The sequence below is a fragment of the Alteromonas sp. ABH4_456 genome, assembly GCF_056160645.1.
In genome coordinates this window covers 173,015-230,685 of the sequence record NZ_JBSWXO010000006.1, presented here as the reverse complement: position 1 = coordinate 230,685, position 57,671 = coordinate 173,015, and the positions used below count along the sequence as shown (strand labels likewise).

Genomic DNA, 57,671 nt, shown 5'->3' with positions numbered 1-57,671 from the left:
GCTGCAATTGATCTCCGGCAGTTCAAATAGGAGTTTTGATGATGTTATTGATGAATTTCCTCTTTACCAAGGACATATTGAGCAAAGTTACTCAGTTTATTGGCGACAAATAGAGAGCAACCAGAACCTCGTTGATTTGCTTGCATTATTGTCAAGATTGAGAGTGCCATTAAATACTCAAGTTCTTGATAAGTGGTCTGATTACTCAACCATTCGTGAGTTTATATCGAGTGCATCACATTACTTTAAGAAGGATAGTGATGTAAGTTGGCGATTTTTCCATAACAGTTTTAGGCAGTTTATTTTGGATAAAACTAGCCGAAATCTATTTGGACATTTTGATGATAAAAAAAATATAGAGTATCACAAGGCATTAGCTGAACATTGTCTCCAGTCGTCTGATGATAGTGAGCCAATGCGAAGGGAGGCGATTTACCATCTTTTTCATGCTCAGCAGATGGAAGCTGTCATTAAGTTAGGGACTCAAAGTTATTTTAGAAAGCAATTCTTTAGCCTCCGGAATATTTCGAGTGTGACAGATGATATTGATGCCGTTTTATTGTCAGCAAAGAAGCTAAATGACCCGCTTGCTGTAGTGAGGTGTATCTTAATTGAGAGCGAGCTCAGAGAGCGAAGAGACGCCCTTAATGAAGTCGATGTGCTCAATCTCTTGTTTTCATCCGAAGGCGTAAGTTCGGCAGTTAATTATATTTTCGATGGAGAGCTGTTAAGGGTAAGTGATTCTGAAGCACTCAAATTTTCTAAAGTTCTAGCTGAAAACGGATTCTTTAATGAAGCCAAAAGGATCTTCGAATCTGCCGAGCCGCTAAGCATCTTGTCTGGGGGAGATGCAGTTGATCCGCATCATGGTGGCGCTGAAGATTTGAAGCGATGGGCTGATGTGGCTCATTATTTCATACCGCTAGGCGACCTTGTATCGGCCATACACCAAACGAAGTATGAAAATAATGATTTGGGGGCATGGAGCGACAATGACGAAGATCTGCATGCACGCTTAATGAGACGTTTGGTCAATAGTGTTTATGAAACGAACGACAAAGAAAAGATTGATAAGCTTTTCACTTTCTTGTCAGAAAACAAGGAGCACTTTGATAGCCTTATAAATCTATGTTTCTCAATATGCATTAACCAATATCCATCGACTTTGACAGGCGCCGCGTTCAAGGCGGTTATTGATTGGTCTGAAAATGATGACTTGGATTTTTCAGAAATGTTGTTGGTTGCTGAACTAGAGTATAGGTCCAATGGAAGTATGGATAAAACTAAGACCTGGTTTGAAAACTCAGAACAGCCAGAACTTTATAAATACGGCGTTTATGGCCAATGGAAAAACTTAAGTCCATTCACTGATAGAATTCGTCTTAATAGACTACGAGCCGCGCTCGGTCAAGTTGTTGATCCCGTGAAGATTGTTCCAAAAGAAAGTGATGAAAAGTACACAGGAAACGTGTTGTTTGAACGTGCTTTAGTCAGGTTTTCAAGCATTTGGGGGCGAGCTTGGTCAGGAGAGAAGCTATTGCCAAGTTTTATTGTTCAAGAGATAAAGCCATCATTTGAATTATTTCGAAAGCCTTATAACCAAACAAGAGATTGGCTTGGGTGGTATGAGTTCGAATCAGCCGCTGTAGATTACTTTAATTTTGCAATAAGGGCTACAGCTCAACACGGTCATGATTGTATTTTGGCTTTAGCCGATGCTTTTAGAAAAGATTGGGATAGACGGTATTGGCCGACTAGCTGGCGCAGAGAAATCGCTTTCACTTTGTATAAGAATGGGTATGGCAGGGATGGTTTAGTTGACGTACTGGATCAAATCGAAAAAGAGATCCCCGATTTTGACGAAATCCACTCAAAAATATCTGAGTACTATGAAATTTCTATAATGTGGTCAAAGATTGGTGAGCCTGATCGAGCGGCTAGCCTGTTACCAAAAATACTCACTGGAACTTTTGGAATACATCATAGGAAAGACAGGCAGTTTTCTCATTGGGTATCGTGGTTAGGTAAGTTGATCAAACAATATCCTGATTTAGCCTACGATGAAATATGTCGATTTTCTATGGCGCTAGTAAATTTGGAGCATTCGGGAAATGGTCGTGGTACACAAGAAGCCGGTCTTGATCTCATAACTATTACCACTCGTTGGAATCCGCAATATGGCTTAAAGCTTTTGAGTTGGTTATTCGATCATAAAGGGCTTGATTATGCTCCGGGTCTAACAGGATTACTGTCTGGAATGCTTGATAGCACTAGCCCTCCATTTAAAGAAATATCAGTGATGGCGAGAAAGCTACTAATTCCTTTCGAAGAGTATAATCCTTCGGATCTGCCTAAAAAATTGGTGTCCTGTTACTGCCAATCTTCTGATGAGCGCGTGGCGGATGAGGTAGAGGAACTTATTACTTCTATCAAGACACATCTATTACCTTCAAATCGGTACTCGTGGTTAGAAGGATTGGCGCTTGGTGTCAGGGAAGCGGGGTTGGACAATAGTTTTTATGCTTCATTGGCGATTTCTACACCGCAAGAAAAACATGGTACTCATGAACCCTCTCTAACATTGAATTCCGGGGAAAAACTTACGGATGAAGAGGCTCAACTAAAAGTAAATACTTCTGAAAGTCTTTTCCAGCTTCTTCGATCTGTGAAATCTGTCGATTATTTTCGCTGGATTAATTTGATTCTACCATTTTTAAAAGGTATGAGTGTCTCTCAATTGGAGGAGCTTTATAAGTTATTAAAACCATTCAAGCCTGACAATAATGTTGTTTCTTGTATTGCTGGTGCATTGTCTTCACATGGTGAAGTGGATAAAGCGAATAGCTTATTTGAAGGTTTGTTCGAAAACTCGGATGCTAAAGGCTGGGATTTGCATTGGGATGGAGGTTCTAGGCAGTCGATTTTTAGAGCCCTTGTTGAAATTGATGCTAAACAGTGGCGACCTAAAGCGCTGGCTCATTTAGTTGATGATTATATTAGTGAATATAGGTATCCAAGTAGTTTAATTTGGAACTTAAAAGAGATTGTCGAAATTCTCTTTGAGGATAAAGATGTCCTGCCCATCTGGAAAGAAATCAAAGAACATGTATACCAGCTAGATGCATTTGAACTACGTGCTGAGAAACCACCGACACTGGTAGATAACATTGATGAGCAGAAGGATGCCTGCTTACTCATTCAGTTTGCGTTCGATATGCTTGATGTCGCAATTCCTGAATTGGGAGATATGGCTCATCAGGCAATCGTTGATTTGGCTAAAATTGAAGTTAATTGGCCAGAAATTCGTAACCAAATAGCTAATAGAATAGACAAAATTGGATTGATACAGGTAAAAATAGTGTCTTTGTTAAGTAGCTTGGTAAAGGATTTCAAAGAATTTGTTCTTCAGTTTGAGGAGGAAATATCTTCATTCTGTGCGTCGGAAGACTTTAGTGTAAGGATGACCGCTTTAGACTTGGCTAGTAGGTTAGAAATAGAAGGCAGGCTTCCTCCGGAACAGCGAACAACACTTCCCCTGGTATATGAGTTGGAGTTACCAGAAATAAATAATAGAAAGGAAGCTATTCCGTTTTCTGCCATTCGGCCTGGGGAAACATTTCCTGATGTTGATGATCCGATTGAGCTACTTAGGCCTTTATTAACTGAAGCGAAGCTTGTGGCTGATATTTCAAACGTGCCATTTGAGAATCTGGCTTACAGAGTTTCCAATTTTATGAAAACTCTTGTCCCACAGAGTGAGTGGAATAAGCAGGCAGAAGAAGAATATAGGAATTGGATGAAAGGGGTAGGGCTTGAGCTGACCTATCATAGGTTACGGCCTAAAGTGGCAAAGTTGGCACTCTCTTATGTGGTATGCGAGTTGTTGGATGCAGGGCGAATACCTCCTCAAGGCATTGAACTTTTGCGATATATCTTCAAGCGTAGTGATGAATTGCTATTAGCTCTTGAGCCCGGTATTAGACCTGAGTGTATTGTTGTACCGAAGGCAAAAGATCGAGAGATATCCCATAAGCACGATGAATGGTTGAGAGATATTGAACACGGTATTACACAATTTGTTGATAGCATCGACACTGGGAAACAAATTATTGGTGAACTAACAACTTGGAGTTGGTTAGATTGGGAATTGCCAACTGAAATTCGCATTTCTAACGTATGTCATCCAGAATTGAATGATAATGCAGATGTTACGTCACCTTCTGCTTTATTTCCAAGCATGATGCATTGGTCTGCAATTGATTATCCTGAAATCACTGCTACTAGAGAGCCATCACTGAGCATTTATGGTACAGGTTCATACATCGATCACGGAGGCATTGAGTGGTTAGCATTAAACCCATATATAGGTTTTTCCTTGGGATGGTCTATTTCAGAGGAAGGACTTTTTCGATGGGTTGATGAAAAATGCAACACAATGGTTGAAAGCATCTACTGGAAAGATGGCCCTATTTCGCGACAACCCCCGAAAAGGGATGACATCTGTTCGAACGGTTGGTTAGTCATTGCTTCGGATGAAGCGGTAGCTATGATTCAGGGTATTATAGGTGAAGCTGTAAAAGTAAATGCTGTCATTCGCAGTTATGGCCGTGGCACTAATGAACCATTTTCCAGATTCATGCAATGCAGAACCCCTTGGTGAAGATATATAGATTGTAATGTCAGAGCACTTGGGTTGGGTTTAATTAGAAACTTTCTTCTCACCCATAGAGTGGAACTAGAGCCCTCTAAATGTCATATTCTTAATTTAACGCACAAAAAAAACCGACTCAAAGGTCGGTTTAATCAAGCATATTGTCTTGCAAAGAATTTGAAGGATGGTACCAGAGGCCGGACTTGAACCGGCACGCTATTTCTAGCAACGGATTTTGAATCCGTCATGTCTACCAATTTCATCACTCTGGCATCAAATTTTACTATTTGCGAAGTGTAAAAACTTTGCAAATCTTTGCAAGCAATTTTTTGCTTTTTAAAGTCTAAAGGTGCTTACCTTTCAATGACTTGCCATCTTGATACTGCTAGACACAAGCAATTTTGAATCCCCTATGTCTACCAATTCCATCACACTGGCATTCGACATGGTGTCGATGAGGGATGCATTATAGCGATACGCGTTGCAGAGACAAGCACTTTTTCCTGAAATTCAGGGTTAGTGTGGCAGTCTGGCTAAAGAATGTGCAACCGTTGTTGGGGTACTTGATTCAGGTCGTGCATCTGTCGATTTCCTTTCCCGAAGTGTTTGTCTCCCGGTGACTCCGGGTTATTCTGGCCTTGCTGTTTTAACCAAATTTAACCTGTAGTGCTGTGCCGGAGCTTTACTATTAAAGCTGTGCGTTGCGTAACGAAGTGAAGAGCTTGTGGGAAAACAAAAAAAGAAAGCGCCGGTTACTGAGCCGGCTGGTACATTGCCAGAGAGCACGGTAAGTAACCGTGCCGGATTCTTCCGCCGTTTGCTGGCGATGGTGTATGACACACTGGTAGCCGTGGCTGTAGGCATGTGCGCTGCCATGGTGATGATAGTCACGTTGGTTGTGTTGCTGAAAAACAATGTGCTGAGTTTGCAGGGCTTTGCTGAGCCTGCTGATTTGATTCAGCAATCCCTGCTTTATAAAACACTCATCCAGGTATGGGTAGGGCTTTGGATCACAGGATTCTTTCTGTGGTTCTGGAAGAAGGGCGGTCAGACTATTGGTATGCGGGCATGGCGCTTACGTATTTTCAGTACGGTTGATGAGCCGGTTACCTGGGGCAGGTTGATTTTACGCCTGATCACGTCACTGGGCGGACTGGGTACTTTGCTGGTGCTGGTGGATTTTAAAAACAAGCAGTCACTGCAGGACCGGCTCGCCAAAACTGAAGTGGTTCACTTGTCTAAAGAAGCCAACGACCACAAAAGCTGGTAGTAATGTGGTCGTGACGGCAGTCTCAATGCCGTTATCAGCGTCGCAGCAATAAGGTGGCCACGCCGGCAAACAGCAGGCTGGGCAGCAGGGCGGCGACAACGGGGGGTAATGAATACACCAGACTTAACGGGCCGAACACTTCATTGGTGATGAAGAAGCCAAAACCGGTAAGCACACCCATGATCACTCTGGCACCCATGGTGACGCTGCGAAGCGGACCAAAAATAAACGACAGGGCCATTAACAGCATGACTGCAATGGACACAGGCTGGAAGACTTTGCGCCAGAATGCCAGCTCGTAGCGTGTACTGTCCTGTCCGTTGCCTTTTCTGTACTGCACATAATCATACAGTCCCTGAATAGACAGTGCTTCAGGCTTAATTGCCACGATGCCTAACTTATCCGGCGTCAGTGTAGAGTTCCATTGCTGGCGTGTGTGGTCGGTAATATCAATGTGCTTGTCGGTAAAGCGGGTAACCGACACATCATCGAGCCACCATACTTCACCATCGTAATTGCCTTCTTTGGCCCATGTCAGGGTGTTCAGCGTCAGGTCGCTGTTGAAATCGAAAATGCTGATATCCCGCAACGACTCGCGGGTAACCACCTGGCCGATACTGACAAAATGCTCACCGTCTTTAGCCCATGTCAGGGCATCTGACGAGAACAGGCTGCCCCCGGAAATGGCCTCGGTACGAATTTCTTTGGCTTTAGATTCGCTGTACGGCGTTACCCATTCACCGACCGCCATGACAAACAGGATCATGACCAGCGCCGATTTCATGGCTGAATTAATGATGTTCCAGCGGCTCAGGCCGGAGGCCTGCATGACTACCAGTTCGCTGTTACTGGCCAGTAATCCCATGCCGATGAGACCACCAAGGAGGGTCGCCATGGGAAAGAACTGTTCGAGATCCCGGGGCAGGCTGAGCAATACATACAGCCCGGCAACTAGGATATCGTAATTGCCTTCACCCAGTTTTCTTAACTGCTCAACAAACTTAATGAGGGCAGACAAACCAATCAGCACTGACAAGGTTACGGTAATGGTGCCAAGCAGGGTGCGGGCAATATACAGGTCGAGAATACGAAACATCTATTTTCTCCCCAGTAAACGTGCGCGCAGTTCAGTACCGGTCCGCCGGTCCCTGACTATCAGTGTGATACCGATTATCAGCATGATGCCGTGCACCCACCACAAACCTAACTGAATGGGGATTTTGCCGTCTTCCAGCACCCGGCGGCTGGCCAGCAGCAAAAGGAAGTAACCGAGATACAGCAGGATCGCCGGAAACATCTTGCCAAACCGGCCCTGACGGGGATCCACAGAACTTAACGGCACGGCAATCAACACCAGAAACGGAATGGAAAGGGGAATGGCAATGCGCCATTGCAACTCTGCCCGCGCCTCAATCGAGTCATCGCTCAGCAGTTCCATGGTCGGTAATACACTCACTTTACGGCGGGGCTCGTCCTGCTTTTCATCGGCAATCTGAATCTGATATTCATCGAAGGCAACCTTACGGTATTTCTTCTCCGTTTGCGTACCTTCGTACTGCACGCCTTCCCGCAATACCAGGTTACGGGTGCCGTCCGTGTTGTTCTGAATTTGTCCGGTTTTCGCCTGTACCACCCGCACGCGGTCGGTGTTACCGTCCTGCTGGGTTTGAGACAGGAAAACCCGTTTCAAGGTATCGTCCTGACTGTCGATGTCGTGCACGAAAATTACCGCTTTCTCGTTACCGGTTTGCTGAAAACGGCCTGGCATAATAGCTGAAAAGCCCGCTTCACTTCTGGCTTTCTCGCGAAGCTGGTACTCACTTTCTGCCGCACTGGGGGCGAGATAAAGGGTAATCACACCACAAATAATCATAATGAACACAGACAGCAACAGCATCACTCTGGTGATGTACCACTCGCTTATCCCGCAGGCCCGCATAACGGTCATTTCAGAGTCGACGTAAAGCCGGCCGTGAGCGAGCATAATGCCAAGATAAGCACTGATGGGCAGAACGAGAGAAGAGAGTATGGGCGCGTACAGGCCAAGGAAGCCCAGCACAAGCCCGGCGGGAATATCGCCGTCTGATGCGTCGCCGAGTACACGCACGAAACGCAAAGTGACAAAAATAGCCATCAGGATAAAAAAGATGGCCATCTGTGACTTAAGCGTTTCCTTTATCAGATAACGGAATATCAGCATTCCGGCACCTCTGGAAAATTTGGATTTATAGTGAAAAAGCGCACGATGTTGAGTAAACTAACTGTTTTTACAAGTTTTGCCTGTATATCAATAACCCGATTGCATGAAAACGACGCAAATTTTTCCGTTTTCGTTACATAAGTCACAGACTATTGTAGCAGTACGGCAAACACGACAGAAAGCGTCAAACACAGTCTTATCGCTTATATGACTGCGTATTAAAACATAAAGCAGCGCAAAACGTTATGCGAAATTATCGTCATGCAAATCACAAGATAAAAAGAGCGAGGTGTTATCGTGGAATTTAGTGTAAAAAGTGGCAGTCCGGAGAAACAACGTAGCGCCTGTATCGTGGTTGGTGTCTTCGAGCCTCGTCGCTTAACTGCGGTGGCTGAACAGCTGGATGAAATCAGTGAAGGTTACATCAGTAATCTGCTACGTCGCGGCGACCTGGAAGGGAAAGCCGGTCAGATGTTACTTCTGCATCATGTACCCAATGTATTGAGCGAGCGGGTATTACTGGTCGGTTGCGGTAAAGAGCGTGAACTGGACGAGCGTCAGTATAGGCAAATCATCGCGAAAACCATTAAAACCCTGAACGAAACCGGCTCGATGGAAGCAGTCTGCTTCTTAACAGAACTGCACGTGAAAGGCCGTGATACCTACTGGAAAGTGCGTCAGGCGGTAGAAGCGACGCAGGATTCCCTGTACACCTTTCTGCAACTGAAAACCAAAAAGGGCGAACCCCGTCGTCCGTTACGTAAAATCGTTCTGAACGTACCTACACGCCGTGAACTTACCGTGGGTGAGCGTGCTATTGAGCATGGTCTGGCGATTTCAAAAGGTGCCAGCCTGACCAAAGACGTGGCAAACATGCCGCCAAACATCTGCAATCCTGCCTACCTGTGGGAGCAGGCACAGTCGCTGGCTGAAAACTACGACAGCATCAGTGCAGAAGTGGTGAATGAAGCCATGATGGCTGAGCTGGGCATGAATTCTTACCTGGCTGTAGGTCGCGGTTCTGAAAATGAATCCATGATGAGTATCATTACTCACAAAGGCGGTCCGGATGATCAGGCGCCTATCGTACTGGTGGGTAAAGGCCTTACCTTCGACTCAGGCGGTATTTCCATCAAGCCCGGTGAAGGCATGGATGAGATGAAGTACGACATGGGCGGTGCCGCCGGTGTGCTGGGCACCATGCAAACCGTGGCCGAACTGAATCTGCCGGTTAATGTTATCGGCGTGCTGGCTGGCTGTGAAAACATGCCGGACGGCAAATCTTATCGCCCGGGTGATATCCTCACCACCATGTCCGGCCAGACTGTTGAAGTGTTAAACACCGATGCAGAAGGCCGCCTGGTATTATGTGATGCATTAACTTACGTTGAGCGTTTTGAGCCTGAACTGGTCATCGACGTGGCAACATTGACCGGCGCGGTGATTGTTGCACTGGGTAACCATGCAACCGGATTGATGAGTACACATAATCCGCTGGCCCATGAACTGATGAACGCCGGCGATCAGAGTTCTGACCGTGCATGGCGCTTACCTGTGTGGGATGAGTATCAGGATCAGCTGGAAAGCCCGTTTGCCGACTTCACCAACTTAGGTGGCCGTGCGGCCGGTTCAATTACTGCTGCGTGTTTCCTGTCCCGATTCACCAAGAAATACAACTGGGCGCACATGGACATCGCCGGTACAGCGTGGCGAAGCGGCAAGAACAAAGGTGCCACTGGCCGTCCGGTACCGATGTTGTCGCAGTTCCTGATGAACCGCTCAGGCATTAAACAAGAGGACTGAGCGCAATGCCTCAGGTAACCTTCTGGCAACTCAGTGATGGTAAGGACGCGGGTGAATCCCGCGCCTGCGATCTGATTGCCACTGCATACTCCCAGCGACAAAAGTGTGTTGTATTGTGTGCAGACAAATCTTCCGCTGAAGCAGTGGATGAGCTGCTCTGGCAATTGCCGGCTGGCCGCTTTGTGCCGCATAATTTGTGCGGGGAAGGGCCGGGCGCCGGTACGCCGGTGGAAATCTGCTGGCAGGAAAATCAACTTTCCCGTCGCAATCTCATCGTCAATTTAAGCGGGGAAATGTTAAGCTCCCCGCATTCTTATCAAACGATTTATGACTTCGTGCCGGTGGCGGATGACGCCAAACAGGCGGCACGGGTTCGCTATAAACAATATCAGCAGGCTGGCTGCCAGTTGCAGTTTAAATCTGCTGACAGTTGAGAGTAAGTAATGGATAAAACCTTCGAACCGCAATCCATTGAGCAGCAATGCTACGAAAAATGGGAAGCAGCAGGCTATTTCAAGCCATCCGGACACGGTGACCCGTATTGTATTTTACTGCCGCCACCAAACGTAACAGGCAGTCTGCACATGGGCCACGGCTTCCAGCAAACGATTATGGACGCGTTAACCCGTTATCACCGCATGAAGGGCGACAACACCTTATGGCAGGTGGGTACAGACCACGCGGGTATCGCTACCCAGATGGTGGTAGAGCGCCGTCTGAATGCTGAAGGCAAGACCCGTCACGATTTAGGCCGTGAAGCCTTCATCGACAAGATTTGGGAATGGAAAGAAGAGTCCGGTGGCACTATCACCAGGCAGATGCGCCGTCTGGGCACATCTACCGACTGGGACCGTGAAGTGTTCACCATGGACGACAATCTGTCCAAAGCGGTTACAGAAGTCTTTGTTCGTTTGCATGAAGAAGGTTTGATTTACCGCGGTAAGCGTCTGGTTAACTGGGATCCGGTACTGCACACAGCGGTCTCTGATCTGGAAGTGCTTAACGAAGAAGAAGCCGGCCACATGTGGCACATGCGCTATCCGCTGGCTGACGGTTCCGGTGAACTGGTCGTGGCGACTACCCGTCCTGAAACCATGCTGGGCGATACGGCTGTTGCAGTTCATCCTGATGACGAGCGTTATCAGTCGATGATTGGTAAGGAAATACGCCTGCCAATTACCGGTCGCCTGATCCCTATTATCGCCGATGATTATGTGGATCCGGAATTCGGCACCGGCTGTGTGAAAATCACCCCGGCACACGATTTTAACGATTACGACATGGGTAAGCGTCACAGCCTGCCGATGATTAACCTGTTCACTGACGACGCAAAAATCAACGATGAGGCCCCTGAAGCTTATCGTGGTCTTGACCGTTTCGACGCCCGTAAGCAAATCGTTGCTGACCTGGACGCCGAAGGTCTGCTGGTGAAAGTGGTCGCTCATAAACTGAAAGTACCCCGTGGCGACCGTACCGGTGCAGTTATCGAACCGTATCTGACTGACCAGTGGTACGTTGCCGTTGAATCGCTGGCAAAGCCTGCGGTTGAAGCGGTGGAAAGCGGTGAAATCCGCTTTATCCCTGAGAACTGGAACAAAACTTACTACCAGTGGATGAACAATATTCAGGATTGGTGTATTTCCCGTCAGCTGTGGTGGGGACACCGCATCCCGGCTTGGTACGACAACGAAGGTAATGTATTCGTTGGCCGTGACGAAGCAGAAGTGCGCAGTCGCTACAAGCTCGAAGACGCCGTTGAACTGAAACAGGACAATGATGTACTGGATACCTGGTTCTCCTCTGCACTGTGGCCCTTCGCGACCATGGGCTGGCCGGAAGAAACGCCGGAACTGGATACGTTTGTACCGTCGTCTGTGCTGGTCACCGGTTTTGACATCATTTTCTTCTGGGTAGCCAGAATGATCATGATGACGAAGAAATTCACCGGCAAGATCCCGTTCAAAGATATCTACATTACCGGTCTTATCCGTGATGAGAACGGCGACAAGATGTCTAAGTCGAAGGGGAACGTTCTTGACCCTATCGACTTGATTGACGGTATCGATCTGGAATCTTTGGTGAGCAAGCGCACATCAGGCATGATGCAGCCGCAACTGGCGAAGAAGATTGAGAAGAATACCCGCAAGCAATTTGCTGACGGTATTAATGCTTACGGGACCGATGCTCTGCGCTTCACGTTTGCAGCCATGGCCTCAACCAGCCGCGATATCAATTTCGATATGAGCCGCGTTGAAGGTTACCGTAACTTCTGCAATAAGATCTGGAACGCATCACGCTTTGTGCTGATGAATACCGAAACCGAAGATACCGGCCGTGACGGTGGTGAACTGGTGCTGAGTCTGGCGGATCAGTGGATTTGGGCGCAGTTCCAGAAAACCCTGAAAGAGTTTGAATCTGCCCTGGCTGATTACCGTTTCGATATTGCCGCTCAAACCGTGTATGAGTTCACTTGGAACCAGTTCTGTGACTGGTATCTGGAACTGACTAAGCCGGTACTGAACAGCGATGCGTCTACTGATGCGGAAAAGCGCGGTACACGTCATACGTTGATTAACGTACTTGAGCAGTTACTGCGTCTGTTACATCCGTTAATGCCGTTTATCACTGACACCATCTGGCAACGTGTTGCGCCGTTAAGCGATGCAGGCGTGAAAGAAGGTGAAACCAGCATCATGATCCAGTCTTTCCCTGAAGTGAAAGCGGAACGTGAGAACGACAAGGTACTGGCTGATATCGAATGGCTGAAGCGTTTCATCATCGGTATCCGTAATATCCGTGGTGAAATGGATATTTCTCCTAACAAGCCGCTAAACGCTATTCTGCGCAATGTGAGTGAGCAGGATCAGGCCCGTCTTGATTTGGCTGCGCCGTTCATCGATAAGCTGGCGAAACTGGAATCTGTCACTTTGCTGAAAGCCGGTGAACAGGCGCCGGCCAGTGCCACCGCGCTGGTGGGTGAGATGGAAATTCTTATCCCGATGGCTGGTCTGATTGATAAGGACGCTGAGCTTGCCCGTATTGCCAAGGCAATGGGTAAGGCTGAGCAGGATGTGGCCCGTGCTCAGGGTAAGCTGGCAAACGAGAAGTTTGTAAACAGTGCTCCGGAAGCGGTAATTGCCAAAGAACGTAGTAAGCTGGAAGAAGCTGAAACGGCGCTGGCAAAACTGAAAGAACAGCACGCCACAATCAGCGCGTTATAAGCGCATTTGCTAAGTAATAAAAAAGGAGCGGAAACGCTCCTTTTTTTGATCCTGCTAAAATGCTGATTGCTATTTATGCTGACTGTTATTGCGTGCAGATTGTCCGCCGGACTCGGCCTGTAAAAAACGTTTCAGCATAGAGGCCAGCGCTGCGCGTTTTAGCGGCTTGGTGAGATAATCCGTCATTCCGTGACGCATTGCCTGCTGGGCATCTTCTTTCATAGCGTTGGCTGACAAGCCAATGATGGGCAGTTCACTTAAGCCTTTCTGGCGAATTTTGCGGGTGGCTTCGTAACCGTCCATTACCGGCATCTGAACATCCATAAGCACCAGGTCGTATACCGGCGCATTATTGATTTTAGTTACCGCCTGCAAACCGTCTTCGGCAATATCGAAGGTGAGGCCAAGTGAAGACAACATTTCTCCGGTGACCACCTGGTTAATATTGTTGTCTTCTACCAGCAGAATGTGACCTTCCAGCATGGTGGATTCATCCGGCACCTCAGTTGACTGTTTAAAATCTTCTATGTCGGCAAGGCGGAACACAAACCGGCGGTACTGTGCCGGTGTAAACGGATGAAGCAGAACCGGACCTTTCCATTGACTAAGAATTTTCTCCTGCAATTGCCCGGTCTGGGTTTCCATGACAATGCCCACAGGAATGCTTTGCCGCTCTATCAGCGATAACTGCGGTAGCAGGGATTTGAATTCTGCGTAGGTAGCAATTTCAACCAGCACGGCAGGCGGCACGCCCACGTCATTTTTCACCATGGCAAGGGGCTGACGGGCAGAGCGCAGGTTTAATAATTCAATATAGGCTGCCGGCAGCAACGGCTTGTCGGAATAATAACAGCTGCCCAGTGGCAACTGGGGCAAATCAGCAAGAATACCTTTCTGACCGGACTGAATTTTCATGGGTAAAGTGATCACGAAAGTAGAACCGTGATTGGGCATTGATGTGACTTTCAGTTTACCGGCCATCAGTTCGGTAAGCTGTTTTACAATCGTCAGCCCCAGTCCGGAGCCGCCGAATTTTCGGTTTGTCGAACCGTCAGCCTGCGTAAATGGTTGGAAGATGCGGTCAACCTGCGACTGAGTCATGCCAATACCGGTATCTTCGACTTCTATGCGCAGAACCACTTTATCACCCTGCTGGTTCACCATGCCCTTAATGGTGACATTAATCGCTCCCTGCTGGGTGAACTTAACGGCGTTGGTACAGATGTTCATGAGAATTTGAGATAACCGCAAAGGGTCGCCCACTATGCGGGGTGGCAGTTTCGGGTCGACCTCCAGATGAACGCTGAGATTCTTCTCCTGTGCCCGCAAACTCACCACCGCCAGCAGATTATCCAGAATGGAGTGCAGAGAGAAGCTGACGTTTTCCAGTTCCAGCTTACCGGCTTCAATTTTAGAGAAATCAAGAATGTCGTTTATCACACTGACTAGGATTTGGCTGGAGTAAGATGCTTTGTCCAGATAATCCTTCAGCATGGCTGACATGGGTTGCTGATGAGCCAGTTCCAGCAGGCCGATGATGCCGTTAAGCGGCGTGCGGATCTCATGGCTCATGTTAGCCAGGAAAATACTCTTAGAGGCGGTGGCCTGTTCTGCTTTCTTCTTGGATTCGGCGAGTTCTTTGTTTAATGCTTCCTGCTGGACGTTCAGTTGCTGGGCATTTTTCAGCAGAGAGCGGGTCTGCTCATTTTTGTCTTTAAATACGCTGGCTGCTTTGGCCAGTTTGCCGATTTCGTCTTTACGGTCGAGATCGGGCAATACATCTACCTGCTTACCGTCTGCCAGCTGATTAAACACAGAAGTAATGGAGCGGATAGGGCTGAGGACCCGGCGCACAGTAAAAATAGCGAAGGCGAAGGCGAGAATGATAGCGATAACAGAGTATATTTCACCGTTGAGCCGAGCCCCGATAGCGGCATTCTGCGCATTGCGGTTAATCAGATTGGTGCGGGCATTTACCCGGTCGGCAAGCTCGCGGCTGAGATACAGAAACTCGTTGGCCGAGCCGGCCATGACCACATTAACCAGAAACATATTGCTTTGGGTTATCTGGGTCAGCCGTAAAAAGCGTTCTTCCAGTCGTTGAATATGTTCACGGATCGCTACTTCGTTAGCGGATGATTCACTTTCCAGCAGGGAATAAACTGGTGCCAGTGACGCATTAAACTCGGAGATATTTTGCTGTGCCGGTGATACCAGATAACGCAATGCGGCATTCTCGGCTTCTGTTACATGCATTTTTAGCTGGTCAATTTTTGCCGCCGGCATCTCACGTTTTTCCGCGACTTCCTGCAACAAGCTCTCGATTTGTCTGACGACGACCAGTGAGCCCGAGTCGATGAGCTGATCCCGGCGGTGCCGGTCATCCACCACCGCGTGAAAGTTCTCTTTGTAAGACACCAGATGAGTACGCATGCGCTCCAGAATGTCATCTTCTGTGTATTCATAGGTTGAAGAGATGGAAGAGGTCTCAAGGGCTTCCAGCTTGTCAGTGATGGAAATCATCAGGCGCTCAAAACGAGTTACCGCAGACGGGCTGGCGGTTTCACGGAAAATCAGCACATTGCGCTGAAGATCCACCACATCTCTCTCCAGTTCACCTACGATGCCCACATCAATCACCGCCTGGCGGGTATTATTCATGCCTTCGGTTAAAACCTGCTCGTTGGCACGGCCGAGAAAACCCTGCACAAGGATCAGTCCTATCATGATGATCAGAACAGTGAGCAGTTGAATACGGATAGAATGAAACATAAAGAATGCGTACCACTAAGAAGTAATGAATTCATACCATTTCTGCAGACTATATTCATAAGTCGGCATAACGGTATTCCAAACGGCGACATGGCCGAAACGATCTTCGTAACTGCCGCCGGAGCGTTGCTGTCCGCGATTGACAGACACTTTTCCATCCGGCCCTCTGAGCGGTTCTGAAGCGGGTAAACCTCTGTACCAGTAGTTCCATTCAGCTTCACTTAAATAAGGCTTTGAACGTTGCGGGTTTGAAATGTAATACCCCTGACGGGCAATGAAAGCACCGGGCCAGCCGGACAACCACCAGTTCATGTATTCATAGGCAGCATCTTTCACCCGGCCCTGCGTGGCAGCAGAAAGACACATCACGCCGTGCCAGCCGCGGTAACCTTCACGGGGAGCCGCAAAGCGAACGGGAATATCCTGACCATTCAAATCAGACACAGCAGGGGAGAACATACTTTCAATGGTGACCCGCTTCGTACGCATGTATTGCACCGATTCCGGAACGGAGGTCCAGAAGCCATTGAAATGCTGCAGCTGTTTAAGCTCAATCAGTAACAGGAACAGGCTGTCTAATTCTGCCCGCGTCATGGCGCCGATGTCTTCAAATTCCATGAAGCCTTTCGCTTTTGCCGCCAGGGCTAAATCAAATAACCCGATAGTCGGGTCATTCACGATACCCACTTTTCCGCTGAGTCTGGAATCCAGCAGCCAGCCCCAACTCTCATCTGCACTGTTCATATCGGCCGGTAACGCGTTTTCCAGATAGCCAAAGGAATCAACATTGTGCACGTACGGGAGGAAGCTGATTTCATCCGTGTGCTTTTCTCCCAGCGAGCCGTCGGCCTGAACATTTATTATTTTGTGGGGGGCATCACCGGCACCGATTTTCGCTTCGGGAGAGACCTTGCCGGTCTTTGTCAGATCGTTAATTTCGTCCCAGTTACCAATACGGCGTTTATCGATGGGTTGAATGGCATTGGCCCGCCAGAGCACATTGATGCTGTTTGACCATTGCTCATATAAATCAAAGCCCTGCGGGTTCATGGTGGCTTTCTGAAGTACCGTTGCACTGCCGCCGGGAGCGAACTGCAGCCGGATCCCTAAGTCTTCCATAGCCTGCTGTCTCAAGGCTTCCTGCAAGGTTACATGGGTGCCAAGCACTCTTACCAGAGGTTTCTCTTTGCCAATGGCAAAGGGGACCATGCCGGCGGTCAGCCAGCCTGCCAGAGAGCCTTTCAGCACTCGTCTTCTTGTCAGCAGTTTTTTTTGTTTGTCCATTCCGGTGGCGCTTTGTCCTGAGTCATACTTTATTGTGGCACTGAATGGACAGGTATGCCAAAAAAAAGCGTTAAAACAAAGGCTGTTCTCTTTGAACAGCCCCGGGAGTAGAATGCTATCTGCGTGGGCGGCGTGATACTGTTCTCCATATCCCCATGCCCAGAAGGCCGGCAAGGAAAGGCCAGTGCAGGGCTCCGCCGTGTTCTCTTACTTCCACCACGGTTTCCTGTTCAACAATGACCCGGTCGTAATCCTGACTTTCAAGGGGCACATAAGACAAGTCTGCATCGCTGGTATGATCGGCAACAGCCAATAGTTCGTTTGTCTGCGCGTCGTACAGCTCAATCATGATGTCATAGTCGAATGGACGGTAGCCGGTGATAAGGTCAGTTTCTATTACAAATTCATCGCTGGTACTTTCCCCGTAAATATAAAACACAGATGACTCGTGTACCGGGTAAAAACTGTCAGCATCGCCCAGGTAAAGCACTGCATAAACCGGTACTTCTGCATAAACAGTATCAGCATCAAAGCTTACAGACACCGTCGTGGCATAGCCGTCATAATCGGCGTCGTTGAAGCGCTCAGTCCATGCATCGTAAATCCAGAAGTCGGTATTCACAACGGCATTCACAGCTGCCCGCTTTTTACTGCTTTTTGTGGCTTTGGTAACGCTGGCCAGTGTATCGTTTCTGATAAAGTCGCCGTCTTTCGGGGTGTACGCTTCACCGAACTGAAACTCTCTGGCTTCAGTGGTCCGTTCCGTTGTTTCTGCCTGTGCCGGCGCTTGCAGAGCGGTAATGCCCATCAGAGCAATTAACGGTTTCATTGTTTGTTTCAGCATCATCATTCCTCTTGTCTTTGGCTGACTACGGGCTTAGTGTCGCCTGCGTAAACTGAACGGTTGCTGAAAGCAGTCTTAACCGCTGACAGTTTGGCCCTTTATCTGTGCATTGCAACGGGTTAGCTGTAGACGGAATGTACCGGCCGGGATATAAACATGAGCAGACTCATTGATTACGGAATTATTCATGGTGCGGTTCGTAAAACTGATAGCGTTGCTGGCGTTGGGATTGTCTGCTTTCGCCCTGCACGGGGAAGCGTTGCCGGAGCAAAAACCAATGCAATTGTTACCTTTGTCTGATGATGTGTGGCTGCATCTGTCGTACAAGCAGGTAGACGGATTTGGGCTGGTGGAGTCCAACGGCGTGATTATTCTGTCTGAGCAGGGCAGCATTATTATCGATACGCCGTGGACAGAGCAGGACACCGCGGAGTTACTGAACTGGGCTGCAGCTCGAGGCATGCCGGTAACAATGTCGTTTTCCAGTCACTCCCATGAAGACCGTACCGCGGGCATTGGTTTGCTGAACAGCAAAGGCATAGATACACATGCGTCGAAAATGACTAATGCTATTCTGGAGAAGCAGGGTAAGCCGCTGGCAAAACAGGAAATTACCGGTACAACCTATGCTCTGGCAGAAGGTGTTGAAGTGTTCTACCCCGGCCCGGGACATGCGCCGGATAACAGTGTGGTCTGGCTGGCCGGAGCAAACATTCTGGTGGGCGGATGTCTTATCCGCAGCGCAGAAACGGATAGTTTAGGTTATACCGGTGATGCCAGTCCGGAAGAGTGGGGGCCGTCAGTACAGAAGGTGTTAGCCAGATACCCTGAGGCGAAAATCGTGTTGCCGGGCCACGGACTGCCGGGAACCCGGGCGTTGCTGCACCATACTATCTCACTGACAGAAGGTGGTAGCTGATCAGCGCGGCATCGTTGCTGAACAAAAAAGCCGGTGATACTTCATGCAGTAAACACCGGCTTTGGTTGATAAGTCAGACAACGTATCAGTCGTCGTAATCTTCATCGTCTTCTTCTGCTTCTTCGTCGCGGGGCATAAAGTAAGTGCCCCAGCCGTCGTAGTGCACATCGCACTTATCAGCAATCTTCAGCAGCGCATCCGTGTCTTTGTCCAGCGCATCCTGTTCCAGCTCACGCTCAACAATCGCGTCAAAACAGAAAATAGTACCGCCGTCGTCTAATACCAGCTCCTCTGCATCAGACACTTCGAAACCGGCTTTGAACGCATCTACGGCTGCTTTTTCCAGTTTATCGAAATCATTGGAAGCAAGGTGATGCTCAATGGTGTACACCGCATCCGCCTGACTGCCGTCTTCCAGCAGTGCTTCTATGGTTTCCTGGTTAAACGCGTACCATTCTTCCCGTTCATCAAACTGATTCATGTTATCTCTCAAAAACGTCAACTTGCCCTAGTGTAATTAACTGAACGGCAGGATGCTATCTCTTTGCAGATTCAATTTGTGCCACTTCTTCGTTAAGACGGGCGAATTTCTCTTCCATGGCTTTATGGAAATGTTCCGTCCAGCCTTTCGGGGAATGCTCACGGGTAAGCTCTACCGGCGCATCAATATCGATAAGCACAACACCATTGTTCCAGCGGTTCCACTTTACTTTTTCGTGTAAGTCGCTGGCAGTAACCATGACAACCGGTACTTTAACAGCCTGTGCCAGCCAGAATGCGCCGGATTTAAAGGGCAGTAAACCTCTGCCGTAGCTTCGTGTGCCTTCCGGAAATACCCATACGGATGTCCCTTTTTCGCGGATTTTCTTACCAGCTATTTTTAACGTATCCCGCGCTTTTCCGCTATTCTTCCGGTCAATCATGATGTTGCCCGATAACCAGTAAATCTGTCCGAATACGGGGATCCACTTCAGGCTCTTCTTACCGATAGTCACTACGCCGGGGAGGGCCGCCTTACAAATGGTGATGATGTCGTAACTGCTCTGGTGATTGGCGATTAACACGTACGGGGTGTCTTCCTCCACCGCATCACTTTTCCGGATAATGATTTTAAGCCCCATAATCCGGGACATCTGCGCATAAGCGTTGCCGGCGAAATGAACATTATTCTTGTGAAAAGGGCGAAGCACGCAAACCACTAAAACAACGATGTTTATCAGAATGAATGCGAAAAAGAGCGCGATTACGCGAAGAATTGCTAACACTACTGTTCCTGTTTTATGTTTTGCCGCGAAGTATACGGGATTGAGAGCAGTTCAGTTATCCGATCAGTCTGAAAATTTAGCCAAAAGAACACTATTGCCGATTAGCGAAACTGCCGATCAGATGATATAACTTAAATACATGCTTAATGCGGTAACCAGATAAAATGCAGACGTTTACACCGGAAGAACTTGAAGAAGATATCCTCAGTGACCTGATGGAGGAAATCAACGAACTTTATGAATCCAGCGAACAAACCCTCATAGAGCTGGAATTGCGTCCGGAAGATAATGAACTGCAACGCAGCCTGTTTCGTTCTATCCACACCATCAAAGGTGACCTGGGGCTGGTTAATTTCAGTCCGATGATCCCCTTGCTTCAGCACGTTGAAGATTTGCTGGATTTTCTGCGTAAAGGGCAGATTAACTACACCAGTACCATGAGTGACCTGGTGTTGCTGACCATGGACAGGGTGAAAAGCTTTGTTCAGGATGTGATGAATGCCGGGTGTGCTGAATATGACGGTAATCTTCATGAACAGCTGGTACTGGCGATCACGCGGATCACGCCGGACAACCATGCTGATCACGACAAACTGCTGGCTGATGCGGTATTGCTGCTGAACCCGGATCTGGACATTGATACCGGTGAATTTGCCGGTATAGAGCAAACCGCTGAAGCGGAAGGCGAAAAGCCACCGGCAAAGCCTCCGCAGACGGTAGCGAATACCGGAATACTGAAAGGTCTGAGTGCCGACAAACGGGCCGATATGCTGTTTTTCCGTGACCTGATGCAAACCATCGAACACCGTTCTAATTACTGGGCCGGGCGTGGCGACCGGATTGCAAAGCTGGCGTTATACATCAATCATGAAGCAGGCAGTCCCATCGATGACGACCAGTTGTCTGTTGCCTGTTACGTGCACGATTTTGGTATGGCGTTCATGCCGTTGCACCTGCTTAACAAAACAGACCCGTACACTGACGCCGAGTTTAATCTCATGCGTTCTCATGTGTACAAAAGCTCCCGCTTACTGGAGCATCTCGACCAGTGGGATCACGCCCGTAAAATTGTGATGCAGCACCATGAAAGGGTAGATGGCAGTGGTTATCCGCTGGGCCTGAAAGAAGATGATATTTGTGACGGTGCCAAACTGCTGGCCATTCTCGATACCTATGATGCCATGACCCACTCACGGGCACATAATCAGGACTCGCGGATGTCTAAAAAGCAGGCGGTCATTGAACTGAACCGGGCTGCCAAAGGGCAGTTCAGTATGAAATGGGTGCGGCACTTTAATCAGGCCATCACGAGCCTGCTGACGAAGAATCCGTAGTATCCTTCCGGGCGTAGCCGCCTGAACAGTAAATTTATTCATGTAAAAAGCCCGGTGCAGAATTTCTGCACCGGGCTTTTCTATTTGAGAAGACTGCCGGGACCGAGGTGAATTGCGTCTGGCGTTATTCAGCCGTTCACATCCAGCTCTTTAAGTTTACGGGTCAGCGTGTTCCGTCCCCAGCCAAGACGCTTGGCGGCATCCTGTTTGTGGCCATGAGTGTAACTGAGTGCACGTTCCAGCATGATTTTTTCAAACGTGAGCATGGCGTCATTCAGGATATTGTAATGTCCTTCACGAAGCTGAGTGTCGGTCCATCTCGCCAGTAACTCGGGCCAGTCGCCGTTAGCGGTACCGCCACTTTTCTCAATAGTTCCCTCTGAGTGGATTTCCGGCGGCAGATCGCCGGGTAAAACTTCCTGTCCGCTTGCCATAACGGTAAGCCAGCGGCACACGTTTTCCAATTGACGTACGTTACCCGGCCAGGGCAGGCGGGTCATCAGCTTCTCTGCATCTTTACTCAGAGACTTGGTCTCTACATCCAGTTCCTTCGCAGCACGGCGCAGGAAGTGTCTTGCCAGCAGAGGAATATCTTCACGGCGCTCAGCCAGCGACGGAATGTGGATACGGATAACGTTCAGGCGGTGAAATAAATCTTCACGGAACTTACCTTCTGCCACCCGTTTTTCCAGATTCTGGTGGGTTGCAGCAATTATCCGTACATCAACAGTCACCGACTGATGTCCGCCGACGCGATAAAATTGTCCGTCAGCCAGTACCCGTAACAAACGGGTCTGAACGTCCAGCGGCATATCACCAATTTCATCAAGGAAAAGGGTACCGCCGTTTGCCTGCTCAAAACGGCCCTGACGGGCAGTTTGCGCGCCGGTAAAGGCGCCTTTCTCGTGACCGAAAAGTTCTGATTCCACCAGGTCTGCCGGAATGGCTGCCATATTCAGTGCAATAAACGGATTGGCTGCACGGGGGCTGTGACGGTGCAGGGCATGAGCAACCAGCTCTTTACCTGTACCGGACTGACCATTAATCAGCACGCTGATGGAGGATCGGGACAACCGGCCGATGGCACGGAAAACTTCCTGCATGGCCGGCGCTTCACCGATAATTTCAGTAACCGCTTCATCCTGAGGTACCTGATTTTGACGGCTCTGTTCCCGTGCATGGGCCAGCGCCCGCTGCACCAGCGTAACGGCTTCGTCGATATCAAAGGGTTTTGGCAGGTATTCAAACGCACCACTCTGGTAGGCATTTACAGCACTGTCTAAATCAGAATGCGCGGTCATGATGATGACCGGAATGAGCGGGTCAGTATTATGTACTTCCCCCAGCAGTGTCATGCCGTCCATCTGAGGCATACGGATATCTGAAACGATAACCTCAGGGCGCTGACCACTTTGTAATTGCAGTAAAAGATCTTCAGGATTCTCAAAACTCAAACACCCGATATTGGCTGCCTGTAATGCCTTTTGCAGAACCCAGCGGATTGAGCTGTCGTCATCTACAATCCATACGGATTCATTATTCATTATCCGACTCCTTTCTGGGGACAGGGAGATATAGCGTAAATTCGGTGTGGCCCGGATGGCTGTCTACCTCAATTTTTCCGCCGTGGTGATTTATTAATGTTTGTGCAATAGACAGGCCCAGCCCGCTTCCGTTCTGCTTGCTGCTGACCATGGGATAGAAAAGGGTGTCTCTGATTGTGGCGGGAATACCCGGTCCGTTATCAATGATCTGGATTTTGGCCACCAGAGAGTGCCGCTTACCCAAAATGGTCATTTGTCTGTCTATACGGGTAACAAGCCGAATTTGCGGTGACGGTGTTTTCGCTTCTGTGAGCGCTTGAACACTGTTTCTTAAAATGTTCAGCACCGATTGCTGAATCATGTCCTGGTCTACTTTCAGATCCGGAATACTCGGGTCGTAATCGCGGATGATAGTGATTGGGTTATCTGAGTCGACCCTCATCAGGCTGCGCACTTTCTCAAGCGCCTGATGGAGATTACTCCACTCAAGCCTTGGCAGCGCGTTGGGCCCGAGCAAACGGTCAACCAGGTTTCGCAGCCGGTCTGATTGCTCGATGATCATCTGCGTGAATTCATTATGGTCGGGATTTGTCAGCTCTTTTTCCAGCAACTGGGCTGCACCGCGAATTCCCCCCAAGGGATTTTTAATTTCATGGGCGAGGCCGCGGATTAGTTCTCTGGCGGCATCATGCTGGGCATTTTGCTGATTTTCTCTGGAGATGCGGCGTTGCTGATCGATACGGCGCACCTCAAACATCAGTTTAGGGCCGTCATCGGTATTCAGGTTAGTGACAGTGAGATCAGACAATACACAACGCCCGTCTTTGAAGCACAGACGTAAATCGTTTTCAGTAAAGTCTTCGCCATGACGAATTGCCGCCCGCAAACGGGCATCATTGATGGCGTTCGGCGCAAAAAAGTCCGATAGCTTGTGTCCGGAGAGCTGCTTCACCCCAGTTTCGAACAACGCTTCCCCTGCGTGATTGGCATAAACGATTTGCAATCGTTCGTTGACCATTACCAACGCTGTGTTCAGGTTGTTCAATAAATGGTTTGTTTCAAACTCGGTGGCTTGCATGCCGAGCATTCCTCATTTGCACTTTTATAGTGCATTATAGTTTAACGCGTTCAAACGGTGTTGATTGCACCAAAATAAAATTTTCTGATGAACCCGCATGGTGCGCTGGCTGCGCTACCAAAGAACGCTAATTGTTATTGATAAACACTGATGCCTGATGCAAATAAAGTGTTTGCTGAGGAGATGATGCAAGAGTCTTGCCCTTATTATCAATTATGTCTATATGATAAGTGTGGGCGCCACGGTCAATGCCGGCGAGGTTAAACTTACCGCTACTGTTGATGCGGGTTGGCTGGCCGTCGAAAGTAAGGCGGTAACGGCCACGGAAGGCCGGGGTGGTAGCGGCTGTTATAGAAAACTGACCGTTGTTATTGCGGATTGTGGCTTCCGGTTCCGGAGAGGAAACGGATACTTTATAGTCGGGCTGTTTATCGCGGGATTGTGTCTGTTGCGTCGCTTTGATGTCGGGGCTGTCCGCAACGTTACTGGTATTGGCTTCGAACTCAAGGGTCTCTGCGCCGTCCTGTGGCACGTCTGTATACAGAACGGTGCCGTCTTTTTTCACGACTTTATAAATTGTTTGAGACTGTACTGAAGGCACGAATAAAGCGGTGACAAGCAAAATGCGAAGTATCATCGGACACCATTTTCACAACGAATGAATTCTCAGTCTAGCAAAAGCCGGGCCGAAAAAAAGCCCGCAGATGCGGGCTTTTTTAAATCAGCGAGTGTCTTATACGCTGTAGTACATGTCGAACTCAACAGGGTGAGTAGACATGTTCAGAGTCGTTACTTCTTCAGACTTCAGACCGATGTATGCATCGATCATGTCATCAGTCATAACGCCACCGGCTTTCAGGAAGTCACGGTCGTTGTCCAGCGCTTCCAGAGCCATTTCCAGTGAGCTGGCAACAGTTGGGATTTCTGCTGCTTCTTCTGGTGGTAAGTCGTACAGGTCTTTATCCATAGAGTCACCAGGGTGAATCTTGTTGATGATACCGTCAAGACCAGCCATTAACATAGCAGTGAAGCCCAGGTAAGGGTTACCAGTCGGGTCAGGGAAACGTACTTCGATACGACGCGCTTTATCGCTTGTTACGTAAGGAATACGGATTGACGCAGAACGGTTACGTGCAGAGTAAGCCAGCATAACCGGTGCTTCAAAGCCTGGCACCAGACGCTTGTACGAGTTGGTAGAAGCGTTAGTGAATGCGTTGATTGCACGGGCGTGCTTGATGATACCGCCGATGTAGTACAGCGCTTCTTCAGACATACCAGCGTACTTGTCGCCTGCGAAGATGTTTTTGCCATCTTTAGCGATAGACTGGTGAACGTGCATACCAGAACCATTGTCACCAACCAGAGGCTTAGGCATGAATGTCGCAGACTGACCGTATGCATTTGCAACGTTGTGTACAACATACTTATAGATTTGAACTTCGTCAGCTTTCTTAACCAGCGTGTTGAAAGCACAAGCGATTTCGTTCTGACCAGCAGTTGCTACTTCGTGGTGGTGAGCTTCAACGACCAGACCCATTTCTTCCATAACCAGACACATTGCGCCACGGATGTCGTGTGCTGAGTCTACTGGTGGAACCGGGAAGTAACCGCCTTTTACGCCAGGACGGTGAGCAAGGTTACCGCCTTCGAATTCTGCACCGGAGTTCCATTTTGCTTCAGAAGAATCGATCTTGAAGAAAGAACCCGCCATGTCAGTGTGGAATTTCACATCGTCAAACAGGAAGAATTCTGGCTCTGGACCGAAGAACGCAGTGTCACCGATACCAGTAGACTTCAGGAACTCTTCCGCACGACGTGCAACAGAGCGAGGGTCACGGTCGTAGCCTTCCAGGGTAGACGGTTCAACGATGTCACAACGGATGTTCACCTGAGTTTCTTCTGCAAACGGGTCAACAACAACAGACTCTGAGTCTGGCATCAGGATCATGTCTGATTCGTTGATGTGTTTCCAACCAGAAATTGAAGAACCATCAAACATCTTACCTTCTTCGAAGAACTCGTCATCGACCAGACCTGCAGGGATCGATACGTGTTGTTCCTTACCTTTTGTGTCGGTAAAGCGTAAGTCTACAAATTTAGCTTCGCTTTCTTTGATCAGCTCTAATGCCTTTTCTATTGACATCGTGTCCTCCGGATTTATTAGAATAAACGTGGAATGAACAATTTCACTCCAAAATAATTGAGAATCATTAAAGCTATTTTCATGCCACTTACATGAAGACGGTAAAACGCGGCTTAGCAGGCAGTAGCACAAAAATCCCCAAACGCAAATGCACTAAAGTGGTGCGGTGAAGCTCTGTTTTGGTGCGTAAGGATGTTTTATGATTCATCGGGTTCTATCGGACTGCTGAACATTATTAAGCCGTGTTTTATCCGTACCGGTATGATTCAGACCGGGGCAGAAGAATGAAGGCTGTGACAATGCAGAAATGCAGTATATGAAGATAAGAACTGATGCTTAGACTAGAACAAAGCAAACCCGGATACTAGTAGGATCATTGATAAAACATTGGAATAAATTAGATCCGCACACAATCCAGAAAAGTGTCACAAAGAAAAATAAAAAAAGATGCGCAAAGCGAAAGGAATTTCTGTACAATCCGCGCACATTTTACTATTCCGTTTTAGCAATCAAATCTGCCTGATGTTTTTCTTACATCTGCAACGCTGATTTCCAAGGCTTTGACCCAATGACCACTGATATTAATAAATTACGCAATATCGCGATTATCGCGCACGTTGACCATGGTAAAACGACTCTGGTTGACAAACTGTTACAGCAATCCGGTACGCTGGAAAGCCGTGGCGAAGCCCAGGAACGGGTAATGGACTCTAACGACATCGAGAAAGAGCGTGGTATTACCATTCTGGCGAAAAACACCGCCATTAACTGGAATGACTACCGCATAAACATCGTAGATACCCCGGGACACGCCGACTTCGGTGGTGAGGTTGAGCGTGTAATGTCGATGGCTGACTGTGTACTGCTGCTGGTTGATGCGCAGGAAGGTCCTATGCCGCAAACCCGTTTCGTAACGCAAAAAGCGTTTGCTCAGGGTCTGAAGCCAATCGTAGTAATCAATAAAATTGACAAGCCGGGCGCACGTCCTGACTGGGTAATGGATCAGGTTTTTGACCTGTTCGATAACTTAGGTGCGACTGATGAGCAGTTAGACTTCCAGGTTATCTATGCATCAGCACTGAATGGTTGGGCATCAATGGATGCAGACACCAAAGGCGAAGACATGACGCCACTGTTCCAGTTAATCGTGGATCAGGTTGAAGCGCCAAATGCAGACCCTGCCGGTGCATTCCAGATGCAGATCTCTCAGCTGGACTACAACTCATATGTTGGCGTAATCGGTGTTGGTCGAGTTAAGCGCGGTAGCGTGAAGATGAACCAGCAGGTTACTGTTGTTGGTGCTGATGGTAAGAAGCGCAACGGTAAAGTGGGTCAGGTACTGGGGTACTTAGGTCTTGAGCGTCATGAAGTCGACTCTGCAAACGCAGGTGACATCATCGCGATTACCGGTCTGGGCGAACTGAAAATTTCTGATACTGTGTGTGACGTTAATACAGTAGAAGCCTTGCCTCCGCTGACGGTTGACGAACCAACAGTAACCATGACGTTCCAGGTAAACACATCTCCGTTTGCCGGTAAAGAAGGTAAGTACGTGACTTCACGTAACATCCTTGAACGTCTGCAGGACGAGCTGGTACATAACGTGGCACTGCGCGTTGAAGAAACCGCTGACCCGGATAAATTCCGCGTATCAGGCCGTGGTGAACTGCACTTAGGTATCCTGATTGAAAATATGCGTCGTGAAGGTTACGAGCTGGCGGTATCACGTCCGGAAGTAATCCTGAAAGAAGTTGACGGCGAGCTGCAGGAACCGTTTGAAACACTGACTATCGACTGTGAAGACGAGCACCAGGGTTCAATCATGGAACAGCTTGGTCTGCGTAAAGCAGAAATGCGTGACATGAACCCAGATGGCAAAGGCCGTATCCGTATGGACTTCATCATTCCAAGCCGTGGTCTGATTGGTTTCCAGACTGAGTTCATGACGCTGACTTCCGGTTCAGGTCTGTTGTACCACACGTTCGACCATTACGGTCCGCACAAAGGCGGTACTATCGGTAAGCGTAAGAACGGTGTACTGATTGCCAACGCAATGGGTAAAGCACTGACTAACGCCCTGTTCAACCTGCAGGAACGCGGTCGTCTGTTCATCGGTCACGGTGTTGAAGTTTACGAAGGTATGATCATCGGTATTCACAGCCGTGACAATGACCTGACAGTAAACGCCCTGAAAGGTAAGCAACTGACAAACGTGCGTGCATCAGGTACTGATGAAGCGCAAACTCTGGTTCCACCTGTGAAGATGTCTCTTGAACAGGCGCTGGAATTTATCGATGACGATGAACTGGTAGAAGTTACGCCGGTAAGCATCCGTATTCGTAAGAAGCTGCTGACTGAAAACGACCGTAAACGTGCCGGTCGTGCGAAATAAGTACTGAGTATTTTTGAAAAAGCGTCCTGATGGACGCTTTTTTTTCGCCTGAAGTATTGTTTCAATCCCGGTGAATAAGACTTATTCTTCATGTTGCGCCGGAGCCGGCAATGTATGTGTGTACATTGAGTGCCGGAATGTCCGGAAAGAGAAATAGTTCAGAGCTGCTGTAGCATGCTGTTAAGGAGTAAAGTGTGGCTGAATACACCATCGCAGTGATAGATGATGATACGATAACGTTAGACATTGTGACCTATGCACTGGAAGAGGAGCTGGGTGCCAATGTGTTTGCTTTCAGCCGGAGTGAAATGGCGCTTGACTTTTTAGTCAACCAGCCGCAGGATAATTTGTCTTTGATCATCAGTGATCAGAACATGCCCCAATACGACGGTTTAAGGTTGCTGAAAGCGTGCCGTGAAGCTGGGCTGAAAACCCCCTTCATCTTACTGACGGCTGATGCCACACGTGACACGGTAATCGCAGCGAAAAAAGGCGGGGCCACCCAGTTTCTTGCCAAACCGTTCACAACAGAAAACCTGGTGCAGAAAGTTAAGCAACTGGTGGATTGAAGCTGACCGTTAATCGTTGTAGTGTTACAGGCACAAAGATATGGCCCGCAGGGGCCTTCTCTCATTCTCTTTTAGCACAGCAACACAGGAAAATCTCACGTGCCTTTCAATTTCGACGATACGCCTTCCCGTCAGGATACCTATTCTTTTAAATGGCAGAAATACGCCGGTCAGGACATCATTCCGGCATGGGTTGCCGATATGGAATTCCGTTGCGCCCCCGCCATTCTGGATGCACTCTCTTCCAGTGTTGATCACGGCATCATGGGTTATGTATTGCCGGCACAGTACAAGCCGGCTATTGAGGCTGTTCAGCGCTGGCTTGAAGACAAACACGACTGGGTTATTGATCCCGACTGGCTGGTATGGACGCCGGGCGTCGTGCCGGCATTTAACATTGCCATTAAAGCGTATTGTAAGCCCGGTGATAAAGTGATCGTGCAAACGCCCAATTATCCGCCGTTGCTGGCTGCGCCGAAAATTAACGGCATGGAGCGTGTCGATATCGGTACCGTTGACGTAGACGGCCGGCCCACACTGGATTTTGCTGAGCTGGAAACTCAGGCAGCAGATCCTAAGTGTAAGTTACTGATTCTGTGCAACCCGATGAATCCTGTGGGGAGTGTGCTGAGCCAACAGGAGATTGATCGTGTTGCTGAGATTTGCCTGCAAAATGACGTGAAATTGTGCAGTGATGAAATTCACTGTGATTTGATCCTTGATGAAACAGTAAAGCACATTCCGGCAGGCAGAGTAGAAGCGCTGAAAGATGTCAGCGTTACCCTGATGGCTGCCAGTAAAACCTTCAACGTGGCCGGTCTGGGTGCTTCATTTGCGATTATCCCTGACCGTCAGTTGCGTCAGCAGTTCGTGCAGTCCGCAGCCGGTCACATGCCGTGGGTAAACCTTTTAGGGCTGGTGGCCACAGAAGCTGCCTTTACCCAATGTGATCAGTGGCATTCTGAATTACTGACCTACCTGAGAGGTAACCAGGCAACACTGATTGAACAGGTGAATGCCATTGACGGTCTGAAAGTGCATCAGTCGCAGGCAACATTTCTGGCATGGATAGATGCCAGCGGGCTGGATGTGGCGAATGTACAGAAATGGGCAGAAAGCCGGGGCGTGGGGCCATCACCCGGTGCTGACTTCCTCGCGCCGGATCATTTCCGCATTAACTTTGGTTGCAGCCGTAATATGCTGAACAATGTGCTTGGCAGACTGGCAGGTAAACCCTGAACAGTAATCCGGCCGGCTGATATTGCGCCTCAGAAAAACAGTGAGGCGACTTTATACAGCCCGAGACATACCACAAAGAGCACGATTGCAGCACCGGAGAGGTTGCTGAACGTGCTGTTTCTGTATGTGGCAGGCAGTGATTTCCGGTTCATGACGGCTAATAAAAATACCGCAATAAAGGGCAGAAGCAGCCCGTTAGTGGCCTGAGCGAACAAAATGGCGAGTAATGGTTTAATGCCGATGCTGGCGATAATCACACCGCTCAGAATTACTACCAGCCACACTCCTTTAAATAACCTGCCTGTCATATCCGCTGGTTTACCTAAAGCGCCGCACACCGCGTAGGATGCTGCCAGAGGGGCGGTTATAGCGCTGGTGAGACCGGCAGCGAACAAACCGGCGGCAAAAAACCACTGTGCATAATCCCCGAGTACCGGCGCAAGCTGACGGCTCATATTACCGGCATCAAGAGACTCACTCTGTCCGTAAAACGCGGTCATTGCGGTGGCAACGATAATCATCGTGATAATGCCCCCGAACCCGATGGCGGTTACAGATTGCTTCCGGCAGGCCTTCAGAGCGGCATCGTCGTTTGTTTTCCCGTACTGCTGTGCCACAAGGCTGGCATGTAAGAACAGGTTGTAAGGGACGATAGTGGTGCCTACAAGAGCCAGCACCATGGTAATCGTGCCAGCATCAAGTTGCGGATGGAGAAGTTGACTGAGCATGGCAGACCAGTCCGGTCCGGCAAAAAACAGGGTGATGACAAACACCAGCGCCATGATGGCAACCAGTGACACCAGCACCGACTCAATTAATTTGTACTTTCCGGTGTACAACAACAGCGCTGCGAGCGCGCCCAGGATGACAGCCCATTGAGACGTACCTAACGGAGTAATGGCATCCAGGCCTATGGCTGCCCCGGTAAGGTTTCCGGATTCATAGGCCGCATTGCCAATACCGATAGCGGACACAATCAAAGCTGCAATGGTAATGCGTAAGGCTTTATTTTCTGTCAGTGTCATTAAGGCATCCGACAAACCTTTTCCGGTTCCTGTACCAAGCCGCGCAGCCATATCCTGCAGTACCATAGTGGCTATTACAGAAAACAGGAGTGCCCAAACAAGGTGAAAACCAAAACCTGCGCCGGCCATACTGGCCGTTGTCACCGTTCCCGGACCTATAAAAGCCGCCGCGACAATATAGCCTGATTTGTCACTTGCCATACTGCGTACTCCATTTAAGTGTTATTGTTATAGTGCATGCAGCATAACGATTCTTCGTGGTTAATCAAAGTGTTCAGAATAAATGGAAAATAACAGCACGCCGTTTTCATCTTTATTTGCAGAGCCGGCTCTGGCGGCTTTGCTCCCGTCGCAATGCCATTGTCGCGGATTCATCTTCGCTGTGGCAACCAGTCCTGAAATTCCTATGCCTGAACAATGGATGCCCTGGCTGGTGGCGAATGCGCCGGTGGCGGCTTCTGATGTGTCGTTTGAACACATGGCAGAGGGCCTGATGGACGGTTTAAGGCAGAACTTGCAGGCGATGAGAAATAATACGTCGTTGCTGCCCGGAGTTTGTCAGTGGCATGACAATGCCGCAGAGCGCAAGGAGTTAACGGCATGGCTTTCCGGCTTGCTCAGCGCCCATGGCAGGCTTGAACCGGTATGGCAAAGAGCATGGCAACTGGCAGTGGCAAACCCTGAGAAAGATAAAGGCGTGAAGGGAAGCGAAGATCCTGCAAAGCGGCTGTCCCGCTGTCTTAAGTTATTTTCAACACTGGCGAATCCCGATCTCGCAATGGAAAGGCGTACAGATGAACAGGCAGCGGCTTTGCAACAGCATCTTCCGCAACTGGCTGCACAGTTACCGGCGATGCTGAAAGAGTATGTTAATCTGGCCGGAGAACTGGCCGGTGTTTTACCTGATCAATTTGAAGCTTTTGTGCAGATGAAAGAGTAGGGGCGTCCGCCGGCTTGAAAAGCTTTACTTAAGTCGTTGGGCGAGATTGTGACGCATTGAGCTGATGTACCTGTTCAGTTCCACCCGCGCCGCTTCATAGGCGTCGTTGAGTTCGTCTGAATCCGGCTCTTTCAGAAGCGCCTGAAAAGCCTCATCGGTCTTTTCCAGTAAGGATTTCAAATGTTCGTTACTCACATCCATGTCTTGGTTTGCCTTGTCACGTTTCCGGAGAAAATTCGCCACAAAATTGCTTCCTTTAATTTTATGACAACGATATCGCTTAGGATAAAGCGGGTTAAACTGGCCTGCTAATGGTTTTTAGAACGGTTTAACGACAGCTAAGATCACAATTGCCAGTAAAAGTAATACGGGTGCTTCATTTAAAAAACGGTAAAACTTAGGCGACCGGGTATTTTCGTCGCGGGCAAATTGATTAACCAGTTTAAATAAATAGAAGTGATATGCATAAATGGCAAGTAAAAGCGTTAGTTTAACATGTAGCCACGCTGAAGCCCGGAACCAGGCCATGCCGTAAACGTAAATCAGGGACACACCGAATATAAGTGTTAATATGGCAAAAGGCGTGACAAAAAACCATAGCCTTCTTTCCATTATTTTAAATTGATCGCGAATATTTTGTTCTTTTGCTTCTGCATGATAAACAAACAGCCGCGGAAGATAAAAAATTCCCGCCAGCCAGGCGACCATAAAAAAGATGTGTAACGCTTTTAACCACAAAATCATAACCGGTTTCCGTTAATACTGTGCTCTTTGCAGGAAGGTTTGCAGAATGTTCCAGGTAATTACCCCTTTGACTTCCTGCACAGACTGGTCGTATACATACACCGCTCCGCTACGGCCGTTCTTCAGCTTTTCGTACACTTCGTGCAACGTGGCCTGACTGCTGACACCTTCCATACTGAAATAACTCAATGGGTGTGCATTATGGTCCAGACTGACATCGTATTGAACCAGTTTGTAATGCACATCCAGCTCTGTGCGGGATTTCTGTACCACCACGTAAGTGGGATTCTCAGACAGATAATTTTCGATAGCCTGTTCCGGCGCATCCAGAAACAGTTTGTATTCCGTGGTCATGGCTGCCAGCACACCGGTTTTTTCCAGTGCTTCGCGGATAGAGGTCACGGCATACGGCAGATTCTGATAATCGAGCTGACGGATAAAGATAGACCGGTTGCCTAAAAACTGGGTGGCCGTAACGTATGCCGGCACAATCACCAGCATGGCCGGCAGAATGATTTCCGGACTGTACGACAACTCCATCACCGCCGACAGTGCAGCGAGGGGGGCATGCAGTACTGCTGTAAGCATGCCTGCAACGCCGAGCAGGGCAAAGCTGCTGGTGTAGTCATCAACATCTACCAGCGATTGCAGGGGCATTAGCAGTACAGAGCCCGCCAGCATACCAATCACCATGACAGGCCCGATGATACCACCCGGGACGCCCAGTCCGATGGTAAAAATCGCCAGGATCAGTTTGGCCGAAAGAATCGACAGGAGTAGTAAGGTGCCCGGATGGGTGTGGAAAAGATGGTCCACATCATCAAAGCTGGCGCCTAAACTTTCCGGCAGGAAAATGCCGATGGTACCGGTGATAAGCGCTGCAAGAATGAGTCGCCAGATCATATTAATCGGCCGGAAAAATTGCATTACCCGCATCAGTTGAGAATTAAATAAGGTTGCCAGCGCACCAAGAGCAATGCCAAGGAAAATGAAATAGAAATACATCCATTCATCAAAGGCGGCGATGGCGAGAAAGGATAACTCGTTCACTTCCCCGAACACCATACGGGTGAGCACCGAACCTATGGCTGCCGCCAGCATCACCGGTACGAAGATGTGAATTTTATATTCTCTGAGCACCACTTCCATTACAAAGATGACTGCGGCGAAGGGGGTGTTGAATGAAGCTGATATACCGGCTGCAATGCCGCAACCCGCCAGTATACGAATACTGTTATAGGGAAGACGTAACCACTGGCCAAGGAAGCTGCTGCCAAATGCACCAAGGTGTACAGACGGCCCTTCGCGGCCAACAACAAAACCGCCGGCCAGCGCCAGCATACCGCCAAAGAATTGATTAATTGTGGTTCGGAACGGGATCAGTCCGTAATGATGTTTAACACGGTGGATAACGAAAGGAATGCCGAGGCGGTAATGTTTGAACCCCGTGATCCAGGCAATGATCAGGATGCAGGCCACTGCACACAGCGGCATCAGAAACCACACCATCCATTCATCGGAAACCACTTGCTTTAACAACGTAAGCGCACTACCTTGCACCCATTCCACACATAACCGGAACAGGATTATCAGGCCGGCAGCAATGAGGCCACCCACAATGCCCAGCATACACACCTGAACGGAGGTTCTGGGATGGGCTAGTTCCTGGCGAAGTGCTGAAAGTCGCATTAAAGTGGCTTATCCTTTTGCTGTGGCGTTATTCTATCATAAGTCACTGCTTTTCCTATCAAGTAGTGTGCCTGTTTGTTGGTTTAAAATTGAATAAAGAAGAACAATGAAGTTACCGTTACAACGCGCTGAATTAATCCAAAAATGGGGGCTGTACAGGTTTACCCTGGCCTGTGTGGCCGGATTGTTGTTTATGCTGGTCACGGGTTATCAGCTGGCGCAGTTTCAGCAGCAAAACGAAGAAAAAGTCGCGCTGAGTGAAAAGCAGACCCGGCAATATCTGGAAGATGAAAACGCAGCGTTACGAAAGCAGGTTGCTGCATTACAGGTAGAGAGCGTAATGGCTGCCAGCTCGGTGTCATCGTACAAGAAGATGCTCGAAGCCAGAGAGCAGCAGGGGCGTTCTTTAGAAGAACAGCTCAGCTTTTATCAGCGGGTGGTTGCTCCGGAAGTGACTCAGGACGGCTTTTTTATCGACGGGATCCAGGTATCTCCCCTGGCCAGTGATAACCGTTACCGGCTCAAGGCGGTGTTACTCCAGCAAAATGAAAATAAAGCCATGCTGAAAGGTGAGCTTGCGGTACTCATTAAAGGGAGCCTGGGCGGAAAACCTCACGAAATTAAAGCTGGTGAGGGGGGATTTCTACCCAATGGAAACATCAAATGGGGATTTAAGTTTTTCCAGACCGTTGATGAGGAGTTCACACTACCGGCTGGATTTATTCCTGAACAGATTGTGTTTTCCACAGAGGTATTTCAATGGAAAAGCAAACGGGGGGAGTATATCAACAGCGTAAACTGGATTGATGTATACGACTCCCCGCCAGAGGAGGGGAGTCTGGACAGTTAAACGTCAGGTTTATTCTGTTTCCAGTTGCATCAGCAGATTGGTTTTTACCTGCTCTGCATTAAAGGTTTCGTTGTCTTCCGGCGCGGTGCCTTTACCCATCTTTATATTCAGCGTACTCTCAATTTGACTCTGCTCACGGCCGCCAATGAAAACTCCGGTGGAAACCATGGTCTGAGGCTGCCAGCTTGTCCGGCAGGTAAGTGCACCGCATTCAGTCACCCGGGCGTAGCGCTGTGAAAACATCGTCTCAGGACCCGTCGATACGGTTTCTTTATCCACGAGTGTTTCGCGCTCCGTTACCGTAAACCAGTCATATTGATTTTCCAGCGTAATTTCAGCAGCACGAAGCATGGCGTAATCCATGGCTCTGGTTTTATCTGAGCCTCTGGCTTTGAAGTACACGCGGTATTGTGTATCGGTAAGTTTGGTTTCCGTATAACCGAAGCCGCCATTCGAGGCTTCGCGGTATGCAGGCTGGCTGGCACAGGCGGCCAGCGTAAGGGTAAGGGCAACAATTAGTAATGATGTAACTTTATTCATTAGTGTCTCCTGCGCCTGATTGTCAGGCTGTCATAACATCACTGTTTTTTACAGAAAACTAAAGAATAAGTTCAGTTACGGTTAACGCTTCATCGGTTGAGCAGCCAGGTCATCCACACTATGACCCAGCAAAGTACGGCGCAAATCATTTGCCAGAACAGGACAGGATTACGTTCCAGCAAAGGAGAGAATGTTTGTTCACTGACAATGAGATCTTTCGGATTACTTAACGCGGTTTCGAACTCAGAATAGGCATTAAACCGCTTCTCCCGTTCCGGTTGCGTGGCTTTTTTCAGGCAGATATCCAGCCACGCCGGCAGATCGGGACGAAATGACTTCAGGCTGCGGTACTTGTATTCAAAAACGTTGGCCGGAATATAATCCTTAAATTTAAAGGGCTGGTAGGGGAGTTCGCCGGTGAACATTTCGTACACCACAACCCCGAGAGAAAACAGGTCGGATTGAAAATCGCTGTGGTTATCGATCAAAAATTCCGGCGCAATATAGTTTACCGATCCCACCGGGTAGTCTTCCTGCTCCTGTTCACCGGTTTCCAGCAGAGCCTTTACCTGTACAGTACCGAAATCAATGATTTTGACTTCACCGGTATCGGTTAGCATGATGTTTTCCGGTTTGATGTCGCGGTACACCATATCATTGCGCTGAAATACTCTGAGTCCGGCAATTATTTGTTTAACGATGCGGCGTACCTGTTCAGGGGCGGGCTTCGGATTATCAATCATCCACTGTCGCAGGGTGATCCCTTCAACGTATTCGCAGATGTGATAAATAAATCTGGCATTGTCAGGCCGGGGAAAGACCTTCATCACGGCGGGGTTATCCAGGTGTTTGCCTATCCACTCTTCCCGCAGAAAACCCTTCAGATGGGTGGGGTCGTCTTCAAAATACTCTGTAGGCGTTTTTAAGCCGTACACTTTACCGGTTTTTTCATCGGCGACTTTATACAAACTGGAGCGGGTACCATTAAAAAACTGTTCAATCACCCGGTAACCGTCAACTTTGTGGCCGGGTTCCAGCGGCGGTAACAGGCGCAAGAAATCCAGCATTGCATCCGCATCCGCGGCATCACCGGCGGGTAAATCATTCACTTTCACCAGCAGACAGGTTGTGTTGTCGTCACTGCCGGCTTTCAGGGCTGCACTGACGATATTAAATGCCGTTTGTTCGAGATCATTGGTGTGACTGTCGAGATGCTGACGGATTTGCCTTGAAGACAAAAAGTTAGTAACGCCGTCGGTTGTCAGTACGTAAATTTCATCTTTATTCAGCGCAAAGCGGGAAAAATCCACATCCAGTTTTGCCTCCAGCCCGATGGCACGGGTGAGGACAATATTGCTGCCCTGTCTGGCTGAATGATCACGGCTGAGTTGTTCCAGGTTGCCCTGAGAATAGCGGTAGATCCGGCTGTCTCCCACGTGGAGCATAAATCCGCAGCGGGATTTGAATATCACGCTGCTGAGCGTGGTGAGCATCTGGCTGTAGCCACCGTGAGAATAGTCATACTGCCCGTGACACCAGCGGTTGAGACTGTTAAGTACCTGACCGGCGGCGCGCTGAACGGTCCAGCTTGCCGGGGTTTGCATATAGTCGTGAATAAAGTTGGTGACGGCTGTGTTGGCCGCTTCCTTTGCCCGTGTACAGGCAGACACGCCGTCGGCAATGGCGACGGCGATACCTTTGTCTTTTACTGCGTGGTCTCTGGCTTGCCAGGCCGCAAAGGCATCCTGATTTTCATCTTTGATGCCCTGCGTACTGTAACCGCCAAAACTGAGATCTAATTGAGACAAACGGAAGGGCCTTAGTGTGAACCTACCTGAATAAGTTCAACTGTACCATCTTCATTGACTTCGGTAATAGTACCTCCCGGTTCACGCATGAATAGCAGTGCTACAAAGCCCAGTGCAGCAGTGGCACTGATCACCAGGAAGAAGACGGAGGCATCGACAAAAGAGTAAACCGTTAAATATGTCACCGCACCCACATTACCGTAAGCACCTGTCATTCCTGCTATCTGGCCGGTCAGGCGACGCTTGATGAGCGGCACCACGGCAAATACAGCACCTTCACCGGATTGCACGAAGAAAGAGCAAGCCATAACGGCAAGGACTGCCAGCCAGACGGGCCATTGACCGGTAATATGACTTAACGTGAAGTAGCCCAGTGCCAGACCTGCGGTGAGGATAAGCAGGGTTTTCTTACGGCCGAACTTGTCAGAAATTAAGCCACCGCCGGGGCGGGACATCAGATTCATAAATGCATACATACCCGCCAGCAGGCCGGCTGTTGCCATTGACAGTTCAAAGGTTTCAGCAAAGAAAGCCGGTAACATTGAAACTACGGCCAGTTCTGAACCAAAGGTCGCAAAATACAGGATGTTCAGAACCGCAACCTGTTTAAACTCATAACGGTGTTCAGGAGCAACCGGCGTTTTAAATATTTCGCGGTTCACTTTGAAGGTAGACCAGGCATCAAAAAGATACAGCGCAGCCAGTAGCACATAGAGGGTTACCGCTACACTTTCGCTGAGCATGGCTACGCCTTGCGGGGATAATTTCCAGTTCAGTAGTGCCAGCGCGGCATACATAGGTGTTTTCATCACCAGCAGAAAGATGAAATCGCCTTTACTGGTGACTTCCATCCCACCCAGGTTTTTCGGACGGAAGTAAGTCGAGCCTTTGGGCGTATCTGTGACGTTGGTGAAGTAAATCACACTGAAGATCAGGCAAAGTACTCCGGTAAGGGCAACGGCGTAGCGCCAGCCATCATCACCGCCAAACAGCAGCGCCAGCGCCGGTAAGGTAAATGCTGCAGCCGCAGAGCCAAAGTTGCCCCAGCCACCATACACACCCTCGGCAGTGCCCAACTCTTTAGGAGGGAACCACTCACTGACCATACGGATACCAATGACAAAACCAGCGCCGATAAAGCCCAAAGCAAAACGGGCGATAGCTAACTGAGTGAAATTGTCGGCGAAGGCAAATACAAAACAGGGGACAGAGCAGACGGCAAGCAATGCGGAATAAACGATGCGGGGGCCGTATTTATCAGTGAGTGCACCAATGATCACTCGGGCCGGAATGGTCAGCGCCACATTGAGGATCAGTAAGGTCTTCCATTCTTCAATGCTCAGCCCCATATCATTCATGATCACCTGTTTAAGCGGTGCCATGTTGAACCACACCACGAAGGTCACGAAGAAGACCATCCATGACAGGTGGAGAATTTTCATTTTTCCGGTGAAGGAGAAAAGATTAAATTTTTCAACACTCATTGATTGTGCCCTTAAATAAAAAAACCCGGCGCTGATAGTTCAACGCCGGGCATCATTGCCTGATAACAGATTGTGTCACATCCGGTCTTCGGCCGGCTCTGTGGTAAAAACTCATTATGCTGGAAAGCATGGGATGTTAACCCGACATAGAGTTAGCGAAAACCATGCCTGTTTTTTTATTTCATGATTTCAATGAGTTAGAAATTCACCCGGACACGTTGCCCATGTCGGTTGCATTGTTTTGGTGCGCTCGTCTTCGTGTGGTGCAAACGAATGTTGTTTTCAGCAGTTTCCGGTCAGAGTCGCGGAGCACAGGATTGCGCGGATTAGTTGATTGATTTGGTCAGGTATTAGATAATTAGCCATATCCCGTTCACCGGCTCTGCTACTGAGCTGATGTGTGGTCCCGGCCTGTTCAGGGTTGTGAGACGTTCAGGGATGTTTTCAGGGCGAAAGCCCGTGGTATTTTGCGAGGTAACTATGTCTGTAGAAATGGCGCTGCCAATCGATTTTTCTGATTCTGCTGCGAAGAAAGTGAAAGAGCTGGTCACAGAGGAAGAAAATCCGAATCTGAAATTGCGTGTGTATGTCACTGGCGGTGGCTGCTCGGGCTTTCAGTATGGCTTCACTTTCGACGAGAAGGTAAATGAAGGTGACATGACCATCGAAAAAGACAGCGTTACGCTGGTGGTCGATCCTATGAGCCTGCAATATCTGGTGGGCGGTACCGTTGATTATGTAGACGGTCTGGAAGGTTCCCGCTTCCTGGTGGATAACCCCAACGCCACAACCACCTGCGGGTGTGGTTCAAGCTTCAGTATCTGAATATCCTGTAACTCATCATTCTCTCAGGTGCACCGGTCTGATTTAACCTGTGCACCCTGTACCATTTTCCGGTTATACCCGTTACTGTGTCGTCATTACTTTGTTCTCAATGTTGCTGAGGAATTTTATGATGAAACTGTACGGCTCCGTTACATCGCCTTATGTTCGCCGCATACGCATCGTGCTGTCTGCTACAGAGCACGAATTTATTAATCTGAACATCTTTGAGGGTGAGGGCCGGGACATACTGGCATCTAAAAATCCTACTCTGAAAGTGCCGTGTCTTGAAGATGATGGTCAGTTAATCTTCGACTCCCGTGTGATCCACAGTTATTTGCTGGCAAAGCTGGATTTGCCACCTCTGAGCTGGGACCAGGAAAACCAGTTGACGATGATTGACGGTGCCAACGACTCGTTTGTTCAGCTTTTCATGCTGAAGCGTTCAGGCATTGAGGCCACCAACGATCAGTTGTTTGTCCGCCTGCAGAAAGAACGTATTGCTTCTACGCTTGGCTTACTGAATGAAATGGTCAGTGCCGGCGAGTTTGATGGCTGGGGTTATCCGTCGGTGGCGTTATTTACACTTATTGACTGGGTTGAGTTCCGTGAACTGCATCCCCTTTCCGGTCTTGATGCGCTGAAAGCCTTCCGCGAACAGCACATTGACCGGATAGAGGTCACCGCTACTGATCCCCGCGGATAAGCACTAATAGCCCCGTGTAAAATCGAACTGATGCATCAGGGGCTGACAGGATAAATAACGCTGTAAGTTATCTGCAAATAGCGCAGCCACATCGGCAGGGCGGGATTCCGCCGCGGTGTGCTGCGTTATTTTGATTTTGGGGTGTTGCCAGAATGGGTGTGAGGCTGGCAATGGTTCTTCATTAAAGACATCCAGTACCGCGGCTTTCAATTGCCCGTTATCCAGTGAAAAGAGCACATCCTCTTCTACGATGGCAGAGCCCCGCCCGGCATTAATCAGTACACATTCACCGGGCAATGCAGAAAAGAAATCAGCATTCAGTAAACCTCTTGTGTCCGGCGTATCCGGCATCAGATTCAGTACAAAATCGCACCGGCCGGCAAACTCATGCACTGACGCCTGCGTGTACATCGCCGTGTAACCTGCTTTCGGTTTACCACTGCGGCTTAACCCGATGATATTCAACCCGAATACTTCTGCCACCGGTAATATTGCATCCGCAATGGAACCCGCGCCGGTGATCCCGAGCGTTTTACCCTGCAAACGGGCGTAGCGGGGAGGTGACCAGACAGCATTGCGTTGTGCTTGTGCATAATCATCAACAGAGCGGGAATAGTGCAACAGCCAGGTAAATACATATTCCCTCATCTGTACCCCGAAAATCCCCTTTGCTGCTGTCAGCAGATAGTCTTGTCTGTCCAGCGCCAGTAAGGGTCTGTTGCCCGCCCAAACCGACTGACACCATTTCAGTGCCGGCATTTGGGGGATCACCAGGGCAGCAAGGTCAGGATCCGCCAGCAGAATGGTGACACTGTCTTTGTCCACATCCACCGGTTCCGTTGTAATGCAATCAAGTACCACGTTGTCAGGGAGTAATGCGGGGATCAACGGCGCATATTCCTGCGCTTCATTGCTGAGCACTGCCAGCTTATGGGTGTTCATAGGGCATACCGGTTGTTGTTTATATTTCATTGTGCGGGAACAAAAATGCCCGCATAGCGGGCATTTTCAGTATGTTCATTGTCTGCGCGACAGGCTTATTTCATCGCCAGCATCAGACGCTTGGTGTTATCCAGCTGACCTAAGCGTACCTCAGCAATTTTCATAAAGGCGTCTTTTTCTGATGAGTCGATAGGACGCGCTTTCGGCAACTCTACGGTTCTGGGGTTACGGTGTACACCATCTACCAGAAATTCATAGTGAAGGTGAGCGCCGGTTACCATACCTGTTGAACCAAGATAGCCTACTGTCTGGCCCTGTTTCACCGTGTCACCACGCTTCACACCACGCTTTTTAAGGTGCAGGTACTTGGTGACGTATTTCTCACCATGCTGAATGAACACGTAGTTACCATTAAAGCGGTTATACGACGCTTCAATAACCTTACCGTCACCGGCGGCCATGATTGGCGTACCGACGGCTGCCACGTAGTCTGTACCGTTGTGAGATTTCCAGCGTTTCTGCACCGGATGGAAACGGGCTTTAGTAAAGTTAGAGCTCACGTATTTGAAGTTAATCGGCGCACGTAAAAAGCTTTTACGCATGCTGCGGCCTTCCGGCGTATAGTAATTGCCGTCATCATGCTGGATAGCAACAAAGCGCTCACCCTGATTCACAAATTCAGCGGCAACGATATCGCCGTAGCCCACAAATTCGCCGTCGATATAATTTTCTTCATACACGATATTGAACAAATCGCCCTGACGGATACCCATAGCGAAGTCAATATCCCAGCCGAAAATACCCGCAAGGTGCATGATCTGATTGTCGGTCAGACCGGCATCAACACCTGCATTCCAGAAGCTGGAGTCGATTTCACCCTGTGCAAAGCTGTAGCGGGTTTCGATTTCTTTCGCTTCCAGCTGAGCGGTGAGGCCATCGTCTTCAGCATTGCGCTTGATAAGCAACGCTTCTTTATAAGAAATGGCGTAACGCAGTCCGTCAAAACTGCCATCTTCACCGGCGCGCAACTGCAACTCGTCACCCGGAATCAGGGTGACCAGGGTTTTTGCCAGTTCGCCTGCCTGAGTCACGTCATAAGTATCGCGGGCAGAAAAACCTGCACGCTTGAATATTTTAGCCAGTGTGTCGCCACGACCCACTTTGAATGTTTCCCAGTTACCCTCGTCTTCTTCGACATAGATTTCCGGCGTTTCAATGACTGAAAGCGCAACAGGGTAACGCACACCTGCGTCTAAAATCAGGGATTCCTGATGACGACTTGCTTCGACCGGTTCAGAAGGAAGAAGAATAAGACCACCCAGTAAAAAACTGGCGATCACCAATCCGGTCCGGTGTGGTTTGGGAAGATTTTTGAATGTTTTCAGAACCACGGTAAATTTCAATCTCATATTACTGCCCAGCCTGAGAATATCGTGTTACAGCACGACTTTCCACCAAAGCACCTGTAATTTCATGATTAGATCGCACAGGAAGCCGATTTTTGACGGTCAAGTCTTTCAAAGGTTCACCGGGATGCGTAAAATGCCCCGATTAAATTTTCCCAGTAAATGTAATAAGTGTGGAACGAGCATGACCGATTGGCAAACCGCTTTAGCTGAAATTAAACGGGGTACGGATGAGATCCTGCCTGAAGAAGAGTTAATTGAAAAACTCAAGTCAGGCAAGACGCTGACCATCAAGGCTGGTTTCGATCCTACGGCACCAGACTTACATTTGGGTCACACCGTCCTGATTAATAAACTTCGCACCTTTCAGCAGTTAGGCCATAACGTTGTGTTCCTGATCGGTGATTTCACCGGTCTTATCGGTGATCCTACCGGTAAAAACGTGACACGCAAGCCTTTAAGCAAAGAACAGGTATTGGAAAACGCTAAAACGTATCAGGAACAGGTATTCAAAATCCTCGATAAAGAGAAAACGCAGATTCGTTTTAACTCTGAGTGGATGGATGCGCTGGGTGCGGCTGGTATGATCAAACTGGCGGCCAGCCAGACGGTAGCCCGTATGCTTGAGCGTGATGACTTCAAAAAGCGTTACAACGGTGGTCAGCCAATCGCTATTCACGAATTCCTGTACCCGCTGGTTCAGGGTTATGATTCTGTTGCACTGAAATCAGATGTTGAGCTGGGCGGCACTGATCAGCGCTTTAATCTGTTAATGGGCCGTGAGCTGCAAAAAGAGAACGGTCTGAGCCAGCAGGCGGTAGTGATGGTACCACTGCTGGAAGGTTTAGACGGCGTGCAGAAAATGTCTAAATCGCTGAATAACTACATCGGTATTACTGATGCGCCGAACGATATGTTTGGTAAAGTGATGTCGATTTCTGATGATCTGATGTGGCGTTACTATGACCTGCTGAGCTTCCGTCCTCTTGAAGAAGTGGCAGAACTGAAAGCGAAGGTTGAAGCCGGTGCGAATCCCCGTGATATCAAAATCGAACTGGCAAAAGAGATCATCGCCCGTTTCCACGACGAAGCTGCAGCAGAAGGTGCGCATCAGGACTTTATTCAGCGTTTCCAGAAAAACGCCATCCCTGATGACATGCCGGAAGTGTCTGTTGCCATGGAAGCTGACGGGATTGCCATCGGTAACCTGCTGAAAGAAGCGGGGCTGGTGGGTTCTACCTCTGATGCCATGCGTATGATTAAGCAGGGCGCGGTGAAGATTGACGGTGAAAAAGTCGAAGATACCCGTCTGGTGATCACAGAAGCCGGTGAAGCCGTGTATCAGGTGGGTAAACGTAAGTTTGCCAGAGTTACACTGACAGCATAATTTTCCGGTGTCCGCCGCAGAAATAAGAAAACCCGCATGATTGCGGGTTTTTTAATGGCTGTTGATGTGTATTTACCGTAGCGGGCAGTGGCTGATTACGGAAATACAATCATCATTTCTGCCCCTTCGCATTCACAATAACCGGGACAAACAGGGCAATCATAGCCTTCATGGATGGAAGCATAACGCCATTTGCCGGGGTGTCTGGCAATCAGTTTACCGCCGTTTTTACTGAAATAACGAAAGGCACTGTTACCCGGACTACCCAGCCAGATATGGGCCAGGCCCGCCAGGGCACCCTGTTCCTTCGCTTTTTGTGTGGCGATTTCCAGCAACCGGCTGCCAATGCCACATCCCTGCAGACGATCGTCTACCGTATTACATTTGAAATAACACACCCGTGACGGATCCACCGGCCACTCTGCCACAGAACACCATTCGTCAGGCTGCCAGTGGGAGTGGGCAAAGGTCAGTCTGAATCCGGCGATCTCACCGTTGTACAGAGCAACGTAGCTGGCATTAATATTGTCGTGCCAGCCCTTATGATACATTTCTTCCAGAGAGAAATGAGACAGATAACCGTCACCCTGAATGCGGTTGCCTAATAACAACACGCCTTCAAAGTGCTCCGGCGCAAGGGGGACGTAAGTAATATCGCTGGCTGATGGCTTATTGTTTTTCATTTTTTATTATCTTTTATGCCATCCAGATGGAAATCCAGTGCTTCAACAGAGATCAGGATTTCCCGCACAGACATCCACAATGAATACATCAGACACACCAGACTGGAGGCGAATATCCAGTTTCCGGCCAGCTGATACGTCAGGTAAATGGCAAGCATGGATAAGACACACAGGAAAAAGCTGACAACACCGGCTATCTGCATGCGTTTTATGAATAAAATGCGCTGGCGCAGGTTACGGATTTGCGCCTGTGTGTTTTCGTCGCGGTTTTCACGGGCAAAGTTACGGATTATCGTTGCCAGTGTCAGGAAGCGGTTCGTGTAAGCCAGGAGCAACAGTGAAATCGCCGGAAACAACATGGCCGGCGTAGCAATATCTATCTGCATTGACGTATCTGCTTAAAATGAAAGCGCGGAATACTACCAGCTTAATCCGGTTTCTGCCATACAGGCAAGCAATCACATTCTCTCTACGGGCAAACCGGCTTCTGTCCAGCCCAGCATATCGCCTTCAAGGTGACTGATACCGGTGAACTGCTTCTGTTCCAGCATCTGCATTGCTATTTGCGCCCGACGCCCGGAGCGGCAGTAAATAATGATAGGTTTGTCTTTGGCATCATTCAGCTGTTCCACATAGTCGCCGATGGCTTCGTGAGGCATGTTGATGGCGCCGGGAATATGGCCGTCAGCGTATTCCTGCGGAGTACGCACGTCGATGAGTAACCACTCGTCGGCTTTCACTTTTTCCAGCATGAAAGGCGTTGCCTGAACTGAGCGGAATCCGTCGGCTTCGGCTTCTTTTGGCCAGTAAAAGGTTGTTGCAACAACGGCAACGATAATAAGAGCAGAAACAACAATGATTTTGCGCATGAGGTTATCCGTCACTATGTTCCGTATATCTGTTTTAACCTGTGTTTCCGGTGCAGTGTACACTATTTGAACAAGGCGTGCAGAACCCTTTTACATCCCGGGCAGTTTGCACAGTATTAAAAAGCATATAGTGCGTGCAGGGCAGAAAAGATCACAACAGTGATCCCCAGCAGCAGTAAAACCGCTCTGGTAACAGCCTGACGACAATGTGTCATGTCTGAAAAGCGTACCTCGCGGTGGCCGCCGACCCGGCTGTACCGGATCATATTCCCTGAGTAAATGGCCGGGCCACCCAGCCGGATCCCTAAGCTCCCGCCACATAACGCCAGCAGCAGTGAGGTGCTGTCTCTGGATCTTGCCTGTGAGAGCGCTTTAAATCCGGCAACCGGATGTGTTGACAGTGCCAGTAATATTGCACCGGTAAATGCAGGGACCAGCGAGAGCAGCCGGGTGACCCTGCGAACGGGCAGGGCAAACCAGTAGAAGCCGGGGTTTCGCCAGTGCCACTGCCAGCTGAATAAGAGCAGCAGACGATACAGCAGTGCTGCCACCGGACCGGCAATCAGAAACCAAAAAACCACACCGCAAAACTGGTAGCAGAACCTGAGCAGTAAACTTTCCATGGCAGCTTTAGCAATACCGATATCTGACAGACGAGCACAGTCGCGGGCGACGAAGTGGGACACCATTTCTCTGGCAAGGACTTTCTTTTCTCTGCCAAGGGCGGTGACGACAGCATTGTAGTGCCATCTCACCTGAGCGAAGTCCATGACGCAGAGCAAAATGACTGCTTCGAAAAACAGCGGATATTCAGCCATGGTAACCAGCAAACCGGTAAGCACAGTGAAAGGCACGATAAGTACAATGGCACCCAGTGCGCCGGATATCCGGTGTTGGGAAGGGCTGTCAGTGGATTTGGGTTTTACTTTTGTCGCCATCCCGGCCGCCAGCAGGCGGAATACGGTTAACGGGTGGTATTTGGGAGGCCAGCGCCAAAGGCTGTCGATGGCGATAACCACCAACAGCAGGGCGAGATTTTGTAATAAGGGGCTGTGGAGCAGGGCGTCCATGCTTAACACTATGCTCAGGCCAGACGGGCAATCATTCCCATAACCAGTTCAGCAGAGTGCTTCGCTGCGGTTTCCAGATATGCCTCGAAGGACACTGATGATGTCTTGCCGGCGATATCAGACAAAGAACGGATCACCAGAAACGGTGTTTCCAGCATAAAACAGGTTTGTCCGATGGCTGCGCCTTCCATTTCACAGGCCTTCATTGCCGGAAAAGTGTCTTTAATTTTCTGTGCCGCTTCATCTGAACCGACAAAGGAATCGCCGGTACAAATCATGCCAGTGGTGTTCTGGATATGGGTGATGTCCTGTGCCGCGGCGGTAGCAGCTTCAACAAGCCGGGGATCGCAGTCGTATTGTGGCGGCATACCGGCACATTGCCCAAGTTCATAACCAAAATGGGTAATATCCACATCGTGATATTTCACTGCACTGCCGACGACCACATCACCGATATTCAGCGCCGGATCGAAGCCGCCGGCTGAACCGGTATTAACAACATAATCAGGCGTGTATTGCTCGATAAGTGCTGTTGTGGCAAGGGCTGAAGCAACTTTACCAATACCGCATTTTACCAGCACGACTTCAGCGCCATGCAGGGTGCCGGTGTAAAAGGTCAGATGTTTCCACTGTCGGGTTTCACAATCTGTCAGAGATGCCTGTAACAGTGCAATTTCCTGATCCATTGCGCCAAGAATACCGATTTTCATAAATATGTTCCGTCGATGTACCGCCCGGCGAACTGGGTGTGCGCGGGTCCGTTAAGTCATGATTGTTAATGGTAATATGAAAGTGAAGAAACTGACAGAAATTAGGGGAAAATGGGTCGGTACCTTGGGGAGAATACCGACCCGGAGAGTAAAAGGTAAATTAAGCAGCCGCTGCCCGGCTTGAACGCACCGGACGTGTCGGGCGTTTATTCGGTGCAGGGTTAAGCGTCGGCGCCTGCGCAATACGTTGCTGTTTGCGGCGGTAAGGCACCAGCTTGCTTTCGATACATTCGCGGATCTCTTCAGTGGTATAACCGGTTTTCACCTTAATGCGCACATGAGGCAATCCTGCTGCATCCAGCGCGCCGCTGACAAAAAAGTCGCGCTGGGATTTGTATTTGTTCTTGCCATCGTTATAAACAAGGTCGATAGCCATAACAGGCGTCATGTCGTCGCGGTCACACAACACGTAATCCAGTTGCTTTGAAGACGCCCGTGACATGGCGCTGGAGCCCTGCTTTTTACTGGCTTTTGCTCTTACTGCCAGTACATCGCTCAGGCGAACCCTGCAAACGATGCGGAATTCACGGCCCACTGCCTGCTCAATCAGTTTCAGAAAATTATGTTCTACCGGTGTGAACAGCTGAGGTTTACTGCGAAAAGGAAAGCTTACACCGCTGTCCGACAATTTCATGGCGCCCAGAGCCACCACAATCAGTAACATCATTAAAATTATAGCCAGTTCCATATTGATCCCCGCGAAAGCAAAATCACATACGTCAAAAAAGTGACGTTTTGTGTCGTGAATTAGTCAACAAGCTGGATTTTGCAAAGGAAGTGCCAGACCGCTAAAAATTTGCAAGGTCGGGAGAGCGTCCGGCACAGAGGAGCTGGGAAGAGGCTGACAGGTCTCAGTTGGCCTTAACAATCATCATATCTACCTGAGAACCTTCGTGATCAGGGGAAATGATAACCCGCACACTGTCGTTAGCTGCAGTGAGTAACGTTCTGCCCTGTACTGTTGCTGCGACCTGCATACCGGGATACTGCGCCGTGTAGTAGTCGATGAGTGTTTGCTGTGGTGTCGCGGAATAAAACACCAGCGTGGCAGGCAGTCCGCTGTCGAAAACCTGACATTGCTTTGCGTCATCCGGCATGGTCAGCGTGTGAAAGTCTGCCGGACAGGCGGATGTGTCAGGCGCTGCAGCCACAGATAACGAAGCCGTACACAGCAGAGTCGCTGCAATCATACTGCACGTCTTTTTGTTCATTTTTACTCTCCCTTTATTAAGCGGAATGGATGCTTAACAGATGAGTAAAACTATAGGCAAGAACCCCTTAACCGGCAATAAAGCATAGGTATACCGGCACACACTCAAGTATCGGCGGTTGATCTTCAGAAACGAAAAAAGCCACGGAATTCTCATCCCGTGGCTTTCGTTTTTTTGCTTTGAGCCGTATTAAACGCCGAGGTAATCCATGATGCCGTCGGCCGCTTTACGGCCTTCGTCAATGGCGGTTACAACCAGATCACTGCCCCGAACCATATCGCCACCGGCGAAGATTTTCGGGTTAGCAGTCTGATAAGCGTACTTACCACCGGCAGGGGCGATAACACGACCCTTTTCATCCAGGATAATACCGTAGTCAGCAAACCAGCTGGCAGGGCTTGGCTGGAAACCGAAGGCGATGATAACCGCATCCGCTTCAAGCACGTGCTCTGAACCTTCCACCTCAACAGGACGACGACGACCGTTGATGTCCGGCGGACCCATTTCAGTTTTAACCAGTTTAACACCGGCTGCAGTGCCTTCACCGGTCAGCGCGATATCCAGTGGTTGTACATTGAAGACGAATTCCACACCTTCTTCTTTCGCGTTCTGTACTTCCTTGCGTGAACCGGGCATGCTTTCTTCATCACGGCGATAAGCACAAATTACGCGTTTTGCGCCCTGACGGATAGACGTACGTACGCAGTCCATAGTGGTATCACCACCACCCAGCACAACAACGGTTTTGTCTTTCATGTCGACAAAATCAGCAGGATCTTTTTCCAGCCCCATTACACGGTTAGTATTCGCAATCAGGAACGGCAGGGCATCGAAAACGCCTTCCACGTGCTCATTGTCGAATCCGCCTTGCATGGACTTGTACGTACCCATACCGAGGAACACTGAATCGTATTCATCAAGCAGCGCCTGGAAGTCGATATCTTTACCGATTTCAGTATTGAGTCTGAACTCCACACCCATTTCGGTAAAAATTTCACGACGACGTTTAATCACGTCTTTTTCCAGCTTGAACGAAGGAATACCGAAGGTTAACAGGCCGCCGATTTCTTCGTACTTGTCGAAAACAACCGGCTTCACACCGTTACGTACCAGAATATCTGCACAGGCAAGACCTGCAGGACCGGCACCAACGATAGCGACTTTCTTGTCTGTCCAGACTACGTCAGACATATCCGGACGCCAGCCCATTTCGAAGGCGGTGTCGGTGATGTATTTTTCAATACTACCGATAGTCACAGCGCCGAACTCGTCATTCAGCGTACAGGCACCTTCACATAAACGGTCCTGCGGACAGACACGGCCGCAAACTTCCGGCAAGCTGTTCGTTTTATGAGAAAGTTCTGCCGCTTCAATAATACGACCTTCATTCGCAAGACTCAGCCACTGCGGAATGTAGTTGTGAACCGGACACTTCCACTCGCAATAAGGGTTACCGCAGTCCAGGCAGCGGTCTGCCTGGCCTTCGGTTTGTGATTGCGTTAACGGTTGATAAATTTCAGCGAACTCACCCTTACGCACCATGATAGGTTTTTTCGGCGGGTCAATCCGTTCAACGTCAACAAATTGGTATACATTTTTAGCCATTACTTCACCTACCTCTCTTATTGCGCCTGGATCCGCAGCTCGTCACTCGAACGGCTGATATGGCCCAACAGGTTTTTAACGTCACTGGTTTTCGGCTTAATTAACTTAAAGCGTTTTACCGACTCAGCAAAGTTCGTCAGCAATGACAATGAGTGTTCACTGCCTGTTTCTTCATAGTGCTGGTTAATCAGACCACGTAAGTGCTCTGACAGAATGGCCTTGTCGCCAATATCCATGATTTCAACCAGTTCAGGGTTAACGCGGTTATCAAGGTCACCGTTTTCGTCGTACAGGTAAGCGAAGCCACCTGTCATACCGGCACCAAAGTTAACGCCAACCGGGCCCAGTACAGCAACAATACCACCGGTCATGTATTCACAACCGTTGTCACCGATACCTTCAACCACGGCGGTTACGCCTGAGTTACGCACACCGAAACGTTCACCGGCACGGCCGGCAGCAAACAGTTTACCGCCGGTAGCACCGTACAGACAGGTGTTACCCATGATGGCACTGTTATGTGCATCGAAACTGATGTTCTTAGGCGGATAGATAACCAGCTTACCGCCAGTCATACCTTTACCCACGTAATCGTTGGCATCACCTTCAATACGCATGTGCAGACCACCTGCGTTCCATACGCCGAAGCTCTGGCCCGCAGTACCGGTAAACTGTATTTCAACCGGCACATCTTCCATATCATGGTTTCCGTGATGTTTGGCGATTTCACCAGACAACATGGCGCCCACTGAACGGTCAGTGTTGCGGATTGGGTAGCTTAGACGGATACCTTTGCCTTCACGCACAGCGTTTCGGGCATCGTCCAGAATCTTCGCATTCAGCTCACCTTTATCCAGCGGCTGGTTAGTGGTTTCTGAACAGAACAGACGGGTATGCTCGCCTTCAACCGGGGTTGCCAGCAGTGGTGACAGATCCAGTTTGTTTTGTTTCGCTGAAATGCCGTCGATAACTTTCAACAGATCAGTGCGCCCTACCAGTTCATCGAACTTACGTACGCCCATTGCGGCCATAAGTTCCCGCACTTCCTGAGCAATGAACTTAAAGTAGTTCATTACCATCTCAGGCAAGCCGATGAAGTGTTCTTCACGCAGCTTTTGATCCTGAGTTGCAACACCTGTCGCACAGTTGTTCAGGTGACAAATTCGCAGGTATTTACAGCCTAACGCGACCATCGGACCAGTACCGAAACCGAAGCTTTCAGCCCCCATACAGGCTGCTTTGATAACGTCCAGACCGGTTTTCAGACCACCGTCGGTTTGTACACGTACTTTGTGACGCAGACCGTTTTCAATCAGTGCCTGTTGTGTTTCCGCCAGACCCAGCTCGAAGGGGCTGCCGGCGTACTTAACAGACGTCAGCGGGCTTGCACCTGTACCACCGTCATAACCGGAAATGGTAATGAGGTCAGCATACGCTTTCGCTACACCGGTAGCGATAGTGCCTACGCCCGGCTCTGATACCAGTTTCACTGAAATCAGGGCGGTAGGGTTAACCTGCTTAAGGTCAAAAATAAGCTGAGCCAAATCTTCGATAGAGTAAATATCGTGATGAGGTGGTGGTGAAATCAGGGTTACACCAGGTACAGAGAAACGCAGTTGCGCAATGTACTTGTTAACCTTGTCACCCGGCAACTGACCACCTTCGCCCGGTTTTGCACCCTGTGCCACTTTGATCTGGATAACATTTGCGTTAACCAGATAGTGCGGGGTTACACCGAAGCGGCCGGAAGCCACCTGCTTAATTTTAGAGTTCTTTTCTGTGCCAAAGCGGGAAGGGTGTTCGCCACCTTCACCAGAGTTCGACTGGCCACCTAAGCGGTTCATTGCAATGGCAAGCGCTTCGTGGGCTTCAGGGCTCAATGCACCGATAGACATCGCTGCGGTATCGAAACGGGGGAACAGTTTTTCCGCCCCTTCGACTTCGCTGATATCAATGGCTTCATTGGGCGAATTCAGCTTCAGCAAGTCACGGAAGTGTGCTGGTGCGCGCTCATTGACGTGTTTTGCATAAACCTGATAATCGCTGTATTCACCGGAAACCACTGCAGTTTGCAGTGATTTCACCACATCCGGGTTGTAGGCGTGATACTCGCCGCCGTGAACATATTTCAGCAGACCACCGTGAGACAGAGGCTTACGCTTCAGCCAGGCAATGCGGTTAAGGTTAATCGCATCCTGTTCGAAATCTTCAAAGCCGGCACCCTGAATACGTGAAGGTACGCCGTTAAAGCAAAGGTTAACCACATCTTTGTTGACACCGATGGCTTCAAACAGCTTGGAGCAGCGGTAGCTGGCCACGGTGCTGATACCCATCTTTGACATGATTTTATACAGGCCTTTATTGATACCTTTACGGTAATTCAATACTGCGTCTGTGACAGAGCAGGTCAGCTCGCCTTTTTCGCACAGTTGCTCAATAGTTTCATAGGCAAGGAACGGATAAACAGCCGTTGCACCCAGGCCAATGAGTACAGCAAAGTGATGCGGGTCACGGGCTGAAGCAGTTTCAACCACAACGTTTGCGTCGCAACGCAGTGCTTTTTCAACCAGACGACGATGCACCGCACCGGTCGCCATAGCGGCAGGAATGGTCAGTCTGTCTTTCTTGATGTTGCGGTCTGACAGAATAACGAATGCAGCACGCTTCTGTTTAACCAGATATTCCACTTCGTTACAGATACGTTCGATGGCCTTACGCAAGCCCTCTTCCTGTTTATATTGCAGGTCAACTTTCTCTGAATAGTAGTTATCCGGATTAAACTCACGCAACTGCTTCAGGTCGGTATAAACCAGCACCGGCGATGAGAACAATACGCGGTCGGCGTAACCCGAAGTTTCGCTGAATACGTTCTGCTCACGACCGATACAGGTAGCCAGCGACATGACGTGATTCTCACGCAGCGGATCGATTGGCGGGTTAGTAACCTGTGCAAACTGCTGACGGAAGTAGTCATAAACAGTACGGGACTTCGAAGACAGAACGGCCATCGGGGTATCGTCACCCATAGAGCCCACTGCTTCCTGACCATCTTTGGCCAGAACCTTCACCACTTGCTGAATTTCTTCGTAGCTGTAGTTGAACAGCTTGTGGTAAACCTCAATGGTGTCGTCATCGAAGACACGCTTACCTAATTCAGAAGAATCCATCTGCTCAATTGGCGTCAGGTGACGGATGTGTTTTTCCAGCCACTCTTTGTACGGGTGACGGTCTTTCAGCTCTGCGTCGATTTCATTGGAACGCCAGATCTTACCGTTATAGGTATCAACGGCGAGCATTTCGCCCGGACCAACGCGGCCTTTTTCTACCACGTCAGCTTCGCTGTAATCCCAGATACCTACTTCTGAAGCCAGCGTGATGAAACCATTTTTGGTGATCACGTAGCGGGCAGGGCGCAGACCATTACGGTCAAGGTTACAGGCAACGTGGCGACCGTTTGTCAGTACGATACCGGCAGGACCGTCCCATGGTTCCATGTGCATTGAGTTAAACTCGTAGAACGCACGCAGGCTTTCGTCCATGGTTTTGTTATTTTGATACGCTGGTGGCACAAGCAGACGCATTGCACGGAATAAGTCCATGCCGCCTGCCAGGAATAATTCCAGCATGTTATCCAGAGAAGATGAGTCAGAACCTGTTGTATTTACATAAGGTGCAGCATCTTTCAGGTCCGGAATCAAAGGCGTTGAGAACTTACCGGTACGGGCCATCGCCCAGTCACGGTTACCTTTGATCGTGTTAATTTCACCATTGTGCGCAAGAAAACGGAAAGGCTGCGCAAGAGGCCATTTAGGTAATGTGTTGGTAGAGAAGCGCTGGTGGAATACACAAATCGCACTTTTCAGACGTTCGTCAGCCAAATCTGCATAGAAGGCAGGCAGATCTTTCGGCATCACCAGACCTTTATAGATGGTGACTAAGCCGGATAAACAGGCTACATAGAAGTCTTTGTCTTTTTCCAGACGTTTCTCGGCACGGCGGCGAACCATAAACAAACGACGTTCTACGTCGCGTTTACGCCAGCCCGCAGGAGCATTCACAAAAACCTGCTCAATCTGCGGTACACCGGTCAGAGCCAGTTCACCTAATACATCGTGGTTTACCGGCACTTTGCGCCAGCCCACAACATTCAGTGTTTCTTTTTCCAGCTCTTCGTTAAGAATGTCTCTGGCAGCTTGTGCCAGTGTGTCGTCCTGACTCAAAAAAATCATGCCTACGGCATATTTCTTACTCAGCTTCCAGCCGTTCTCGTCGGCGATAGCCTGAAAAAAGGCATCCGGTTTTTGCAGTAGCAATCCGCAGCCGTCACCGGTTTTACCGTCGGCAGCAATACCGCCACGGTGCTGCATTCTGTCCAGGCCCTGGATTGCAGTCGTTACCAGTTTATGGCTGGCTTCCCCGTGAGTGTGGGCAATAAGACCAAAGCCACAGTTATCCCGGGAATCATTGGGATTATATAAACTCATCTTAAAAACTCCTTCAACCTTCGACTGGACAAGGCATGTGTTGGATCGTGTTCCGCGCAGGACACGCATCGCAACATTAGTGTAGACGTCTATTTACGAGCCAGTTTTCACCATACTCTAAGCGCCTTTTTATGTCGTTAATTATTATTAGTAGGACGCCAGTCGTTAACCGCATTTTTATGCACTATTGCTTAGCGGGCCGTACAAAATACATACATTGGCATATAAAATCAAATGATAAAAATGTGAAGACCTTATGTATTTTGAATAAGTTACATAAAATCATTTTAAATCAACATCTTAATTTGAAATCGCCGCTGATTGGATTTTGAGCTGAACGCTCACTTTTTTATCAAATTAGTATGTTTATACTAAAGTCTAAAAAAGAATAAGAGGTTAATTGTGAATAATCATTCATAAAAAATGTTTATTTATATGGAAATGCAGGGTGTGGCTGAATGAATATCACTTTTACGGCAACCTGTCAGAACCCGCCAAGCCCGACCAGATAAAATCTAATATACCTCTGTGCCGGAGCATTAGCAAAGTCACCGGGCGTATCCATATAAATGAAGGGAATTATCGCTATGACGAATTTTGCCCGTCAGTGAATATGTCAGGATAGTCACCGGAGTGTCACAAATTAGTATAACGTGCAGGCAGATTTGTGGGTTTTCCAACGCGACCGTGTTATAAGTGCTGTAAGTTTAGTTATTTAGAAATTGCAGTACGTTCGTTATGCATCAAGATTCTCCAAATGATTCGTGGGCGATAAAGTTTGCGCAGTTTATAAAGCGCTTTGGCACACTGAAACTAAGTTTGCTGTTTGTTGTTGTTACGCTGGTTTTCACCCTTGGCGGTTCATACGTCATCCGGGTGACCATGGGCAATGAGGTTCAACCTGACGATTTTATTATCGCTGTTGTGCTTACCATGATGTCAGCCCCCTGGGTGCTTTACTTCTTAAGTGAACTGGTTAAACAACTGGAAACTTCCCGCACGAACTTAAAAGAAGTGGTCAGCCAGCTAGAACGTTTGCGTGAGGAAGATGTATTCCTTAACCGCGAACTGCAAAGCAATATCCGCCAGCTTAACCATGAGATGGAACAGCGCCGAAAAGCGCAGGACGACCGTGAAGCGGTGTTTAAAGATCTTGAAAAAGAGATTGAAGAGAAGTCTTTTTCAGAACAGCAGGCACGACACTTATCTACCCTGCTGCGTTCTATCATCGATGCCTCACCGGATCTGATTTACTACCGTAATGAAGAAGGGCGTTTTGCCGGCTGTAACCGCATTGCGGAAATGCTCACCGGGAAGTCCGAAGCTGAGTTGGTAGGCCTGACCTTACATGATGTGTTTGAAGAAGAACTGGCCCGCCAGATTGTTGCCTCTGATCATGAAGTGCTGGAAACCAATGCCAGCATGACCGAAGAGTTGTGGCTGCGCTTTGCTGACGGAAAACGCCGTTACTTCGAAATGAAGCGGGTACCGTTTTTTGATAACGAAGGCACACGTTTAGGTTTGCTGGCTTTTGGCCGGGATATGACAGAGCGCAAACAGGCCGAGAATGCCGCTGCGAAAGCCAGTACCGATAAGACCCGTTTCATTGCCACGATTTCTCACGAATTGCGAACGCCACTGAACGGCATTGTGGGTTTAAGCCGTATGCTGCGCGACACGGATTTGAGTGAAGAGCAGTTCAACTGGGTCAGTACTATTTATGCCAGCGCAATTACACTGGGCAATATATTCAACGACATCATCGATCTGGATAAGCTGGACCGGGATAAACTTGAGCTCAGCCTGAAAACGGTATCGCTGCGTGATTTCACCCAGGAGTTGTCCAGCATTATCCGTCTGTTAGCGGCAGACAAATCGCTGGAGCTGGTAACCGATATTCAGGAGCCGTTACCGCAACTGGTGGAGGTTGACGGTACCCGTCTGCGTCAGATCCTGTGGAACATTCTGTTTAATGCCGTGAAGTTTACGCAGAGAGGGAATGTGAAACTGAGTGTGTCGGCAACGCCGGCAAAAGACAATATGACTGTGGTGACCTACGTGGTAGAAGATACAGGTGTGGGGATCCCTGACAGCGAAATTGAGAAAAT

General features: G+C 49.0%; 45 protein-coding genes and 1 tRNA gene (2 of these 46 running past the window's edge). 16 read left to right on the top strand and 30 right to left on the bottom strand.

The window, feature by feature from the left end:
* Positions 1–4,660: the 3' portion of an NACHT domain-containing protein gene (locus ACXAG2_RS11865; protein WP_474867205.1), read on the top strand. Its footprint begins 1,484 nt before the window's first position; only the last 4,660 of its 6,144 coding nucleotides appear in the window; the start codon falls outside the window, past its left edge; the stop codon is at positions 4,658–4,660.
* A 176-nt stretch (positions 4,661–4,836) separates the two neighbouring features.
* Here the strand turns inward: ACXAG2_RS11865 and ACXAG2_RS11860 are convergent.
* Positions 4,837–4,923, bottom strand: a tRNA-Leu gene (locus ACXAG2_RS11860).
* Positions 4,924–5,423: 500 nt separating this feature from the next.
* On the opposite strand from ACXAG2_RS11860, the gene ACXAG2_RS11855 reads away from it, so the two are divergent.
* The gene (locus tag ACXAG2_RS11855) at positions 5,424–5,921 is read left to right on the top strand and encodes an RDD family protein (protein WP_474867263.1); all 498 of its coding nucleotides are present in this window, start codon (positions 5,424–5,426) and stop codon (positions 5,919–5,921) included.
* Positions 5,922–5,955: 34 nt separating this feature from the next.
* Here ACXAG2_RS11855 and lptG read toward each other — a convergent pair whose 3' ends face one another.
* Positions 5,956–7,017, bottom strand: a complete 1,062-nt coding sequence (gene lptG, locus ACXAG2_RS11850; protein ID WP_474867202.1) for an LPS export ABC transporter permease LptG — start codon at positions 7,015–7,017, stop codon at positions 5,956–5,958.
* Positions 7,018–8,121 carry an LPS export ABC transporter permease LptF gene (gene lptF / locus ACXAG2_RS11845; protein WP_474867200.1) on the bottom strand — a complete coding sequence of 368 codons (1,104 nt, stop codon included), beginning with the start codon at positions 8,119–8,121 and terminating at the stop codon, positions 7,018–7,020.
* 297 nt (positions 8,122–8,418) lie between these two features.
* Here lptF and pepA point away from each other — a divergent pair, with 297 nt between their 5' ends.
* The 3 genes from pepA to ACXAG2_RS11830 are packed head-to-tail and all read left to right on the top strand — an operon-like array spanning position 8,419 to position 13,145.
* Entirely contained in the window at positions 8,419–9,924 is a 1,506-nt protein-coding gene (gene pepA, locus ACXAG2_RS11840; protein WP_474867198.1) for a leucyl aminopeptidase, read from the top strand.
* Between the two features lie 5 nt (positions 9,925–9,929).
* Positions 9,930–10,358, top strand: a complete 429-nt coding sequence (locus ACXAG2_RS11835; protein WP_119502319.1) for a DNA polymerase III subunit chi — start codon at positions 9,930–9,932, stop codon at positions 10,356–10,358.
* Positions 10,359–10,367: 9 nt separating this feature from the next.
* Positions 10,368–13,145, top strand: a complete 2,778-nt coding sequence (locus ACXAG2_RS11830; RefSeq protein WP_474867196.1) for a valine--tRNA ligase — start codon at positions 10,368–10,370, stop codon at positions 13,143–13,145.
* Positions 13,146–13,214: 69 nt separating this feature from the next.
* Here ACXAG2_RS11830 and ACXAG2_RS11825 read toward each other — a convergent pair whose 3' ends face one another.
* From ACXAG2_RS11825 to ACXAG2_RS11815, 3 genes are all read right to left on the bottom strand, one after another.
* The gene (locus ACXAG2_RS11825) at positions 13,215–15,917 is read right to left on the bottom strand and encodes an ATP-binding protein (RefSeq protein ID WP_474867193.1); all 2,703 of its coding nucleotides are present in this window, start codon (positions 15,915–15,917) and stop codon (positions 13,215–13,217) included.
* Positions 15,918–15,932: 15 nt separating this feature from the next.
* Positions 15,933–17,201: an ABC transporter substrate-binding protein gene (locus ACXAG2_RS11820; RefSeq protein ID WP_474843177.1), complete on the bottom strand. Its 1,269-nt coding sequence runs from the start codon at positions 17,199–17,201 to the stop codon at positions 15,933–15,935.
* 115 nt (positions 17,202–17,316) lie between these two features.
* On the bottom strand, positions 17,317–18,030 hold the full coding sequence (locus ACXAG2_RS11815; RefSeq protein WP_474867190.1) for a choice-of-anchor H family protein: 714 nt from the start codon (positions 18,028–18,030) through the stop codon (positions 17,317–17,319).
* 202 nt (positions 18,031–18,232) lie between these two features.
* Here ACXAG2_RS11815 and bla point away from each other — a divergent pair, with 202 nt between their 5' ends.
* A complete protein-coding gene (gene bla, locus ACXAG2_RS11810) occupies positions 18,233–18,964 on the top strand; it encodes a subclass B1 metallo-beta-lactamase (RefSeq protein ID WP_474867188.1) in 732 nt (243 codons plus the stop codon).
* Between the two features lie 85 nt (positions 18,965–19,049).
* Here the strand turns inward: bla and rraB are convergent, their stop codons facing one another.
* Both rraB and ACXAG2_RS11800 read right to left on the bottom strand, forming a co-directional pair.
* Entirely contained in the window at positions 19,050–19,445 is a 396-nt protein-coding gene (rraB, locus tag ACXAG2_RS11805; RefSeq protein ID WP_303572764.1) for a ribonuclease E inhibitor RraB, read from the bottom strand.
* A 55-nt stretch (positions 19,446–19,500) separates the two neighbouring features.
* Positions 19,501–20,229: a 1-acylglycerol-3-phosphate O-acyltransferase gene (locus ACXAG2_RS11800; protein WP_474867186.1), complete on the bottom strand. Its 729-nt coding sequence runs from the start codon at positions 20,227–20,229 to the stop codon at positions 19,501–19,503.
* A gap of 164 nt (positions 20,230–20,393) precedes the next feature.
* Here ACXAG2_RS11800 and ACXAG2_RS11795 point away from each other — a divergent pair, with 164 nt between their 5' ends.
* Positions 20,394–21,563, top strand: a complete 1,170-nt coding sequence (locus ACXAG2_RS11795) for an HD-GYP domain-containing protein (protein WP_474867184.1) — start codon at positions 20,394–20,396, stop codon at positions 21,561–21,563.
* A gap of 128 nt (positions 21,564–21,691) precedes the next feature.
* On the opposite strand, the gene glnG is transcribed toward ACXAG2_RS11795, so the two are convergent.
* From glnG to glnA, 4 genes are all read right to left on the bottom strand, one after another.
* Entirely contained in the window at positions 21,692–23,107 is a 1,416-nt protein-coding gene (glnG, locus tag ACXAG2_RS11790) for a nitrogen regulation protein NR(I) (protein ID WP_474867182.1), read from the bottom strand.
* Complete coding sequence (glnL, locus tag ACXAG2_RS11785) at positions 23,100–24,185, bottom strand: nitrogen regulation protein NR(II) (RefSeq protein WP_474867180.1); 1,086 nt, start codon at positions 24,183–24,185, stop codon at positions 23,100–23,102. The genes glnG and glnL overlap by 8 nt, the downstream gene beginning before the upstream one ends.
* A 127-nt stretch (positions 24,186–24,312) precedes the next feature.
* Positions 24,313–24,822, bottom strand: coding sequence for a DUF4124 domain-containing protein (locus ACXAG2_RS11780; protein ID WP_474867177.1), 510 nt, complete (start codon positions 24,820–24,822; stop codon positions 24,313–24,315).
* Positions 24,823–24,918: 96 nt separating this feature from the next.
* The gene (gene glnA, locus ACXAG2_RS11775; RefSeq protein WP_474867174.1) at positions 24,919–26,328 is read right to left on the bottom strand and encodes a glutamate--ammonia ligase; all 1,410 of its coding nucleotides are present in this window, start codon (positions 26,326–26,328) and stop codon (positions 24,919–24,921) included.
* A gap of 568 nt (positions 26,329–26,896) precedes the next feature.
* Between glnA and typA the strand changes: the two genes are divergently transcribed.
* The 3 genes from typA (at position 26,897) to ACXAG2_RS11760 (ending at position 30,528) form a co-directional block, all read left to right on the top strand.
* Positions 26,897–28,720, top strand: coding sequence for a translational GTPase TypA (typA, locus tag ACXAG2_RS11770; protein ID WP_474867172.1), 1,824 nt, complete (start codon positions 26,897–26,899; stop codon positions 28,718–28,720).
* Positions 28,721–28,914: 194 nt separating this feature from the next.
* Positions 28,915–29,289, top strand: a complete 375-nt coding sequence (locus ACXAG2_RS11765) for a response regulator (protein WP_474867170.1) — start codon at positions 28,915–28,917, stop codon at positions 29,287–29,289.
* A 99-nt stretch (positions 29,290–29,388) separates the two neighbouring features.
* Positions 29,389–30,528 carry a MalY/PatB family protein gene (locus tag ACXAG2_RS11760; RefSeq protein WP_474867167.1) on the top strand — a complete coding sequence of 380 codons (1,140 nt, stop codon included), beginning with the start codon at positions 29,389–29,391 and terminating at the stop codon, positions 30,526–30,528.
* 29 nt (positions 30,529–30,557) lie between these two features.
* On the opposite strand, the gene ACXAG2_RS11755 is transcribed toward ACXAG2_RS11760, so the two are convergent.
* Entirely contained in the window at positions 30,558–31,754 is a 1,197-nt protein-coding gene (locus tag ACXAG2_RS11755) for an Nramp family divalent metal transporter (RefSeq protein ID WP_474867165.1), read from the bottom strand.
* A gap of 82 nt (positions 31,755–31,836) precedes the next feature.
* Between ACXAG2_RS11755 and ACXAG2_RS11750 the strand changes: the two genes are divergently transcribed.
* The gene (locus tag ACXAG2_RS11750) at positions 31,837–32,493 is read left to right on the top strand and encodes a UPF0149 family protein (RefSeq protein ID WP_474867162.1); all 657 of its coding nucleotides are present in this window, start codon (positions 31,837–31,839) and stop codon (positions 32,491–32,493) included.
* Positions 32,494–32,517: 24 nt separating this feature from the next.
* Here ACXAG2_RS11750 and ACXAG2_RS11745 read toward each other — a convergent pair whose 3' ends face one another.
* From ACXAG2_RS11745 to ACXAG2_RS11735, 3 genes are all read right to left on the bottom strand, one after another.
* Positions 32,518–32,736: a hypothetical protein gene (locus tag ACXAG2_RS11745; RefSeq protein WP_474867159.1), complete on the bottom strand. Its 219-nt coding sequence runs from the start codon at positions 32,734–32,736 to the stop codon at positions 32,518–32,520.
* A gap of 75 nt (positions 32,737–32,811) precedes the next feature.
* Positions 32,812–33,237: a protoporphyrinogen oxidase HemJ gene (gene hemJ / locus ACXAG2_RS11740; protein WP_119502300.1), complete on the bottom strand. Its 426-nt coding sequence runs from the start codon at positions 33,235–33,237 to the stop codon at positions 32,812–32,814.
* A 12-nt stretch (positions 33,238–33,249) separates the two neighbouring features.
* Positions 33,250–34,926 carry a chloride channel protein gene (locus tag ACXAG2_RS11735; RefSeq protein WP_474843150.1) on the bottom strand — a complete coding sequence of 559 codons (1,677 nt, stop codon included), beginning with the start codon at positions 34,924–34,926 and terminating at the stop codon, positions 33,250–33,252.
* 106 nt (positions 34,927–35,032) lie between these two features.
* Between ACXAG2_RS11735 and ACXAG2_RS11730 the strand changes: the two genes are divergently transcribed.
* Entirely contained in the window at positions 35,033–35,776 is a 744-nt protein-coding gene (locus ACXAG2_RS11730; RefSeq protein WP_474867156.1) for a DUF6776 family protein, read from the top strand.
* 9 nt (positions 35,777–35,785) lie between these two features.
* Here the strand turns inward: ACXAG2_RS11730 and ACXAG2_RS11725 are convergent, their stop codons facing one another.
* From ACXAG2_RS11725 to ACXAG2_RS11715, 3 genes are all read right to left on the bottom strand, one after another.
* Positions 35,786–36,316 carry a CC0125/CC1285 family lipoprotein gene (locus ACXAG2_RS11725; RefSeq protein WP_474843146.1) on the bottom strand — a complete coding sequence of 177 codons (531 nt, stop codon included), beginning with the start codon at positions 36,314–36,316 and terminating at the stop codon, positions 35,786–35,788.
* An 89-nt stretch (positions 36,317–36,405) separates the two neighbouring features.
* Positions 36,406–38,124: a bifunctional protein-serine/threonine kinase/phosphatase gene (locus ACXAG2_RS11720; protein ID WP_474867153.1), complete on the bottom strand. Its 1,719-nt coding sequence runs from the start codon at positions 38,122–38,124 to the stop codon at positions 36,406–36,408.
* 11 nt (positions 38,125–38,135) lie between these two features.
* Complete coding sequence (locus ACXAG2_RS11715; protein WP_474867150.1) at positions 38,136–39,608, bottom strand: NarK family nitrate/nitrite MFS transporter; 1,473 nt, start codon at positions 39,606–39,608, stop codon at positions 38,136–38,138.
* A gap of 480 nt (positions 39,609–40,088) precedes the next feature.
* Between ACXAG2_RS11715 and erpA the strand changes: the two genes are divergently transcribed.
* Complete coding sequence (erpA, locus tag ACXAG2_RS11710; RefSeq protein ID WP_119502295.1) at positions 40,089–40,433, top strand: iron-sulfur cluster insertion protein ErpA; 345 nt, start codon at positions 40,089–40,091, stop codon at positions 40,431–40,433.
* Between the two features lie 130 nt (positions 40,434–40,563).
* The gene (locus tag ACXAG2_RS11705; RefSeq protein ID WP_474867260.1) at positions 40,564–41,136 is read left to right on the top strand and encodes a glutathione S-transferase family protein; all 573 of its coding nucleotides are present in this window, start codon (positions 40,564–40,566) and stop codon (positions 41,134–41,136) included.
* A gap of 3 nt (positions 41,137–41,139) precedes the next feature.
* Here ACXAG2_RS11705 and ACXAG2_RS11700 read toward each other — a convergent pair whose 3' ends face one another.
* Entirely contained in the window at positions 41,140–42,078 is a 939-nt protein-coding gene (locus tag ACXAG2_RS11700) for a D-2-hydroxyacid dehydrogenase (RefSeq protein WP_474867148.1), read from the bottom strand.
* A gap of 95 nt (positions 42,079–42,173) precedes the next feature.
* On the bottom strand, positions 42,174–43,487 hold the full coding sequence (locus ACXAG2_RS11695; RefSeq protein WP_474843137.1) for an OapA family protein: 1,314 nt from the start codon (positions 43,485–43,487) through the stop codon (positions 42,174–42,176).
* Positions 43,488–43,668: 181 nt separating this feature from the next.
* Here ACXAG2_RS11695 and tyrS point away from each other — a divergent pair, with 181 nt between their 5' ends.
* Complete coding sequence (tyrS, locus tag ACXAG2_RS11690; RefSeq protein WP_119502292.1) at positions 43,669–44,871, top strand: tyrosine--tRNA ligase; 1,203 nt, start codon at positions 43,669–43,671, stop codon at positions 44,869–44,871.
* A gap of 95 nt (positions 44,872–44,966) precedes the next feature.
* Here the strand turns inward: tyrS and ACXAG2_RS11685 are convergent, their stop codons facing one another.
* The 9 genes from ACXAG2_RS11685 to gltB all read right to left on the bottom strand — a co-directional run bounded on the left by ACXAG2_RS11685 (position 44,967) and on the right by gltB (position 55,563).
* Positions 44,967–45,554 carry a GNAT family N-acetyltransferase gene (locus ACXAG2_RS11685; protein ID WP_474867146.1) on the bottom strand — a complete coding sequence of 196 codons (588 nt, stop codon included), beginning with the start codon at positions 45,552–45,554 and terminating at the stop codon, positions 44,967–44,969.
* Positions 45,551–45,940: a DUF2721 domain-containing protein gene (locus ACXAG2_RS11680; protein ID WP_119502290.1), complete on the bottom strand. Its 390-nt coding sequence runs from the start codon at positions 45,938–45,940 to the stop codon at positions 45,551–45,553. The genes ACXAG2_RS11685 and ACXAG2_RS11680 overlap by 4 nt, the downstream gene beginning before the upstream one ends.
* A 72-nt stretch (positions 45,941–46,012) precedes the next feature.
* The gene (locus ACXAG2_RS11675; protein WP_119502289.1) at positions 46,013–46,423 is read right to left on the bottom strand and encodes a rhodanese-like domain-containing protein; all 411 of its coding nucleotides are present in this window, start codon (positions 46,421–46,423) and stop codon (positions 46,013–46,015) included.
* A gap of 116 nt (positions 46,424–46,539) precedes the next feature.
* Positions 46,540–47,493, bottom strand: a complete 954-nt coding sequence (locus ACXAG2_RS11670; RefSeq protein ID WP_474843130.1) for a cobalamin biosynthesis protein CobD/CbiB — start codon at positions 47,491–47,493, stop codon at positions 46,540–46,542.
* 14 nt (positions 47,494–47,507) lie between these two features.
* Positions 47,508–48,203 carry a 5'-methylthioadenosine/adenosylhomocysteine nucleosidase gene (locus ACXAG2_RS11665; protein ID WP_119502287.1) on the bottom strand — a complete coding sequence of 232 codons (696 nt, stop codon included), beginning with the start codon at positions 48,201–48,203 and terminating at the stop codon, positions 47,508–47,510.
* Positions 48,204–48,363: 160 nt separating this feature from the next.
* A complete protein-coding gene (locus ACXAG2_RS11660; protein ID WP_119502286.1) occupies positions 48,364–48,951 on the bottom strand; it encodes a DUF2726 domain-containing protein in 588 nt (195 codons plus the stop codon).
* 163 nt (positions 48,952–49,114) lie between these two features.
* Complete coding sequence (locus ACXAG2_RS11655) at positions 49,115–49,474, bottom strand: hypothetical protein (RefSeq protein WP_119502285.1); 360 nt, start codon at positions 49,472–49,474, stop codon at positions 49,115–49,117.
* Positions 49,475–49,663: 189 nt separating this feature from the next.
* Positions 49,664–51,079 carry an FAD-dependent oxidoreductase gene (locus tag ACXAG2_RS11650; protein ID WP_119502283.1) on the bottom strand — a complete coding sequence of 472 codons (1,416 nt, stop codon included), beginning with the start codon at positions 51,077–51,079 and terminating at the stop codon, positions 49,664–49,666.
* Between the two features lie 17 nt (positions 51,080–51,096).
* Positions 51,097–55,563, bottom strand: a complete 4,467-nt coding sequence (gene gltB / locus ACXAG2_RS11645) for a glutamate synthase large subunit (protein ID WP_474867143.1) — start codon at positions 55,561–55,563, stop codon at positions 51,097–51,099.
* A gap of 738 nt (positions 55,564–56,301) precedes the next feature.
* Here gltB and arcB point away from each other — a divergent pair.
* Positions 56,302–57,671: the 5' portion of an aerobic respiration two-component sensor histidine kinase ArcB gene (arcB, locus tag ACXAG2_RS11640; RefSeq protein ID WP_474843124.1), read on the top strand. Its footprint extends 991 nt past the window's final position; only the first 1,370 of its 2,361 coding nucleotides appear in the window; it begins with the start codon at positions 56,302–56,304; its stop codon lies off the right edge, out of view.

Coding starts and splice junctions, on each gene's coding strand:
- ACXAG2_RS11815 (WP_474867190.1), bottom strand. CDS start 18,030: ATGAAACCGTTAATTGCTCTGATGGGCATTACCGCTCTGCAAGCGCCG.
- ACXAG2_RS11835 (WP_119502319.1), top strand. CDS start 9,930: ATGCCTCAGGTAACCTTCTGGCAACTCAGTGATGGTAAGGACGCGGGT.
- ACXAG2_RS11670 (WP_474843130.1), bottom strand. CDS start 47,493: ATGGACGCCCTGCTCCACAGCCCCTTATTACAAAATCTCGCCCTGCTG.
- ACXAG2_RS11685 (WP_474867146.1), bottom strand. CDS start 45,554: ATGAAAAACAATAAGCCATCAGCCAGCGATATTACTTACGTCCCCCTT.
- ACXAG2_RS11665 (WP_119502287.1), bottom strand. CDS start 48,203: ATGAAAATCGGTATTCTTGGCGCAATGGATCAGGAAATTGCACTGTTA.
- ACXAG2_RS11735 (WP_474843150.1), bottom strand. CDS start 34,926: ATGCGACTTTCAGCACTTCGCCAGGAACTAGCCCATCCCAGAACCTCC.
- lptG (WP_474867202.1), bottom strand. CDS start 7,017: ATGTTTCGTATTCTCGACCTGTATATTGCCCGCACCCTGCTTGGCACC.
- typA (WP_474867172.1), top strand. CDS start 26,897: ATGACCACTGATATTAATAAATTACGCAATATCGCGATTATCGCGCAC.
- ACXAG2_RS11750 (WP_474867162.1), top strand. CDS start 31,837: ATGGAAAATAACAGCACGCCGTTTTCATCTTTATTTGCAGAGCCGGCT.
- erpA (WP_119502295.1), top strand. CDS start 40,089: ATGTCTGTAGAAATGGCGCTGCCAATCGATTTTTCTGATTCTGCTGCG.
- ACXAG2_RS11795 (WP_474867184.1), top strand. CDS start 20,394: ATGCAGACGTTTACACCGGAAGAACTTGAAGAAGATATCCTCAGTGAC.
- tyrS (WP_119502292.1), top strand. CDS start 43,669: ATGACCGATTGGCAAACCGCTTTAGCTGAAATTAAACGGGGTACGGAT.
- ACXAG2_RS11700 (WP_474867148.1), bottom strand. CDS start 42,078: ATGAACACCCATAAGCTGGCAGTGCTCAGCAATGAAGCGCAGGAATAT.
- rraB (WP_303572764.1), bottom strand. CDS start 19,445: ATGAATCAGTTTGATGAACGGGAAGAATGGTACGCGTTTAACCAGGAA.
- ACXAG2_RS11755 (WP_474867165.1), bottom strand. CDS start 31,754: ATGGCAAGTGACAAATCAGGCTATATTGTCGCGGCGGCTTTTATAGGT.
- ACXAG2_RS11730 (WP_474867156.1), top strand. CDS start 35,033: ATGAAGTTACCGTTACAACGCGCTGAATTAATCCAAAAATGGGGGCTG.
- hemJ (WP_119502300.1), bottom strand. CDS start 33,237: ATGATTTTGTGGTTAAAAGCGTTACACATCTTTTTTATGGTCGCCTGG.
- ACXAG2_RS11675 (WP_119502289.1), bottom strand. CDS start 46,423: ATGCGCAAAATCATTGTTGTTTCTGCTCTTATTATCGTTGCCGTTGTT.
- ACXAG2_RS11830 (WP_474867196.1), top strand. CDS start 10,368: ATGGATAAAACCTTCGAACCGCAATCCATTGAGCAGCAATGCTACGAA.
- gltB (WP_474867143.1), bottom strand. CDS start 55,563: ATGAGTTTATATAATCCCAATGATTCCCGGGATAACTGTGGCTTTGGT.
- ACXAG2_RS11660 (WP_119502286.1), bottom strand. CDS start 48,951: ATGGAACTGGCTATAATTTTAATGATGTTACTGATTGTGGTGGCTCTG.
- glnA (WP_474867174.1), bottom strand. CDS start 26,328: ATGTCAATAGAAAAGGCATTAGAGCTGATCAAAGAAAGCGAAGCTAAA.
- bla (WP_474867188.1), top strand. CDS start 18,233: ATGGTGCGGTTCGTAAAACTGATAGCGTTGCTGGCGTTGGGATTGTCT.
- ACXAG2_RS11655 (WP_119502285.1), bottom strand. CDS start 49,474: ATGAACAAAAAGACGTGCAGTATGATTGCAGCGACTCTGCTGTGTACG.
- lptF (WP_474867200.1), bottom strand. CDS start 8,121: ATGCTGATATTCCGTTATCTGATAAAGGAAACGCTTAAGTCACAGATG.
- glnL (WP_474867180.1), bottom strand. CDS start 24,185: ATGCAAGCCACCGAGTTTGAAACAAACCATTTATTGAACAACCTGAAC.
- ACXAG2_RS11820 (WP_474843177.1), bottom strand. CDS start 17,201: ATGGACAAACAAAAAAAACTGCTGACAAGAAGACGAGTGCTGAAAGGC.
- ACXAG2_RS11715 (WP_474867150.1), bottom strand. CDS start 39,608: ATGAGTGTTGAAAAATTTAATCTTTTCTCCTTCACCGGAAAAATGAAA.
- ACXAG2_RS11825 (WP_474867193.1), bottom strand. CDS start 15,917: ATGTTTCATTCTATCCGTATTCAACTGCTCACTGTTCTGATCATCATG.
- glnG (WP_474867182.1), bottom strand. CDS start 23,107: ATGAATAATGAATCCGTATGGATTGTAGATGACGACAGCTCAATCCGC.
- ACXAG2_RS11725 (WP_474843146.1), bottom strand. CDS start 36,316: ATGAATAAAGTTACATCATTACTAATTGTTGCCCTTACCCTTACGCTG.
- ACXAG2_RS11780 (WP_474867177.1), bottom strand. CDS start 24,822: ATGATACTTCGCATTTTGCTTGTCACCGCTTTATTCGTGCCTTCAGTA.
- ACXAG2_RS11695 (WP_474843137.1), bottom strand. CDS start 43,487: ATGAGATTGAAATTTACCGTGGTTCTGAAAACATTCAAAAATCTTCCC.
- ACXAG2_RS11650 (WP_119502283.1), bottom strand. CDS start 51,079: ATGGCTAAAAATGTATACCAATTTGTTGACGTTGAACGGATTGACCCG.
- ACXAG2_RS11680 (WP_119502290.1), bottom strand. CDS start 45,940: ATGCAGATAGATATTGCTACGCCGGCCATGTTGTTTCCGGCGATTTCA.
- ACXAG2_RS11705 (WP_474867260.1), top strand. CDS start 40,564: ATGAAACTGTACGGCTCCGTTACATCGCCTTATGTTCGCCGCATACGC.